The sequence below is a fragment of the Streptomyces sp. NPDC041796 genome (assembly GCF_055590785.1).
In genome coordinates, this window is record NZ_JBVJAH010000012.1 from 100,119 (window position 1) to 155,309 (window position 55,191).

The window sequence follows — 55,191 nt, forward strand, 5'->3', positions numbered from 1 at the left end:
CAACCGGCCCTTTGCCCTCTCTCCTCCCCTCGTACCCCGTTCTCCCCGGGCCGCTGGCGACGCCTCAGGGGGGGGGGGGGAGGGGGGAGGGGGGGGGGGGGGGGGGGGGCCCCCCCCCCCCCCCCGCCGTCGTCCGTCGTCAGCGGACCGATGCCGTGGGGCGCGGCCCTACAGCGCCACGCCCAGCAGGGCGTCGACCGTCCGGGAGACGAGGCCCGGCGCACCCTCGTCCGTGCCGCCCTCCGCCTGCTGGCGGGCGACCCAGCCGTCCACGGCCGCGAGGGCGGCCGGGGCGTCCAGGTCGTCGGCGAGCGCCTCGCGCACCGCGTCGACCAGCGCGTCGGCCGACGGCCCGTCGGGGCGGGAGACCGCGGCACGCCAGCGGCCGAGCCGCTCCTCGGCTTCCTGGAGGACCTCGTCGGTCCACTCCCAGTCGGCGCGGTAGTGGTGGGACAGCAGGGCGAGCCGGATGGCGGCCGGGTCGACCCCCCGGCGGCGCAGCGCGGAGACGAAGACCAGGTTGCCCTTGGACTTGGACATCTTCTCGCCGTGCAGGGCGACCATCCCGGCGTGCACGTACGCCTTGGCGAAGGGGTACTCACCGGTCAGCGCCTGGGCGTGCGAGGCGCCCATCTCGTGGTGCGGGAAGACCAGGTCGGAACCCCCGCCCTGGACGTCGAAGCCCATGCCGAGGTGGTCCAGGGCGATGGCCACGCACTCGATGTGCCAGCCGGGGCGTCCGGGGCCCAGGGTGCCGCCGTCCCAGCTGGGCTCGCCCTCGCGGGCGGCCATCCACAGCATCGGGTCGAGCGGGTTCTTCTTGCCCGGACGGTCCGGGTCGCCGCCGCGCTCGGCGGACAGGGCCCGCATGAACTCGGCGTCGTAGTGCGAGACCTCGCCGAAGTGCGGGTCGGCCTCGACGGAGAAGTAGACGTCGCCCTCGAGTTCGTACGCGGCACCCGCGTCCCGGAGCCGCTCGATGAGCGGCACGATGCCCGGTATCGCCTCGACGGCACCGATGTAGTGCTGCGGCGGGAGCATCCGGAGGGCGGTCATGTCCTCGCGGAACAGGGACGTCTCGCGCTCCGCGAGGCTCTCCCAGTCGATGTTGTCCCGGACGGCCCGCTCCAGGAGCGGATCGTCCACGTCGGTGACGTTCTGGACGTAGTGAACCTGCCGCTTGGTGTCGAGCCACACGCGCTGAACGAGGTCGAACGCGTTGTAGGTCGCCGCGTGACCGATATGGGTCGCGTCGTACGGCGTGATGCCGCAGACGTAGATACGGGCGACGGGGCCGGGGTCGAGGGTCACTCGTCCACCGGTCGCGGTGTCGTGGATCCGGAGGTCGCGGCCCTTGCCGGGCAGGGCGGGGACCTCAGAAGCGGGCCAGGCATGCATGTCACGAGCGTAACCGGACGGGTGTTCCGGATACGAACCGGATGCGGGATCATGACCGGATAGGCACTCTTGCGCGGTCGGCCGGCATATGCAGGGGCCTGCTCAGACCGGCGGCCAGGGGATCGCGGGCCACTGTCCCGAGGGTTCCGGGTGGCGGCCCGAGGAACGCAGGGCGGCGACGCGGCCCCGCAGGGCCGTGACCTCGGCCGGGGTGATCAGCTCGGCCAGACGGGCGGCGAGGGGCCCTCCGGGTGCCAGGGAGGCGTTCAGCCGCGCCAGCGCCTCCAGCGCCTCCTCCGTAAGCGGCTCGCCCGCCCAGCCCCACAGGAGGGTGCGCAGCTTGTCGTCCACGTTGAAGGTGACCCCGTGGTCGATCGCGTACAGCCGGCCGTCGGACGCGGGCAGCAGATGTCCGCCCTTGCGGTCACCGTTGTTGATCACTGCGTCGAGCACGGCGAGCCGCCGCAGCCGTACGTCGTCGGCGTGCACCAGCAGGGCGGTGCGGTCCTCGTCGACCTGCGCGAGGCCGACCGCCTTCCAGCCCTCGCCCGGCTCCTCGTCGTCGACCAGCGCCAGCAGCGAGACGGACGGGTCGTCCTCGATCCACACCTGGACCATGCCCTGGCCGTACGGGCCGTCCCGCAGGACGGTCGGCGGGACCAGGCCCCAGCCGGTCGCCTCGGACACCTCGTACGCCGCGACCTCCCGCTGGGCCAGCGTGCCGTCCGGGAAGTCCCACAGGGGGCGCTCCCCGGCGACGGGCTTGTAGACGCAGTCCGCCTCCTGGCCCTCGTACGCGACGGAACAGAACAGCACCGCGTTGGACGCCTCGCGCACCTGGCCGCGAACCGTCAGCTCGCCCTTGGCGAGCAGGTCGAGCAGGTCCACCGCCGTCAGGCCCCCCGGCGGTATCCGTTCTGGCGCGGGCATACGTGTCCTTCCGGGTCGAGCGGCAGGCTGCACAGCGGGCACGGCGGCCGCCCCGCGTTGACCACGTCGAGGGCGCGCTTGGCGAAGGCCCTCGCCTGGGCACCGGTGAGCCGGACCCGCAGCATCGGCGGGCCGTTCTCCTCGTCCTGGAGCAGCCGCTCCTCGGCCTCGGCGAGGTCCTCCTCGGACTCCACGTCGAGCTCGACCAGCGCCTGCGCCTCGACGATCATGCGCTGTTCCTCGCCGTCCCAGGCCAGCGCCATGGTGCCCACCCGGAACTCCTCCTCGACCGGGGCGTCCAGGGGCGCGGTGTCGGTGACGTCGGAGGGGGCCACGGCCGGTACGGGGGCATTGCCCCCGGTGCGCCGCACCACTTCGTCGAGAAGTTCGTCGATCCGCTCGGCGAGCGCGGCCACCTGGGTCTTCTCCAGGGCGACGCTGGTGACCCGGCCGCCGGCGGAGGCCTGGAGGAAGAACGTACGGCGGCCAGGGAGCCCGACCGTGCCGGCCACGAAGCGCTCCGGTGGGTCATAGAGGAACACCTGACGGGACACGTTCCCTCTCCCTTGCTTCAGTTCGGACGGCGCTGCGGCCCGTCCACCCTACTGTGCGATTCGATCACGGTGCTCCCGCGCCGCCCCCCACCTCGGCCGCCTCGCCGCCGGGCTCCTCGTGGGGGATGAGCCCGCCGAAGTCGCCGGTGTCGCCGAGTCGCAGAAGAGACGGCCTGAGACGGGTGTAACGGATCGCCGTCACGGAACAAGGATCCACATGGATCCGCTGGAAAAGATCGAGATGCATTCCGAGTGCGTCGGCCACGAGCGACTTGATGATGTCGCCGTGCGAGCACATCAGATAGACCGCGTCCTCCCCGTTCTCCGCCTCCACGCGCGCGTTCCACTCGCGCACGGCCTCGACGGCGCGGGCCTGCATGGCGCGCATCGACTCACCGCCGGGGAAGGCGGCGTTGGACGGGTGCCGCTGGACGACCTCCATGAGGGGCTCGTCGGCGAGTTCGGCGAGCTTGCGCCCGGACCAGTCGCCGTAGCGGCACTCACCGATCCGCTCGTCGGTGTGCACCGGCAGTCCGGGGCGGGCGTCCAGCAGCGGCCGGAGGGTCTCCAGGCACCTCTGCAGCGGGCTGGTGACGGCCGCCGCCAACGGCACTCCGGCCAGCCGGCCGGGCAGCGCGGCCGCCTGTGCGGCGCCGCGCTCGTCGAGGGCGACGCCGGGCGTCCAGCCCGCGAGTACGCCTGCGGTGTTGGCGGTCGAGCGTCCGTGCCGTACGAGGATCAACGTGGCCATGCCTGCCAGCCTAGGGCCTGGCGTTCGTGTCGAGCCGGATCGGGGAGCGGGGTCCGGTGCGTGCGGGCGCCAGGCGCGGGAGGGAGCCGCTGCGGAGCACGGGCGGCCGACGACGACGCCGCAGACACGCGCGCCACGCCTCCTCGTGAGCCCTGCGGGATCCGGAAGACAGGCCCTTTGCGGCTCCCTGGGTGCAAGGCGCCGGGGGCCGGGGAAGAATACGCGCCGTGATCGTGGACTGTGCCATCTACCGGGACGGGCACCGCAGTGAGGGCCCGTCCGATTTCTCCGACGCGCTCGAAGCGGCGCGGGCGGCCGACTCGGGCGACGCGTTCCTCTGGATCGGCCTGCACGAGCCGACGGAGGAGGAGTTCGATCACGTCTCGGCGGAGTTCGGCCTGCACCCGCTGGCCGTGGAGGACGCCCTCAAGGCGCACCAGCGGCCCAAGCTGGAGGTGTACGACGACTCGCTGTTCATGGTGCTCAAGCCGGTCGTCTACGAGCCGGAGAGCGACACGGTCAGCACCGGCGAGCTGATGGTGTTCGTGGGCGACTCGTTCGTGGTGACGGTCCGGCACGGCGAGGGGGCGCCGTTGACGGCCGTGCGCAAGCGGCTGGAGGCGGAGCCGGAGGTGCTCAGGCACGGGCCGACGTCGGTGCTGTACGCGATCAGCGACGCGGTCGTCGACCACTACATCGAGGTGGCCGGCGAGCTCCAGGTCGACCTGGAGGAGATGGAGACGGAGGTGTTCCAGCCGGCGGGCGGGGACGCCAAGAACACGGCGTCCCGGATCTACACGTTCAAACGCCAGGTGCTGGAGTTCCGCCGGGCCACCGGTCCGCTGGCGGCGCCGATGGCCCGGCTCGCGGGCGCGGGCGTGCCCTTCGTCAGTGAGCACGCCCAGCCCTTCTTCCGGGACGTCAGCGACCACCTGACCCGCGCCACGGAGCAGGTGGAGGGACTCGACCGGCTCCTGTCGGACATCCTGTCGGCCCATCTCGCGCAGATGGGGGTACGGCAGAACGACGACATGCGCAAGATCTCCGCGTGGGCGGCGATGGCCGCGGTGCCCACCATGGTCGCGGGCGTGTACGGCATGAACTTCGACCACATGTGGGAGCTCCACCAGGTGTGGGGCTATCCGGCCGTGATCGTCCTGATGGCCGTGGCGGTCGTCGGCCTGTACCGGCTGTTCAAGCGCCGGGGCTGGCTGTAGGCCGCCGCTCCGACGACGCTCAGAATGCCGGGGCGGGCTCGGCGGGTCCGCCCAGCGGGTTGCGCCGCTCCGGCATCCTGAGGTCGACCATGCGCCGCCAGCCGCCTGCCCTCTCGTACGCGTACATGCTCCGGATGCCCAGGGACAGGGCCGTCCTCTTGACGCCCGGCCACTTCAGGATGCGGCCCATGTGGTCCATGACGGCGAGGCTGACGTCGCGGTAGACGGCGATCTCGGCCATGGCGCACTCGCGCAGGGTGCGCTGGATCGCGCGGCCGTGTCCGGAGTACGCGAGGCCCAGGAGTTCCTCGTGACAGTACGCGAGGTGGTTGTCCTCGTCGTTGCAGATCTGCCGGATGGCCTTGCCCACTTCGGGGTGGTCGCCGAAGTGCTTGACGAGCATGTCCATCTGGTCGGCGGCGCGCTGTTCGGTGACCCTGCTGTGCGACAGGTAGACGAGGATGTCCTCCTCCGTCAGCGGCTGGTCGCGGCGGAGCTTCTCGTGGGCCAGGCCGATGCCGCGCTGTTCCAGCAGCATCGTGTAGTCGGTCTCGGGAGGCACGGCGACCGGTTCCAGGCCCCGCTTCTTGAGCAGGGCGTTGAAGATCCGGCCGTGCTTGTCCTCGTCGGCACCGTGCCGGGTGACCTTGGGGGCGAGGTCACGCATGCTCTCGGGGAGGAGTGCGGCGATACGGGCGTTCTCCCAGCCGCCCTGCGCCTCCCCGCTGGCCGCGATGGAACAGAACAGCTGGTAGGAGTCGTCATTGTCGACGATCTCCTGGAACAGGCTTCGGGCCGACAGCATCAGTGCCACCTCCATACGCGCGTCTGCGCACTTCCGCGAAGTTCCGCAAAGAACGAGTCAAATGCCGCATGGAGGGTGTGGCAACAGCATGGGGGCGGAAGTCCGCCGGATGGCGGACCAGCGGGGGTACGGGGAGAGGAAGAGCGCCTCCGTACACCCCGCTTGCGCCGGGGGAGTAACCCCCGGGGGGCGTGGCGCGTTGTGCAGCGTGACGGCCGTGGCGGGGATGACCCCGAGCCCCCACCACGGCCGCAGGCTTGTCCGGGTCTAGTCGACCAGGCCCGCCCGCTCCAGGGCCTCGGTGCCCGCCCGCAGCGCCGCGATCCGCTCGTCGAGCGTGAAGCCGGCCGGGGCGAGGGTGAGGGTGGTGACACCGGCCGCCGCGTACGCCTGCATCCGGTCGGCGATCCGCTCCACGGAGCCGAGCAGCGTCGTCTGGTCGATCAGCCGGTGCGGGACGGCGGCCGCGGCGCCGGTCTTGTCGCCGGAGAGGTACTTGTCCTGGATCTCGGCGGCTTCCTTCTCGTACCCCATGCGCTGGGCGAGCTGGTTGTAGAAGTTCTGCTTGCGGCTGCCCATGCCGCCGACGTACAGCGCGGTGTACGGGCGGAACATGTCGGCGAGGCCGTTGACGTCGTCGCCGACGGCCAGCGGGAGGGTCGGGCACACGTCGAAGCCGTCCATGGTCAGGCCCGCCTTCTCGCGTCCGGCGCGGAGGTACCGGATCGCGGTCTCCTCCAGGTGCTCGGCGGACGGAAAGATCAGCAGGGCGCCGTCGGCGATCTCGCCGGTCTGCTCCAGGTTCTTGGGGCCGATGGCCGCGATGTAGAGCGGGATGTGCTCGCGCTCGGGGTGGACGGTGAGCTTGATCGGCTTGCCGGGGCCGCCGGGGAGCGGGAGGGTCCAGTGCTCGCCCTCGTGGGTCAGCCGCTCGCGGGCCATGGCCTTGCGCACGATCTCGACGTACTCACGGGTGCGGGCCAGCGGTTTGTCGAACTTGACGCCGTACCAGCCCTCGGAGACCTGCGGGCCGGATACGCCGAGGCCGAGGCGGAAGCGCCCGCCGGAGAGCGAGTCGAGAGTGGCCGCCGTCATGGCCGTCATGGTGGGCTGGCGGGCCGGGATCTGCATGATCGCGGAGCCGACGTCGATGTTCTCGGTCTGGGCGGCGACCCAGGCGAGGACCGTCGGGGCGTCGGAGCCGTACGCCTCGGCCGCCCAGCAGACGTCATAGCCGAGGCGGTCCGCCTCCTGGGCGACGGCGAGGTTGTCGCCGTCCATGCCCGCGCCCCAGTAGCCGAGGTTGATGCCGAGCCGCATAGCCGGTCCCCTTACTCGTCGACTCATTTACCGATCAGTAACGATCTGCGTCGGGACTCTAGCGCGCGGATCCGCGCCCCGTCAGGAGGGGGACGGGTCCGCGACCGGCACAAGGTTGTCCACAGGCTCTCTCCGCGTGGGCCTCTGGCCAGTAATCTCGCGGCCATGGAGCAGAGGCATCTCGGCCGTACCGGCCTTCGTGTGTCCCGGATCGGCCTCGGCACCCTCACCTGGGGGCGGGACACCGACGAGCACGACGCCGCGGACCAGCTCAAGGCGTTCTGGGAGGCGGGCGGGACGCTGATCGACACGGCGGACGTGTACGGCGGCGGCGAGGCCGAGTACCTGCTCGGGCAGCTCGTGGAGCGGCTGGTGCCCAGGCGTGATCTGGTGATCGCGACGAAGGCCGGCAGCGTGCCCGACCCGGACCGGCGGTTCGACGGGTCGCGCGGGCACCTGCTCGCGGCGCTGGACGCGTCGCTGGCCCGGCTGGGAACGGACTACGTGGACCTGTGGCAGGTGCACGCCTTCGATCCCGAGACACCGCTGGAGGAGACGCTCCAGGCCCTGGACATCGCGGTCAGCAGCGGCCGGGCGCGGTACGTGGGCGTGTCGAACTTCTGCGGCTGGCAGTTGGCGAAGGCCGCGACGTGGCAGCTGGCGCCGGGCGTGGCGCGGGCGCGGCTGGCGAGCACGCAGATGGAGTACTCGCTGCTCCAGCGGGGCGTGGAGCGGGAGGTGCTGCCCGCCGCCCTGGACCTGGGCGTCGGGCTGCTGCCGTCGTCGCCGCTGGGGCGGGGGGTGCTGACGGGCAAGTACCGGCACGCCACGCCGTCCGATTCACGGGGTGCCTCGGACCGGCTGGCGCCGTTCGTGGAACCGTACCTGGACGACTCGGCGACGCGGATCGTGGACGCGGTGATCACGGCGGCGGACGGGCTGGCGGCCACTCCGCTGCAGGTGGCACTGGCTTGGGTGCGGGACCGGCCGGGCGTGGTGGCCCCGGTCGTGGGCGCGCGCAACGCGCAGCAGCTCGCGGCGGCGTTGTCAGTGGAGACCCTTAGTCTTCCTGACGAGATCCGCCGGGCGCTCGACGATGTGTCGGCGCCCGTGCACCGCTATCCCGATCAGGACTGGAGCACGCTGTGACCGCGCTTCCCCGGGGGGCAACCCCCGGCCCCTCGGCCGACGACCAGGACTCCGCCGCATCCGCCGCCGGACCCGCCGCCGCGGAAGGCGCGGAGCCGGCCGGTCCCTCCGCCGTCCCGGCACCGCCGGAGGGGGCCGACGGGGACGATGACACGGATGTGCCCGAGGAGGGCGGCGTCTTCGAGGAAGGCCCCGGGGCGGGTTCCGAGGCGGAGGGCGAGTCCGAGGCAGGGGGCGAGTCCGAGGTGGCGGACGGGCAGGGCGGCGTGCCCGAGGGGGAGGGCTCCGCGGCGGGGGGCGAGTCCGACGCGGCGGCCGAGGAGGGCGGCGTCTCCGAGGCGGAGGGCTCCGCGGCGGGGGGCGAGTCCGAGGCAGGCGGCGTCTCCGAGGCGGCGGCGGAGCTGGCGGCGCAGCGGGAACTGCGGGCGCGGATCGAGCAGCGCAAGGCCGAGAAGGGCCCCGTCGAGGCGGGCACCAAGCTGAGCGGCCGGGCTGCCGACCTGCTCGCGGCGGTGCGGGCGGTGGAGAGCGGCAAGGCGCCCGGCACGGCGTTCTTCGACTCCCCGGCGCCCGCGCCGCGGCGGCCCGCGCCGGCGCCCGTCGCACCCACCCGGCCGGTCGCCCCCGCCGGGCCCGTCCGGCCCGCGCCGGTGACGGCGCCGGAGACGGTCACGGCCGTGCGGGCCGTCCTGGTCGAAGGGGGCGCGCCCGAGTCGCTCGGCGCGCGGGTGGCCACCGTGCTCGGGGCGACGGCGGCGGACGTGCTGCGCGAGGACCCCTGGCGGCTGCTGTCGGTGCCGGGCGTCCGGCCCGAGCAGGCCGACGGATTCGCCCGGGCGCTGCTCGGAACGGAGTGCGGTCCCGGGGACGAGCGCCGGACGGTCGCCCTCATCGCGTGGCTGCTCCAGCGGGCGGCCCTCCAGGGCCACACGGCCCTGGAGGCGGCGGCGGTGCGCGCGGCGCTGGCGGAGCGCGCCGTGCCCGAGCCGGACGAGGCGGTGCAGCACGCGATCGCCGAGGGCGCGGTGCTGGTCTTCCACGACGGACTCGACGAGCACGAGGACGGGGACGGGGAGCCGGAACAGGAGCGGGCCGACGACGCGGAGCCGGTACCGGTGCTGCTGGGGCTCGACCGGTACGCGCTCGCGGAGGAGAGCCTCGCCGACGGTCTCGCCCGGCTCGCCAGGACCGGGCCGGACGCCCGCTGGCGGGACGCTCCCCCGACCGATCTGACCCGGGCGGTCGCGGACCACGGGCTCGTCACGCACACGGGCGGCGAGGCGGCGCGGGCCGAGGCGGCCGCCCTGGCCGGGGCCGCACGAGGGCTCGGCCTCCGGGCGGTCGTGGCCACGCACACGGAGAACGGCCGCCGCCGGCTCGGCCCGGACGTGGCCGCGGTCACCGTCACCGGGCTGCTGGCCGGGCAGGGCGGGCCGGGGCGGGACGAGGACGGGGCGCTCGCCCTGGACCTGCTGGTCGTGCTGGACGCTCCTCAGCTGGACGTGGAGACGGCCGCGATGCTGGTGGAGTCGCTTCCGGACGGCTGCCGTCTGGTGCTCAGCGGCGACCCGGGCGTGCTGTGGTCGGCGGGCGCGGGGCGGGTCTTCGCCGATGTGCTGGCGGCGCGGGCGTGCCCGCACATCGCGTCGCGCGTCCCCGACCCCGGGCCGATCGGGGAGCTGGTCTCGGGTATCGGGATCGGTGAGCTGAACCAGGTGGAGGCGCCGGGCAAGGAGGTCGTGATCGTCCCGGTGCGGGACGCGGGTGAGGCGGTGCACCGGACGGTGCAGCTGGTCGCGGACTCGGTGCCCCGCGCGATCGGGGTGCCGGCGGAGCAGACCCAGGTGATCACCGTCGGCCATGGCGGTTCGGCGGGGACGCGGGCCCTCAACGCGGCGCTGAAGCAGCGGCTGAACCCGGGGCCGGGCCGTTTCGGTGGCTTCGACCCGGGCGACCGGGTCGCCCATGCCCCGTCGCCCGGGCGGACCGTGCCGGGCACGGTGCTCTCGGCGGACGCGGACGGGCTGCACCTGGAGTGCGAGGGCGAGCGGGTCGTCGTACCCAAGGACCGGGTCGACACGGCGCTGCGCCACGGCTGGGCGCTGACCGCGCACCAGGCCGTGGGCATGCGCTGGCCGGCGGCGGTCGTCGTTCTTCCCGGCGACGCGGCCGAGGCGCTGGACCGGGCGTGGATCCACACCGCGTTCGGCCGTGGCGAGCGGCACCTCTCGGTGGTGCACGGCGTGGACCAGGCCCTCCCCCGCGCGGTCGCGGAGAGGCTCCCCCAGCCCCGCACGACCCGTCTCCGCGCGCTCCTGGAGGGCCTCCTGGCCACGCAGGACGACTGACCCACAGGACCCGGGCGTCCGGGCCCGGGCGCCCGGCGGACCCGGTGGGTGCTCCCGTCTCCGCCCCGGAGGCGCACCGTCCCCATGAGCCGCTGCCCCGGAGACCCGTGCCGGACCGGACCAGCGGGTCGGACGGCCCACCGGAACCCGAGGCGAGGCGCCCGCAACCGGCCGGGCGGAGGGCCGACGGGCCTTCGGCGCCCGCAACCGGCCGGGCGGAGGACCTCCGGGCCACCGGCCGGGCGGAACGCCACCAGGCCACCCGCGCCCAAGACCAGCCGGGCGTAACGCCACCGGGCCGCCGACGCCCGGGACGCGTACCGGGTCCGGGTCCGGATGCCCCGGGACGGCGTACCGGGTCCGGATGCCCCGGGGGCGGTGTACCCGGGTCCGGTCCGGATGCCCCGGCGCGCGGGACCGGTCCGGTGGCCCCGGCCGGGGCCGAGGCCCCGGCGCGCGGGACGGGGCGCGGCCGGGCCGGGCCGGGCGGGGCAGCCGGTGTCGCCTCCCGACCGGGAGGAAGGGTCAGGCGCCGTCCGGGCCGACGTCCTCCGGGTCGCCGTGGATGTCGTCCTCGTCGAACACCGCGCTCACGTCGAACCGGCAGATCACCCGTCCCGGGTCCGCCTGGTCGAACGGGGTGCTCAGCCACTCCCCCGGTTCCGGGAGCTCGTCGGCGGCGGCCACCCACAGGGTGGAGTCGCCCTCCTCCAGGCCGAACTCCTTGTGCCGCGAAGCGATCTCGTCCGGCTCGAACTCGCCGAACAGCACGCCCAGCGCCGCGTGGACGCTCGCTCCCACCACGGCACCGGTGTCCGCGCCGTCGTCCTCCCGGTCCAGGTCCGCGATGCGCTGCGACTGGGCCAGCAGGCGCTGTGGCTCCACCACCGCGTAGTCGCGGCGGATCAGCACGGTCAGCGCGTTCGGCTCCTCGGGGCCCTCGTAGGGCGGGAGGGAGTCCTCCACGCCGGGGATCTCGAACGGCGTGACCTCGTCGTAGCGGTCGTAGAGCCGCTCGTCGTAGGCCTCGGCCGCGGTGGCGAGGGCGTTGAAGGCGGCATAGACGGCCGGGTCGTCATCACCCGTGCGGTTCTCGACCGCCTCCAGGTGACGGTCCAGTGCGGCTTTGACCGCCTCGGCGGCGGCGCGGACCTCGGCAGCGGTGGGCTGCGCAGCATCAGACATAGTGCAGACGCTATCCGTATGAAGCCTCTGCTTGCACAATAGATGCGATGCCGGAATACGAATTTGTCGACGTGTACGTACCTCGCGGGGTGTCCCGCAAGGAGGCGACCCGTCTGCTGACCGAACACGCCGAGTACGGACACTGGGAGTTGGACCGACTGAGCCTGCACCGGGACGGCAGCCGCCGCGTGCGGCTGCGCCGGCGCATCATCCGTCAGGTGCGCGCCACCTGGTGAGGGCGGCGAGCAGAACGGAGCGGGCCCCGCGATCGCGAGGCCCGCTCCGTCGTATCCGCGGGGGCGGGGGCTACGAGGACTGCCGGGTGCGACGGTAGAGAACCGTGCCCCCGAGCAGCAGGCCCGCGCCCGCCGGGATCAGCATGCCGAGCGGAGCGGCACCGGTCAGCGCCAGCTCGTCCTCCGCCTTCGGCGGGGTGACGGTCTGCGCGCCGGGCTCGTTCGGCTCGATCGGCGAACCGGGCTCGTCCGGGCTGCCCGGCTTGCCCGGCGTCCCCGGCTTGCCGGGCTCGTCCGGCTCATCGGGGGTGCCGGGCTCGTCCGGGTTCCCCGGGTTGCCGGGCTCATCGGGCTCGTCGGGGTTACCGGGCTCGTCCGGGTTCCCGGGGTTACCGGGCTCGTCCGGGTTCCCCGGGTTGCCCGGCTCGTCCGGGTTGCCGGGGTTGCCGGGGTGACCGGGCTTGTGCTGGTGACCGTTGGCGCAGTCGTTGCCGAACGACGGGTTGAGTGCCCCGACGACGTCCACGCTGTTGCCGCAGGCGTTGACCGGCACATTGACCGGGGCCTGGACGTTGTTCCCGGACGCGACGCCCGGGGAATTGGCCGCCGCGCCGCTCGCCTTGGCGCCGTTGGACTCGTTGGCGCACTTGTTCCCGAACGACGGGTTGAGTGCCCCGACGACGTTCACGGTGTTGCCGCACGCGTTCACCGGCACGCTCACCGGTGCCTGGACGTTGTTCCCGGACGCGACGCCCGGGGAATTCGTCGCTGCCCCGTGGGCGTCGGCGCCCGTGTGCGCCTGGGCGAATCCGCCGCCGAGGGCGAGTACGCCGCCCGCGGCCGCCACGATGGTCAGGCCCTTTCGCGTGACCTGTCGCATAGCTGGTTCCCTGCCTTCTAGGCTTCCGGAATACCTGCGGGCACAGCGCCCGGAGGTATGAATGTCCAGCGGCCCCGGAGCGCATGGCGCGCGCTCCGGGGCCGGCCGGGCTCAAACCCCTAGGGGTCGAGGCTCAACGTCAGTCGTTGACGCAGACGTTCCCGAAGGCCGGGTTCAGCAGACCGATGATGTTCACGGTGTTGCCGCAGGCGTTGACCGGGATGTGGATGGGAACCTGAACCACATTGCCCGAAATGACACCGGGGGAGCCCACGGCGGCGCCGTTCGCACCCGCATCGGCAACGGCCATGCCCGCGCCGGCCAGGACCAGCCCACCGGTGGCGGCCGCAACAGCGGCGACCTTCTTGATCATTATTCCTCCTTGTTGGCAATGCGGTCCCAGCCGCGGACCGCATCACCTGTAACGACAGGGAGGTAAGGGAGCTACGACCCGATGACGCCGTTCACCCTTTTCGGTCAGATGTGCACACGCGGGCGATTATTGGAGTTTCGTTTCACCCGACTATTCCAGGTAATCGGGCCGGGAATCGGGCCCGGGCGTCAGCTCGCCCCGATGAAACGGTCCAGCACCCGCACGCCGAATTTCAGGCCCTCCACCGGTACACGCTCGTCCACGCCGTGGAACATGCCGGCGAAGTCCAGCTCCGGCGGGAGCTTGAGCGGCGCGAAGCCGAAGCAGCGGATGCCGAGGTCGTCGAAGGACTTGGCGTCGGTGCCCCCGGAGAGCATGTACGGCACCGCCCGCGCGATCGGGTCCTCCGCCTTGAGCGCGGACTGCATGGCGTCCACCAGGTCCCCGTCGAAGCTGGTCTCCAGCGCCTTGTCGGCGTGCACGTCCTCGCGCCTCACGCGCGGCCCGAGCAGCCGGTCGAGGTCGGCCAGGAACTCCTCCTCGTAGCCCGGCAGGAAACGCCCGTCGACGTGGGCCGTCGCCTGGCCCGGGATGACGTTGACCTTGTAGCCGGCGCCGAGCATGGTCGGGGCGGCCGAGTTGCGGAGGGTGGCGCCGATCATCTTGGCGATGCCGCCGAGCTTGGCCAGGGTGGCGTCCATGTCCTCCGGGTCCAGCGGGGTGCCGAGCGCGTCGGACAGCTCGTCGAGGAAGGACCGCACGGTCTTGGTGACCCTGACCGGCCAGGTGTGCCGGCCGAGCCGTCCCACCGCCTCGCACAGCTCGGTGATGGCGTTGTCGGTGTTGGTCATCGAGCCGTGCCCCGCCGTGCCCTCGACGGTGAGCCGCATCCAGTGCATGCCCTTCTGGGCCGTCTCGACCAGGTAGAGGCGCAGGTTCTCGTTGACGGTGAAGGAGAAGCCGCCCACCTCGCCGATCGCCTCGGTGACGCCCTCGAAGAGGTCGGGGTGCTTGTCCACGAGGTACCGCGCGCCGTACGTGCCACCCGCTTCCTCGTCCGCGAGGAACGCCAGCACGATGTCGCGCGGGGGCTTGCGGCCGCTGCGCAGCCGGTCCCGGACGACCGCGAGGGTCATCGCGTCCATGTCCTTCATGTCGACCGCGCCCCGGCCCCACACGCAGCCGTCCGCGATCTCGCCGGAGAAGGGGTGGTGCGTCCAGTCGTCGGCGTTGGCCGGGACCACGTCGGTGTGGCCGTGGATCAGGAGGGCGGGCCGGGACGGGTCCTCGCCCGCGATCCGCGCCACGGTGGAGGCGCGTCCCTTGTGGGACTCGATGATCTTCGGTTCGAGACCCACCTCGGCGAGCTTCTCGGCGACGTACTCGGCGGCCGCCCGCTCCCCCGGGCCCGAGTGGTCGCCGTAGTTGCTGGTGTCGATCCGGATGAGGTCGCGGCAGAGGTCGGTGACCTCGTCCTCGCCCCTGACGGTGGCGGTTCGCGCCGTGCTCGACTCGCTCACGCTGGTTCCTCCCGCGTCGCTGCTGCTGGGTCCTCTCATCCTGCCCCCTCCCCCGGCGCACGTGGGGGCGTGATCGGGCCCTCCCAATGTTTGCTATGGTTTTCCACGTCGGAACGGCCACGGGCCGCGAGACAGACACCTTGTCCGGGTGGCGGAATGGCAGACGCGCTAGCTTGAGGTGCTAGTGCCCTTTATCGGGCGTGGGGGTTCAAGTCCCCCCTCGGACACAGCGAGAAGCGCGGGTTCGGTCGGCAGACCGGGCCCGCGCTTCGGCGTATCCCGCTTCACATAGGCTCGGCCGCACCATGAAGAACACTCTCGATCCGCTGGAGCCCAAGGCCGACAAGGACACCGTGCGACGGCACAACCTCAGCCTGGTGCTGCGGGCCGTGCACGACGAGGGCGAGGCGACCCGGGCGGCGGTCGCGGCGCGGGTGGGGCTGACGCGGGCGGCGGTGTCGTCGCTGGTCGAACAGTTGCTGGCGGGCGGGTTCCTCACCGAGCAGGGCAAGACCTTCAGCGGGCAGGCGGGACGGCCGGGGACCGCGCTGCGGGTGGCCCGCACGGGGCCGGCCGGGCTCGGCGTCGAGATCAATGTCGATTACGTCTCGGTCTGCGTGGTCGATCTGGCCGGAACCGACCGGGTGCGGCTCACCGAGCACGTCGACAACCGGGGCGGGACGCCCGGCGAGGTGCTGGAGCGGGCCGCGCGGATCGCGGCGCGGACCCTCGGGTCGGCCGCGGAGCAGGAGCTCCGTCCGGTGGGCGCTCGGCTCGCGCTGCCCGGGCTGGTGTCCGGCGGCACCGTGCGTCAGGCGCCGAACCTCGGCTGGAACCAGGTGGCCGCGGAAGAAGTGTTCGGGCGGGCGCTGAGCGGGACCCTCGCTGGGGGGCGGGTGCTGCCGGTCGGCTCGGACAACGAGGCCGACGCAGCGGCGCTGGCCGAGCTGTGGTTCGGCGGGCCGGAGCGGGTGCGCAGCTTCCTGTACCTGACGGGCGAGATCGGGGTGGGCGGCGCGATCGTCGTGGACGGTGAGCTGCTGCGCGGGGCGCACGGGTTCGCCGGGGAGATCGGGCACATGGTGGCCGACGCGGAGGGCCCGGAGTGCCGGTGCGGTTCCCGCGGGTGCCTGGAGCAGTACGCCGGGCAGGCGGCGCTGCTGCGGGGCGCGGGCCTCGACGAGGCGGCGGGGCTGCCCGGTGTGGCGGAGCTGGAACGGCGCGCCCGCGCGGGGGACGCCCGGACGCTGGCGGCCCTGGAGCGGGCCGGGCGGATGCTGGGGCTGGTGGTGTCCGGGGCGGTGAACCTGCTGGACCCGGAGGCGGTGGTGCTGGGCGGGATCTACCGGCCGCTGATGCCGTGGCTGGGCCCGGCGGCGGACCGTGAGCTGACCCGTCGGGTGGTGTCGGGGCTGTGGCCGGCGGGGAGCGGACGGCTGCGGGCCTCGTCCTCCTCCGGTGACGCGGCGCGGGGCGCGGCGGCGCGGGTGGTCCGTGACGTGGTCGCCGACCCGGCGGGGTACGCGGTGTGCGCGGGCCGGTGACCTGTCCGGGGGCTCGCCGCCCTTGCCCCGGGCGCGGGTTCAGCGGGTGGCGAGGAGGTGGTCCAGGGCAAGCTGGTCGAGGCGTTCGAAGGACATGGAGCGGGCGGCCGCGGCCTCGGGATCGAAGGTGTCGTAGGCGGTGGGGTCCGCGAGGAGGGCGGTGAGGCCGTCCTCGGCGGTGGGGCGGGCGAGGCCGGGGAGCCGGGAGGCCGCGAGGGCCTCCTGGACCTCCGGGTCGGCGCGGAAGGCGGCGGTGCGCTCCTTGAGGATCAGGTAGTTGCGCATGCAGTTCTTCGCGGACTCCCAGACACCGTCGGAACCGTCGGTGCGCACCGGCTTGAAGTCGAAGTGGCGGGGTCCCTCGTAGCCCGCGCTCTCCAGCAGGTCGACCAGCCAGAAGGCCTGACGGAGGTCGCCCGCGCCGAAGCGGAGGTCCTGGTCGTACTTGATGCCGGACTGGCCGTTGAGGTCGATGTGGAAGAGCTTGCCCGCCCACAGGGCCTGGGCGATGCCGTGCGGGAAGTTCAGCCCGGCCATCTGTTCGTGGCCGACCTCCGGGTTCACGCCGACGAGTTCGGGGCGCTCCAGGCGTTCGATGAAGGCCAGGGCGTGGCCGATGGTCGGCAGGAGGATGTCGCCGCGGGGCTCGTTGGGCTTGGGCTCGATGGCGAAGCGGAGGTCGTAGTCCTGGCCGGTGACGTACTCGCCCAGGAGGTCGAAGGCTTCCTTCATGCGGTCCAGGGCCGCCCGCACGTCCTTCGCCGCGCCCGACTCGGCGCCCTCGCGGCCGCCCCACGCGACGTACACCTTCGCGCCCAGCTCGACGGCCAGGTCGATGTTGCGGATCGTCTTGCGCAGCGCGTAGCGGCGGACGTCACGGTCGTTGGCGGTGAAGGCGCCGTCCTTGAAGACCGGGTGGGTGAAGAGGTTGGTGGTGGCCATCGGCACCTTCATGCCGGTGCGGTCCAGGGCGTCCCGGAACCGCTTGACGGCCGCCTCGCGCTCGGCGTCGGAGGAGCCGAAGGGGATCAGGTCGTCGTCGTGGAACGTCACGCCGTACGCGCCGAGGCCGGCCAGACGCTCGACCGATTCGACGGGGTCGAGGGCGGGGCGGGTCGCGGTGCCGAAGGGGTCCACCCCCTGCCAGCCCACGGTCCACAGCCCGAACGTGAACCTGTCCTCTGGGGTGGGAATGAAGCGTTCCGACATGTTCCGACCTCCGGCTCTATTTGTTTTCTCACATTACTAATACGCTACGGATGCCCGTCGGCCAAGAGACACGAGCATCGGCCGAAGATCACGAGGAGGTACGAGGATGCCGTCGCCCCCGGTCGTCATCGGCGTGGACAGCTCCACCCAGTCCACCAAGGCGGCCGTCGTGGACGCCGCCTCCGGACGGGTGCTGGCCCTGGGCCGGGCCGCGCACACGGTGAGCGGCGAGGCCGGGACGCGGGAGAGCGACCCTGAGCGGTGGTGGCGGGCGCTCACCGAAGCCGTCGCCCGGGCCCTGGCGGGCCTCGACGCCCGCGCGGTCACGGGCATCGCCGTCGCCGGCCAGCAGCACGGCCTGGTCGTCCTGGACACCTCCGGCCGCCCGCTCCGCCCCGCCCTGCTGTGGAACGACACCCGCTCCGCTCCCCAGGCCGCCGCCCTCACCGGCACGCTCGGCGCCGACGGCTGGCTGGCCCGTACCGGATCCGTACCGGTGGCGTCGATGACGGCCACCAAGTGGCAGTGGCTGCGCGAGCACGAACCGCGTACCGCCGAGGCGGCCGCCGCCGTGCGCCTCCCCCACGACTTCCTGACCGAGCGGCTGAGCGGGACCGCCGCGACCGACCCGGGCGACGCGTCCGGCACCTGCTGGTACTCCACCGCGAGCGGGGCGTACGACCCCGGACTGCTCGACCTGCTCGGGCTGGACCCCGCCCGCCTCCCGGCCGTCGCCCCGACCGGCGCCACCCGAGTCGGCCCGCTGACCGCCACGGCGGCGGACGAGCTGGGCCTGCCGGAGGGCATCGCCGTGGCCGCGGGCACCGGGGACAACATGGCCGCCGCGGTGGGCCTCGGGCTGGGCGGCCGGGGCCTGCTGGACCATCCGGTGGTCTCCCTCGGCACGTCCGGGACCGTCTTCACGGCCACCCGCACCCGGCCCGCCACCGCCGCCCTCGCGGGTTTCGCCGCCACCGACGGCACCTTCCTTCCACTGGGCTGCACCCTCAACTGCACGCTCGCCGTCGACAGGGTGGCCGAGCTGCTGGGCCTCGACCGCGAGGACGCCGTGCCCGGAGGTGAGGCGGTCCTCCTGCCGTACCTCGACGGTGAACGCACCCCCGACCTCCCCGGCGCCTCCGGTCTGCTCACCGGGCTCCGCCACGGCACCACGCGGCAGCAGCTCCTGGGTGCCGCCTACGAGGGCGCGGCCTTCACCGTGCTCCGGGCGCTGGAGGCGCTGCCCGGCACGGGAGAGGACGTGCCGCTACGGCTGATCGGCGGGGGCGCGCGGGGGCGTACGTGGGTCGAGACCGTACGCCGTCTCTCCGGGCGACCGGTTGTCCTGCCCCGTACCGCCGAGCTCGTCGCCGTCGGCGCCGCCGCCCTGGCCGCGGGCGCGGCGTCCGGGGAGGATCCGGTGGCGGTCGCGACCGCGTGGGGCGCCGGCGAGGGCGAGACGCTGCCTCCCGTCGGACGGGACCGTGCCGCCTGGGACAGGATCGCCGCGGTACTGCCCGCCGTGGGACCGCTTACGGTGGGCGGGTGAGACGCAGGACCAAGGCCCCGGCGGCCCCGCTTCCGCAGCGCGCCGGTATCGACCCGGTGCGGGTGCGGCTGCCCGCCGACCCTGAGGGGGCGTGGGCGACCGTACGGGACCATCTGCTGGGGCGGTACGCGGGCGCCATCGGCGCCGACCGCGTGGACGCGATGCTCGCGGCGGGCCGGTTCGTCGGCGCGGACGGGGCGGCGGTGGGGGCGGACGAGCCGTACGAGCCGGGGCGGTACGTGTGGTTCCACCGGGACCTCCCGGCCGAGGAGCGGGTGCCGTTCGAGGTGGGCATCGTGTACCGCGACGAGCGGATCGTGGTCGCCGACAAGCCGCACTTCCTGGCGACGACCCCGCGCGGGCGGCACGTCACGGAGACGGCGCTGGCGCGGTTGCGGCGTGAGCTGGACCTTCCGCGGTTGCAGCCGGCGCACCGGCTGGACCGGCTGACGGCGGGGCTCGCTCTCTTCGTCGTACGGCCCGAGGAACGGGGTGCGTACCAGACGCTGTTCCGGGACCGTCGGGTGCGCAAGGAGTACGAGGCGGTGGCCGCGTTCGAGTCCTCGTTGGAGCTGCCCGTGACCGTGCGCAGCCGGATCGTGAAGGAGCGGGGGGTGCTGGCGGCCCGGGAGGAGCCGGGCGAGCCCAACAGCGAGAGCCGTGTCGAGCTGCTGGAGCACCGGGGCGGGCTCGGCCGGTACCGGCTGGTGCCGGCGACCGGCCAGACCCACCAGCTGCGGGTCCACATGGCGGGGCTGGGCGTGCCCATCCTGCACGACCCGCTGTACCCGGTCGTGCGGGAGGACGGGCCGGAGGACTACACGCGTCCGCTGCAACTGCTGGCACGGACGCTGGAGTTCACCGACCCGGTCACGGGCGCCCCGATGCGGTTCGTGAGCCGGCTGCGGCTCAGTGGCCTCGGCTGACCCACTCCTCCAGGTGCGGGGCCTCGGCGCCGATCGTGGTGCTGTCGCCGTGTCCCGTACGGACGACCGTGTCCGGCGGGAGGGTGAGGAGCCGGTCGCGGATCGAGTCGATGATCGTCGGGAAGTGCGAGAAGGACCGGCCGGTGGCGCCCGGGCCGCCCGCGAAGAGCGTGTCGCCGGTGAAGACGGTGCCCAGGTCGGGTGCGTACAGGCAGACGGCGCCGGGCGCGTGGCCCGGCGTGTGCAGGACGGTGAGGTCGGCACCCGCGATGGTGAGGGTCTGGCCGTCGGCGAGCTCGCCGTCCGGGTGGCTGTCGGGGTGGGTCTGCTTCCACAGCGGCAGGTCGTCGGGGTGGAGGAGGATCCGGGCGCCGGTGGCGGCGGCGAGCGCGGGGGCGGCGTCGATGTGGTCGTTGTGGGCGTGGGTGCAGACGATGGCCCGCAGCGTGCGGCCGTCGAGGGCGGCGAGGATGGCGTCGGCGTCGTGGGCGGCGTCGATGACGATCGCCTCCGCGCCGTCCCCCACGATCCACACGTTGTTGTCGACGTCCCAGGTGCCGCCGTCCAGGGAGAAGGTGCCGGAGGTGACGAGGTGCTCGATGCGCGCGGTCATCAGAACACCACCACCGAACGCAGCACGTCGCCCTCGTGCATCCGCGCGAACGCCTTCTCGACGTCACCGAGGGCGATCGTCTCGGTGACGAACGCGCCCAGGTCGATGCGGCCCTGCTGGTGCAGGTCGATGAGCATGGGGAAGTCCCGGGAGGGCAGGCAGTCGCCGTACCAGGACGACTTGAGCGCTCCGCCGCGCCCGAAGACGTCGAGGAGCGGGAGCTCCAGCTTCATCTCGGGGGTCGGTACGCCGACGAGGACGACCGTGCCGGCGAGGTCGCGGGCGTAGAACGCCTGCCGGTAGGTCTCTGGGCGGCCGACCGCCTCGATCACCACGTCCGCGCCGAACCCGTCGGTGAGCTCGCGGACGGCCTCGACGGGGTCGGTGGTGCGGGAGTTGACGGTGTGGGTGGCGCCCATGGTGCGGGCGGTTTCCAGTTTCCGGTCGTCGATGTCGACGGCGATGATGCGCGCGGCGCCCGCCAGGCGGGAGCCGACGATCGCCGCGTCGCCGACGCCGCCGCAGCCGATGACGGCGACGGAGTCGCCGCGGCCGACATGGCCGGTATTGATCGCCGCGCCGATGCCGGCCATCACGCCGCAGCCCAGCAGACCGGCGACCGCGGGGGCGACGGACGGGTCGACCTTGGTGCACTGGCCGGCGGCGACCAGCGTTTTCTCGGCGAAGGCGCCGATGCCGAGGGCCGGTGACAGCTCCGTACCGTCCTCCAGGGTCATCCTCTGGCGGGCGTTGTGCGTGTCGAAGCAGTACCAGGGCCGGCCGCGCCGGCAGGCCCGGCACTTCCCGCAGACGGCCCGCCAGTTCAGGATCACGAAGTCGCCGGGCGCCACGTCGGTGACGCCGTCGCCGACCGACTCGACCACGCCGGCGGCCTCGTGGCCGAGGAGGAAGGGGAAGTCGTCGTTGATGCCGCCCTGCTTGTAGTGCAGGTCCGTGTGGCACACCCCGCACGCCTGGATCCTCACGACGGCTTCACCGGGGCCGGGGTCCGGGACGATGATCGTCTCCACCCGTACGGGCTCGTTCTTCCCCGGGGCAACGACCCCTTTGACCTGCTGCGCCATCGCGGCTCTTCCCTTCGTCGTGCGGTTGTCCCGGTCCACTATCGCGGTCACGTCGGCACGACGGGGTGGATATTCGGCCGCATACGCGAGGCCCCCGCCGGACGGGTGTCCGGCGGGGGCCTCGTGCGTACCCCGGGGGGTCAGTCCTGCGGCTGCGAGGCGGCGAGCGCCGCGACCCGCTTGCGGACGGCGAACCAGCCGCCGACCAGCAGGAGCGCGATGAGCGGGACGTAGTTGACGGTCTTCTGGCCGACGCCGCCGCCGTACCACATCAGGAACAGGACGGTGGCGAGGAAGATCAGCGTCACGATCTGCGTGTACGGGGCCCAGGGCAGCCGGTAGGACGGGCGGGTGACCTTGCCCTCCTTGGCGCGGACCCAGAACATCAGCGAGCAGAGCATGATCATGCCCCAGGTGCCGAGGATGCCGATGGAGGCGAGGTTCAGCACGATCTCGAAGGCCTCGCCGGGCATCACGTAGTTCAGGCCGACGCCGAGGACACCGAAGGCGGCGGTGAGCAGGATGCCGCCGTAGGGCACCTGGCCCTTGTTCATGCGGGCGGTGAACTTGGGCGCGGAGCCCGCCATCGCCATCGAGCGCAGGATGCGGCCGGTGGAGTACAGGCCGGAGTTCAGGCTGGACAGGGCGGCGGTGAGCACGACCAGGTTCATGATGTGGGCCGTGCCCGGGATGCCGAGCTTGTCGAACACGGTGACGAACGGGCTCTGGCCGCCGGTGAAGGCGGTGTACGGCAGGAGCAGCGAGAGCAGCACGACCGAGCCGACGTAGAACAGACCCACGCGCCACATGATCGAGTTGATCGCCTTCGGCATGATCTTCTCGGGGTTCTCGGTCTCACCGGCGGCGACACCGACCAGCTCGACGGAGGCGTAGGCGAAGACGACGCCCTGGACGACCAGGAGCATGGGCAGCATGCCGAGCGGGAAGATGCCGCCGTTGTCCGTGATGGTGGTGAGGCCCGGGGTGTGGCCGCCGACCTCGTGCTGGGTCGCCACCAGGAAGATGCCGACGCACATGAAGATCACCAGCGCGGCGACCTTGATGATCGCGAACCAGAACTCCATCTCACCGAAGTACTTCACCGAGATCAGGTTCGCGGTGAGGACCACGGCAAGGGCGATGAGGGCGAGCACCCACTGCGGGACGTCGCTGAACAGCGACCAGTAGTGCGCGAAGACCGCTGCCGCGGTGATGTCGGCGACGGCGGTGGTCGACCAGTTGAGGAAGTACAGCCAGCCGGCCGTGTAGGCGCCCTTCTCGCCCATGAACTCACGGGCGTAGGAGACGAAGGCACCGGAAGAGGGACGGTAGAGCACCAGCTCACCGAGGGCCCGGACGACGAAGAAGGCGAAGACGCCGCAGACGGCGTACGCGATCGCGAGGGAAGGACCAGCGCCCGCGAGGCGGCCGCCGGCACCGAGGAAGAGGCCGGTGCCGATCGCGCCGCCGATGGCGATCATGTTGACGTGCCGGGACTTGAGGTCCTTGCTGTAACCGGCGTCACCGGCGTCGATGTGGGGGGCGCCCGTCGCCGCCGGGGATCCGGGGCTCGGGGTGTCGGCCGCAGGCATGGTGCGGTCACTCATCTGGAAGTCGCCTTTGTGAGGGGTCGTGCGGTATCAGCCGGCCGTACGCGGGTGATGAAGGTGGTCACCGCGATAGAAGGCCAGGGCACATAGTCACGGCTTCGCCGCCGTTTTGGCTGTGGCCTATGTCACGAACAGGCTGATCTGAGGTGTTTTTGAGGTTACCGACTGGTTAATCAGCATTGAGCAGCTTAAGGGGTCGGACTACGGCGCGAGGACGTCGAGCTCGCGCAGTGCCCCCGTCGCGATCTCCCTGGTGAGCTCCTCGGCGCGGACCGCGTCCCGCTCCCGTACGGCCTCGGCGACCCGCACATGGAGGGTGACGGCGGCCGGGTCGGGATCCTCGAACATCACATGATGCTGGGTGCGGCCGGTGAGGACCTCGGCCACCACATCGCCGAGGCGGGCGAACATCTCGTTGCCCGAGGCATTGAGGACGACGCGGTGGAAGGCGATGTCATGGACGAGGTACGCCTCGAGCTGCCCGCCCCGCGAGGTCGCGACCATCCCGAGGGCCTGTTCGGTGAGCTCCCGGCACTGCTCGGGGGTGGCGTGGGTGGCGGCGAGACCGGCGGCGACCGGCTCGACGGCCGAGCGCAGCACGGTGAGCGAGCGGAGCTGGCGGGGACGGTCGGCTCCGGCCAGCCGCCAGCGGATGACGCGCGGGTCGTAGACATTCCACTGCTCGGTGGCGCGCACGGTCACCCCGACACGGCGCCGCGACTCCACCAGACGCATGGACTCCAGGACCCGGACCACCTCGCGGATCACAGTGCGTGACACCTCGAAACGCTGGGCGAGCTCGTCGGTGCGCAGCACACTGCCCGGCGGGTACTCCCCGGCGGTGATGGCCAGGCCCAGGGTGTCCAGCACATGCGTATGGAGCCCCTGTGCCTGTGTCGTCATGTGCATAGCGTAACCGCCAGGAAAAGTATGACTTTAATGTCACAGGCTCTTGAATACGTCGTACCCGATGCGTTTCAGTGTGCGGCGACGGATGCCGCGGTGGCGTCCGGATCGATGTCGAGGAAGACAGCGAGGCACCACCCATGGAGCAACCCCCCGTCGTCGTCGTGATGGGCGTGGCCGGCACCGGCAAGACCACCGTCGGTCCGCTGGTGGCCGCACGTCTGGGCGTGCCCTACGCCGAGGGCGACGACTTCCACCCCCCGGCCAACATCGCCAAGATGTCGGCCGGCGTCCCGCTGGACGACGGCGACCGGTGGCCCTGGCTGGACGCCGTCGGGCAGTGGGCGCACGGGCGGGCGGGCCTCGGCGGGGTGGTGAGCAGCTCGGCGCTGAAGCGGGCGTACCGCGACCGGCTGCGGGCGGCGGCGCCCGGCGTGATCTTCCTGCACCTGACCGGGGACCGGCGGCTGATCGAGGAGCGGATGGCGGGGCGCAAGGGGCACTTCATGCCGACCGCCCTGCTGGATTCGCAGTTCGCGGCCCTCCAGCCGCTCGGGGACGACGAGGCGGGTGTGGCCGTCGACGTCTCCGGCACCCCCGAGGACATCACCGAGCGGGCCGTCGCCGCGCTGCGCCGGTTCACCGACTCCCCCACCTGACCGAGGAACCCCTGTGACCAGTCTCAACGTGGAGATGCTGGCAGCGGACGCCACCGAGCCGATCACCTCGGCCGGCAACGTCCAGTCGGGCATCGCCGTCCTGGCGGGCATCGCCGTCATCGTGTTGCTCATCACCAGGTTCAAGCTCCATGCCTTCCTGGCGCTGACCGTGGGTTCGCTGGCGCTCGGCGCGTTCGCCGGCGCCCCGCTCGACGCCACCATCGCGTCGTTCACCAAGGGGCTCGGCGCGACCGTCTCGGGCGTCGGGGTCCTCATCGCCCTCGGAGCGATCCTCGGCAAGCTGCTCGCCGACTCGGGCGGCGCCGACCAGATCGTCGACACGATCCTCGCGAAGGCGGGCGGGCGCGCCATGCCGTGGGCGATGGTGCTGATCGCCTCGGTGATCGGGCTGCCCCTGTTCTTCGAGGTCGGCATCGTGCTGCTGATCCCGGTGGTGCTCATGGTCGCCAAGCGCGGCGGCTACTCGCTGATGCGGATCGGTGTGCCGGCGCTCGCCGGTCTGTCCGTGATGCACGGCCTGATACCCCCGCACCCCGGCCCGCTCGTCGCGATCGACGCGATCGGGGCGGACCTGGGCGTCACACTGGCCCTGGGCATCCTGGTCGCCGTCCCGACGGTGATCATCGCCGGACCGCTGTTCAGCAGGTACGCGGCACGCTGGGTGGACGTCCCGGTGCCCGACGGCATGATCCCGCAACGGACCTCGGACGACGTGGAGCGCCGGCCGGGCTTCGGCGCCACCGTGGCGACCGTGCTGCTGCCCGTGGTGCTGATGCTGGTCAAGGCGCTGGTGGACATCGTCGTCGACGACCCGGAGAACCACGTCCAGCGGGTCACCGACGTCATCGGCTCACCGCTGATCGCGCTGCTCGCCGCCGTGCTGGTGGGCATCTTCACGCTGGGCCGGGCGGCCGGCTTCTCCAAGGAACGGATCTCCTCGACCGTCGAGACGTCGCTCGCCCCGATCGCGGGCGTCCTGCTGATCGTCGGCGCGGGCGGCGGCTTCAAGCAGACGCTGATCGACGTGGGCGTGGGCCGGATGATCCTGGACTTCTCCGAGGACTGGGCGATCCCCGCGCTGCTGCTGGCCTGGCTGATCGCGGTGGCGATCCGGCTGGCCACCGGCTCGGCGACCGTGGCCACCATCTCGGCGGCCGGACTGGTCGCACCGCTGGCGGCCGACATGTCGACCTCGCACGCGGCGCTGCTGGTGCTGGCGATCGGTGCGGGATCCCTTTTCTTCAGCCATGTCAACGACGCCGGATTCTGGCTGGTGAAGGAGTACTTCGGGATGAACGTGGGCCAGACGATCAAGACGTGGTCGGTGATGGAGACGATCATCTCGGTCGTCGGGATCGTGTTCGTGCTGCTGCTGTCCCTGGTGCTGTAGCCGGGGAGTATTCCGTCGCAGCCGGGGCGGCGGCCTGCCAGACTGTCGCCCCATGGCGAACCCCGAACAGCTCAAGCCCTACCTGCTGGCCTTCCCCGGACCGTTGCGCGACCAACTGGTGACCGCCGTGCTGTCCGGGGAGAAGGTCTCGACGACGGGACTGCTCGTCGAGTACGAGGCCGAGGGCGAGGAACTCCCGCCGGTGGGCGAGCGGTCGGCACTCATCGACTCCGACGGACGCGAGGTCGCGGTGCTGGAACTGACCGAGGTCCGGGTGCTGCCACTCGGCGAGGTGGACCTGCGGCACGCCCTGGACGAGGGCGAGGGGTACACGTCGGTCGCCGAATGGCGGGCGGGGCACGAGGAGTTCTGGCACAGCGCCGAGATGCGCGAGGCCCTCGGGGACCCGGACTTCACGGTCGACGACACCACCATGGTGGTCGCCGAGCGGTTCCGGGTCGTGGAGCGGCTGCGGTGACGGTGACCGGTGTCGACGAGGCCGTCGCCGGTGAACTGCGGCTCCTCGAACCGGCCGTACGGACGTCACGTGTCCGGGCGGCCCGGCTGCTGCACCCGGAGTTCACGGAGGTCGGCGTGTCCGGGCGGCGGTGGACCCGGGAAGCCATGCTCGCCGCACTGCCCGCGATGGAGGGCGGCTCGTCCGAAGGACCGCACCACGAGGTGTCCGGCATGACGGGCGTCCAACTCGCCCCGGACCTCGTACACCTGACGTATGAGACGGTCGTCGCGGGCCGCCGGTCCCGGCGCAGCTCCTTGTGGCGCCGGGACCCGGACGCCGGCGGGGCCTGGCGGCTGTACTACCACCAGGGGACACCGGTGCCCGAGGGGACGCCCTAGGTCGTTGCCGCGAAGCCCCGGCCGGCACGAAAGGGACGCCGCACCACTCTCCACCGGGCGAGCGCCGTGACTTGATTCCGCAGCGCCGCGCGCCACTGGACCACGCACGCGTTTCTGCCACCTTTTCCTGAGCGTGCTTCCGCCGTCATGGCGTTGTTCCCACAGCTTGAGCCGCCTTTCACAGCGCTTTCCGCATTGTTCCGGCAGTGGCGTTAAACCCTCTCCTCCACAAGGCCTTCACACGGCATACTCAGGTCCGGCAGCCGGACGGCTGCCGGACGCGTCGTCCCTCGTCGGCACAGGTGACGGACACATCGCAGGCCGGTCCCGCGCGGGCAGAATTCCGCTGCCCGGCACCAGGAAACGCTTATTGGTTGACCACGGAAATACCCATGCGTCGCACGGCACGAACATGACCGTGCGCAGAGCGAAGAATATCAACGGTCAACCAGATCTGAACGGCACCGAATCGGCTGCTTTATGTCCTCGCACGCTTCTTCACTGGAGGCAGATCATGGCCAAGGCGCTATTCCGCACGGGGCTGCGCACCGCGAGTCTGATGACCGTGGTGCTCGGCTGCACACTCAGCCTCACCCTCCCGGCGAGCGCGGCCCCCGGGCCCCGGACGCCGGACCGGTCCGCGGCCGGCACGCTGGTGAGCAGGAACGGGACGTCGGTCACCGTCACCGCCGCCGTGGGTCTGGGCAATTCCATCTCCGTGTGGCAGGCCGGCGACACGGTCCGGGTGCGGGACACCGGGGACACCGTCGTGGCCCTCGGCGCGTGCGTCCAGGCCGGCGCCTCCGAGGTCGTCTGCCCGGGGGCGGGGAGCCTCACGGAACTCGTCGTGAACGCCGGCGACCAGGCGGACAACGTCACGTCGTTCCTCGCGAGTCCGGGCGTGACCCTGATCGGCGGCGCGGGCGACGACAGCCTCTACGGCGGCAGCGCCAACGACACGCTCGAGGGCGACGAGGGGGCCGACTTCCTCTCCGGCGGAGGCGGCAACGACACCCTCACCGGAGCCGCCGACCCGGACCGCATCTTCGGCGGAGCCGGCAACGACTCGATCGAGGGCCGCAACGGCGCCGACACGATCGACGCGGGCGCCGGCAACGACGTGGTCAGCGGCGGCGACGGGCACGACCGGGTGGTCGCGGGCAGCGGCACCGACTTCGTGGAGGGCGGTCCCGGGCGGGACAACCTCAACGCCGTCGACGACACCGGCGGCAACGACTACGTCCAGGGCGGCACCCACACCGACAGCTGCTCGGCCGACCTGGGCGACAGCGTCACCGAGTGTCCGTGACCGGCGGCCCACGGGGCGGGGACGTCCCCGTCACCCACGTACCACGACGACGAAGGAGACGCGGAGACATGGCAGTGCGACGAACCCACCTGATCCTGTCGGCAGGAGCGCTCCTCTGCGCCGCGCTGACCGCCACCTCCGCCTCGGCGGCTCCGCTCGCCGCCGAGGCACCCCGGGCCCGGGCGGGCGACACGGTGGTCGAGATGTCCGGCCGCACGCTGCTCGTGAGCGCCGACCAGGGCGTCGCCAATGACATCACCGTCCGCCGGCAGGGCGGCGTCGTCCTGGTGTCGGACACCGCGGCCGTGGTACGCGCCGGGGCGCCCTGCGTGTCGAGGTCGCCGCACACCGCGGAGTGCCCTCTGCCCGGCGCCGTCCAGGTCGACGGCGAGGACGGCGATGACGCCATCACGGTCTCCCCGAACGTCGACGCCCCGGCAACGCTGTACGGGGGCGGCGGCAAGGACCTGCTCCACGGCGGTCCCCACGCCGACCACCTGGTCGGCGACGACCCGGCCGGGAGGTCCGGCCTCGCGGCGGCGACGCCGGGCAACGACACCATCAACGGCGGCCCCGGCAACGACACCATCTCCGGCCTGGGCGGCAACGACACCATCAGCGGTGCGGCGGGGAACGACACCCTCAACGGGAACGAGGGCAACGACACCCTCAACGGCAACACCGGCAACGACACCCTGACGGGTGGGACCGGAAACGACACGCTGAACGGCGAGGAGGGGAACGACACCCTCTCCGCCACCGACGGCGTCAGCGCGAACGACAACCTCGACGGCGGTCTCTCCTTCGACTCCTGCACCCGCGACACCGGCGACCCCATGGTCAACTGTCCCTGACACCGGCCCACCGCCGCTGCCCCGGCCGACCCGCACCCCGGTCGGCCGGGGCAGTGGGGTGTTGCACCCCTCCGGGGCGCGGGGCGAGGGACGCGCGGTGGCGCGGGACCACGGGACACCGCCGGGCGCGGCGGCCATCGCCCAGGTCGTGTCCGCGAAGTCCCGCCCGGCCCGCGGCGCCCTCCGGGCGGACGCCGACACTCTGCGGACGCTCCCTAGGAGCCGGTCGCCTCGGCAGCCGCCCTTCCGGCCGCGCGGCCGGAGAACAGGCAGCCGCCGAGGAAGGTGCCCTCCAGGGAGCGGTAGCCGTGGACGCCTCCGCCGCCGAAGCCGGCCGCCTCGCCGGCCGCGTACACGCCGGGCAGCCGGGTGCCGTCGGCCATGAGGACGCGGGAGGAGAGGTCGGTCTCCAGGCCGCCGAGCGACTTGCGGGTGAGGATGTTCAGGCGCACGGCGATCAGCGGGCCGGCCTTGGGGTCGAGGATGCGGTGCGGGGTGACCGTACGGATCAGCCGGTCGCCCAGGTAGGCCCGGGCCCCTCGGATGGCCGTCACCTGGGAGTCCTTGGTGAAGGGGTTGGCGATCTCCCGGTCGCGGGCGGTGATTTCGCGGCGCAGCCCGGCCTCGTCGATCAGGGGTTCCTTGGTGAGGGCGTTCATGCCGCGTACGAGGGAGGTCAGGTCCTTCTCGACGACGAAGTCGACGCCGTGGTCCATGAACGCCTTGACGGGCCCGGGGACGTCGGCGCGGGCGCGGTCCAGGACCCCGCGGACGGACTTCCCGGTGAGGTCCGGGTTCTGTTCCGAGCCGGAGAGGGTGAACTCCTTGCCGATGATGCGCTGGTTGAGGACGAACCAGGTGTAGCCGTGCCCGGACCGCATGATGTGTTCGAGGGTGCCGAGCGTGTCGAAGCCGGGGAAGAGCGGGACGGGCAGCCGGCGGCCGCGTGCGTCCAGCCACAGGGAGGACGGGCCGGGCAGGATGCGGATGCCGTGCCGGGCCCAGATGGGGTTCCAGTTCTCGATGCCCTCGGTGTAGTGCCACATCCGGTCGCGGTTGATGTGGTGGGCGCCGGCCCTCTCCGCGATGCCGAGCATCAGGCCGTCGACGTGGGCGGGCACGCCGGAGAGCATCTTCTCGGGCGGGGTGCCGAGCCGCTCCGGCCACTGGGCGCGGACGAGGTCGTGGTTGCCGCCGATGCCGCCGGAGGTGACGATCACGGCCTGGGCCCGGTACTCGAACGCCCCGGTGACCTGCCGGCTGCCGGCCGTGCCGCGCTCGGCGGCGGACGGCTCCAGGATCTCGCCGCTGACGGTGTCGACGGCGCCCGCGGTGCGGCCGAGGCCGGTGACACGGTGACGGAACCGCAGGGTCACGAGGCCCCTGGCGACGCCCGCGCGGACGCGCCGCTCGAAGGGGGCGACCAGGCCCGGGCCGGTGCCCCAGGTGATGTGGAAGCGCGGCACCGAGTTGCCGTGCCCGGTGGCGTCGTAGCCGCCGCGTTCGGCCCAGCCGACGACGGGGAAGAACCGGACGCCCTGCCGGTGCAGCCATGCCCGCTTCTCGCCGGCCGCGAAGTCGACGTACGCCTCGGCCCACTGGCGCGGCCAGTGGTCCTCCGGGCGGTCGAAGCCGGCCGTGCCGAGCCAGTCCTGGAGGGCGAGGTCGTGGCTGTCCCGGATGCGCATACGCCGCTGCTCGGGCGAGTCGACGAAGAACAGGCCGCCGAAGGACCAGTGCGCCTGCCCGCCGATGGACTGCTCGGGCTCCTGGTCGAGGAGGATCACGCTGCGCCCGGCGTCGACCAGCTCGGCGGTGGCGACCAGGCCGGCGAGGCCCGCCCCGATCACGATCACATCAGCGTCGTACGCCATGGGTCCTCATCCTTGTCAGCAGGGTGCTCCGATCTTCGGTACGCGGCGGTAACACGTCAACAGGCGGGCGGTGATTTCATGGCGGCATGAAATCGCCCGCGGAAGAGATCCTGGACGTCGTCGACGAGCACGACGAGGTGGTGGAACGGCTGCCGCGCGGCGAGGTGTACGCGCGGGGCCTTCGCCACCGGTGCGTCTTCGTCCTCGCGCGGGACGCCGAGGACCGGGTGTTCGTCCACCGCCGCACCGCCACGAAGCTGGTCTTCCCGTCCCTGTACGACATGTTCGTGGGCGGTGTCGTCGGGGCGGGTGAGAGCTACGACGAGGCGGCGCTGCGGGAGGCGGAGGAGGAGCTGGGAGTGCGCGGGCTGCCGCGGCCCACACCGCTGATGAAGTTCCTGTACGAGGACGGCGGCGGGCGCGGGTCGTGGTGGTCGGCCGTGTACGAGGTGCGGTGCACACTGCCGGTGGACCCCCAGGTGGAGGAGGTCGCGTGGCACGCGTTCCTGCCGGAGCGGGAGCTCCTGGAGCGGCTGGGCGAGTGGGAGTGGGTGCCGGACGGGCTGGCGGCGTACGAAAGGCTGCGGGCGTACCGCGCCGGTAGGCTGATCATGTGAGCGAATTCGTGCGGGGTCTGCGGTTGTGGTTCGCGCCGCAGCGGATCCGGGAAGAGGGCGAGACGCCCGACTACCGGTTCTCCCTCGCCAATGAGCGCACCTTCCTCGCCTGGATCCGTACCGCCCTGGCTCTCGTCGGCGGTGGGTTCGCGGTGGACCAGTTCCTGCCCGATCTGCGCTGGGGCGTCCGGGTCGGGATGGCCCTCGCGCTGCTCGCCGCCGGGGCGCTGTGCGCGCTGCGGGCGGTGAACCACTGGGTGCGGTGCGAGCGGGCCATGCGGCGTGGCGAGGACCTGCCCGTCAGCCGCTTCCCGACGGTGCTGAGCCTGGCCGTGGGCCTGGTCGCGGTCGCGATGGTGGTGGTCGTCCTCTTCGGCTGGAGCGGCTGATGGCGGGCGATGCCGTGGACGTCCGCGATCCGGGGCTCCAGCCGGAGCGGACGCGGCTGGCGTGGCGGCGTACGACGCTCTCGGCCACCGTTGCCGCGGTGCTCGCCGCCAAGCAGGCCGTGCACGACGGGGTCACGGCGGCCGGGCTGGTGGGCACGGGCCTGTCGTTGCTGGTGTGGCTGGCGTTTCTGGGGGTGTCCCATCGCCGGGTGCGGGCGCTGGCGACGGCCCGTCCGCGTCCGATGACGCCCCGGGGCGCGGTGATGGCGGCGGCCTGCACGGTGGCGCTGGCCGCGTTCGCGGTGGCGGTGGTGGTGTGACCGCCCCGGCGTGCCTGATCGCGGGCCGGTGGGTGGCGTGAGGTGACCGCCCTCCCGTCCGGTGTGCGGGTGGCGCGTCATGCCGTGGTGGGTGGGGCGTTACGCCATGGCGGGTGGGGCGTTACGCCGTGGTGCCCAGTGGTGCGTCAGCCGAACGGGCCGCGGCGGGAGAGCGGCGAGACCGGGAACGGCACCGGCACGTCCTGTGCCGCCCCGCTGTCCTGCCGCAGCGCGGAGAGCGCCATCAACTGAGGGTCCTGCAGCAGCAACTGGGCGTGGAGCGCGCGCAGGGACGGGCCCGGTTCGGCACCGAGTTCCTCGACCACCCGGCCGCGGTGGTCCGCGTACACCGTGAGGGCCTCGTTGCCGCGGTCCGACCGGTAGAGCGCGAGCATCAGCAGCCACACGAAGCGTTCCCTCAGCGGATACTTGTGCACCGCGTAGTAGAGGTACGGCACCGCGTTGCGGTGTCTGCCGAGTTCGAGTTCCAGTTCGGCGCGCACCTCCATGTCGGCCAGGAAGCGCTCCTGGCGGTAGAGGCGCTCCCGCTCCAGCATGGGTCCGTCGAGGCCTTCGACGAGCGGGCCCGTCGACATCGTGCGCGCTTCCTCCAGCAGCCGTGCCGCCTTGAGGATCTCGCCGTCGCGGGCCGCGGCGATCCCGGCGGACGCCAGCCGTTCGTACGTGTAGAGGTCCACGTCGGCGTCCCCGGTGTCCAGCCGGTATCCGCCGCCCGACCACTCCAGGCGGACGCCGTGGCCGTCGGCCGCGAGCAGACCGCGCAGGCCCGAGACGGACTTCTGGATGAGATTCTTCGCGTACGCGGGGTACTCCATGCCCCACAGCGCCTCGGTCAGCTGGTCCACCCCGGTCTCCATGCCCGGCCGGAGCAACAGCACCGCCAGCAGGGCCCGTTGCTTGGGCGGCCCCAGTTCGAGGTTTTCCGGGCCCCGGCTGACGTGGAGCGGACCCAGTAGGCGGAAGCTCAGCTTCGGCGGGTTTCCCTCGCCCCTCATGCCGCGCTCACGCAGTAGCACACCTGACATGTTCCCCCCATGAATTGATCATGGCAAGGCTAGACATTACTGGCTGGTTCCCATCGCTCCGCGCCACCAAGTGAGGTAAGCGTCACACCGCGTGACATCGCGACGACATATGCCGAGGTCCCATGTCGTGGCGCACGGGCCCGGTCCGGACGCTCACGGCGTGGCGCACGGGCCCGGTCCGGAGGGCCCACGGCGTGGCGCACAGGCACGGTCGGCCACGGCTCACGGCGGGCTCACGGACCGCTCGAAGGACGGCGTTCAGCGCTTGTTCCAGCGCCTTGACCAGCGACTGGTCCAGCCCCCTCCCCCAAGGTGATGCGGTACCCGCTCTCTTGCTTGGAGAAACGATGACCGGCCCAGCTCAACAGGATCAGATCCGTACCGCTCTCCGCTACGACAGCACCGTTCCCCGGGCCATGGTGCACCGCTCGGCGATCGCCGAGGTCTTCCTCACCGACTCCCGGCCCACGGACCGGCCGGACACCTACGAGGTGGCGGCCCAGCTGCCTCGTGCGCACATCATGGGCGAGCAGTCGGGCACCCACGACTTCCTGCTGCTGGTGGAAGTGCTGCGGCAGGCCGGGGTGTACCTCGCCCACGCGTACGAGAACGTGAGCCTGGACGACTCGTTCATCTTCCGGGACCTGCGCATACGGACACGGGACCGGTCCGCCATGCGCAGCGGTGGGGAACGGCCCGCCCACGCGGTCGCCACCCTCACCGTCGACCCGCAGCGCAAGCGGAACGGACGGGTGCACGCCCTGGACTTCTCCGGAACGCTCACCATCGAGGGGCGGGCCGCCCTGCACGTCGGCGGAGGGCTGGCCTTCTTCAGCCGCAACGTCTACCGCGCGCTGCGCACCCGTCGCCGTGACGCCCTGGCCGGTGTGATCGGGGTGCTGCCCACCCATGTCGCCGCGACCCCCGCCACCGTGGGGCGCCGCGACCCGTACAACGTGGTGATCACCCGGCCGGTGCCGGCCGGCGAGAGCACGCTGGCGGCCACCGTGCTTCCCGACACGACCCACCCCCACCTCTTCGACCACCAGCTCGACCACATCCCGGGCAACCTGCTGCTGGAAGCGGCCCGCCAGCTTTCCGCGGCGTCCGTGGCGACGCTGCACTCCATCTCCGCGACCGGGCTCCAGGTGACGTCGCTCGACGCGCGCTTCGAGGAGTTCGCCGAACTCGACCTGCCCGCCCGCGCCGTGGCACGGGTCGAGCAGTTCCAGGTCGACAAGGCGCTCGGCACGCTGGTCGTGCCCGTCGTGGTGGAGATCCTCCAGCAGGAGCGCGTGACGGCGTCCTTCCGCCTGGAGGTCGCACAGTGAGCTCCGCGCCCCTCACGACCGTCGTGGTCGACTACGGCGGTGTCCTGACCAATCCGCTGCACGAGACGTTCGCGGCCTTCGCCACGTCCGTGGGCGTGGAGACGGCCGTTCTCCAGGAGGCCTTCGCCCGGGCCACCGCGCGCCACGGGCGCAGCCCGATGGCCGACCTGGAGACCGCGCGGTGCACCGAGGCGGAGATGGTGGCCCGGGTCCTCGCCGAGTTGCCGGACGGCACGGGCGAGGACCTCCTCGGCGGCCGTGAGTTCGGGGAGCTGTGGTTCCGGGGAAGGACCGTCAACACCCAACTGCTCGCGTTCCTGCGAAGACTGCGCGCCGAGGGCTACCGCATCGCCCTGCTCACCAACAACGTCGTGGAATGGGGCCCGCGCTGGCGCGCCCAGCTCCCCGTGGACGAGCTCTTCGACACCGTCGTCGACTCGTCCGCCGAGGGGGTGCGCAAGCCCGACCCGCTGATCTACCGGCGGCTGCTGGAGCGGCTGCCCGCGGCGGCCCACGAGTGCCTCTTCCTCGACGACCTGGAGGAGAACTGCGCCGCCGCCTCCGGCCTCGGCATGCTCGCGGTTCCGTTCACCACCACCGAGGAGGCGATCGACCAGATCGTCGCCCTGCTCCGGTCCCGCGGTGCCTTCAACCTCATCAGGAGCGCGGTGTGACGGACAGCGACACGGTGCTGGTCGTGGGGGCCGGCCCCACCGGGCTGACCCTCGCCTGCACCCTCCTGCGGCACGGGGTGGCGTGCCGGGTGATCGACCGCCGCAAGGGGCCCGCCAGCGAGCCGAAGGCACTGATCCTGTGGAGCGGCGCACTGGAGGTGCTGCGGCGCGTCGGTGTGGCGGACTGCCTGGTGCAGCGCTCACTGCCGCTGTCCGGGGCCTCCTACTGGTCCGGCGGCAAGCGGACCGGCCGGGTGCGTTTCGGTTCCCTGGCCGGCACCGCGTACCCCCGGCCGCTGTGCGTCCCGCAGTCGGTGACGGAGAGCGTGCTGTACGCGCGGCTGCTGGAACTGGGCGGCAACGTCGAGTGGAACGCCGAACTGGTGGACGCCCGCCTCGCCGACGGTGCCCACGGGCCGGTCTCGGCCACCATCGCGGTGCCGGGGCCGGGGTACGGCTCCGGCGCGTCGGGCGGCACGGGCTCCACGTCGGAGGTCTGCCCGCGCTGGCTGGTGGGTGCGGACGGTACGCGCAGCAGGGTGCGCGAGGCCGCGGGGATCGCCTTCCGGGGCAGTACGTACGCCCGGGACTTCCTCCTGGGTGACGGCGAGATCAGCGGTGACCTGCCCCAGTCGGAAGCGCAGTACCACCTGACGCCCGAGGGGGTCATGGTCGTCGTACCGCTGCCCGGCGGCGGCCACCGGATCTTCTTCGACCGGGACGCCACCGACGAGGCGGGGCCCCTTGCGGACGAGGACCTCCAGGCGCTGCTGGCGGCCCGTGGGCCGAAGGACTGGCAGGTCCGCTCCACCTGGTGGCGCAGCACCTTCCGGGTCCACACGAAGGTCGCCGAGGCGTTCCGGTCGGGGCCGGTGTTCCTGGCGGGGGATGCCGCGCACTGCCACAGCCCGGCCGGTGGGCAGGGGCTGAACACCGGGGTGCAGGACGGATTCAACCTGGGCTGGAAGCTCGCGGCGGTCGCCCGTGGAGCCGACCCGGCGCTGCTCGACAGCTACGAGGCGGAGCGGCGGCCCGCCGCCCTCCGGGCCCTGCGCAACTCCGACCGCCAGACCCGGTTGTGGCTGCTCCGGGACGGGCCCCGGCGGATGGTGCGCGACACCCTGCTGAAGGTGGCGTCGGCCACCGGCGCCCTGGACCGCACGGTGGTGCCGGAACTCGCCCAGCTGGACCCGGGCCTGGAGTCGAGCCCCGCGGTGCCGGGCGGGCTCGCCGCGCCGGGTTCCCGGACCGGGCGGAAGGCCGGTGTGCTGCGCCCGGGCGGCCGGTTGCCCGACACCCCGTGGCAGCCGCTGTCGGGTACGGGCACGGCCTCGCTCCACGAGTTCCTCGCGGCCGGACGGCACACCCTGCTGGTGGTGCAGGGCGGCACCGATCCGGCGGCGGGCGAGCGTGCGGCGCGGGAGACGGCCGAGCTGGTGGAGCGGTGCGCGGTCGGTGACCTGACGGGGGTCGTCCTGCTGACGGACCGGGAGCCCCCGGTCGGGTGGGACGGCCCGGCGCCGTACGCGCGAGCCGTCGACACCGGCCGTACGCTGACCGGTCCGGCCGGACGGGACCCGCTGGTGATCTACGTACGGCCGGACGGCGCGGTCGGCGCCTGGTCCACGTACGAGGGCCTGCCGGAACTGGCAGCAGGGGTCTCGGTGCTCCGCACCCCCGTGGAGCGGGTCGCCTGATGCTGACGTCCCTCGGCGCACACCTCGTGCGCAGGCCGTGGGTGTTCCTGGTGGCGGCCGTGGTGCTGGTGCTGGACGCCGTGCTGCTTGGCGCGGACCTGCCCGGACGGCTGACCAACACCGGTACGACGGACCCCGCTTCCGAGTCCGGGCGCGTGCAGCGCGTACTGGAGCAGCACTATCCCGAGCATCAGCCGAACCTGGTCCTGCTCGTCTCGGTGCCCGAGCACGCGCAGGTCGACGACCGGCCGCTCGCCCGGCAGGGCGTCCGGCTGGCGGAACGGCTGGCCTTCGAGGACTCCGTCGTCGGTGTCGTCTCGTACTGGCAGACCGGGCTCGCGGACCTCCGTTCCCGCGACGGCCGTCAGGCGGTGATCGCCGCCCGGATCGGCGGCGGTGAGGACCGGGCGCGGGACGAACTGGAGCGGCTGGCACCGCGTTTCCGCGGGGAACAGGGTGACCTGACGGTCCGGATCTCCGGCGCGCTCGCCGTGCAGAACGAGATCGAGAGCACTGTCGCGGCGGACCTCACCCGCTCGGAGCTCCTCGCCCTCCCGCTCACCCTGGCCGTCCTCGTCTGGGTCTTCGGCGGGGTCGTCGCGGCGTCGCTGCCCGTCCTGGTGGGTCTGGCCACGGTCCTGGGCACGGGTGCGGTGCTGCGTCTGGTCACCGGGTTCACCGAGGTGTCGGTGTTCGCCCAGAACCTCACCACCGCGCTCGGCCTGGGGCTGGCGATCGACTACGCGCTGCTGATCGTGCGCAGGTTCCGTGAGGAGCTCGCCACCGGGGCGACGCCCGCCGACGCGGTGCTGGGCACCGTGCGCACCGCCGGTCGCACCGTGCTGTTCTCCGCGCTGACCGTGGCGGTCGCCCTGGCCGCGATGCTGGCCCTGCCCCTGGCGTTCCTGCGTTCCCTCGCCTGGGCGGGGATCAGTGTGGTGCTGCTCGCCGCGCTCACCTCCCTGACGGTGCTGCCCGCCGTGCTGGTCCTGCTGGGGCGCCGGGTGGACGCGTGGCCGGTACTCCGCCGGAAACGCGGCGCGACCGCTCCGAAGGGCCGGCTGACCGCCGCGGTGATGCGCCGCGCCCCACTGGTCACCGTGGCGGTGACCGGCCTGCTGCTGGCCCTCGGTCTGCCGTTCCTGGGTGCCGAGTTCGGCACCGCCGACCATCGTCAGCTCCCCGCCACGAGCGAGGCGCGCACCGTCCAGGAGACGCTGCGGGACGACTTCGACGGCTCGCCGGAGGGCGCGGTGCCCGTGCTGCTCCGTACCGGCGAGGTGTCCCGGGCCGAGGCGCGGGCCGTCACCGGGCGGGTCGCGGCGAAGCTTTCCGCGCTCGACGGGGTGACCCGCGTCGAGTCCTCGGCCGGCACCTACCGTGACGGGACCCGCTCGGAGGCGGCGTCGCCCGTCGACTCCGCGCGCGCCACCGCCGGTCACGACCTGCTGACCGTGGTCGCCGAGGACGACACGGCCGCCACCTCCGCCGCCCACCAGCGGCTGGTGGAGAGCCTGCGCACGGCGTCCTCGTCCGACGGGGCGTCCGTCGGCGGCCCCGCGGCGGCGCTGCTGGACACCAAGGCGTCCATCGGGCGCGGGCTGCTGCCCGCCCTCGCCTTCGTGCTGGGCGCGACGCTGCTGCTGGTCTTCCTCCTGACCGGCAGCGCGGTCCTCCCCCTGCTGACGGTGGCGCTCAACGCCCTGAGCCTGACGGCCATGTTCGGCGCGGTGGTGTGGGTGTTCCAGGAGGGCCGGCTGTCCGGCCCGCTGGGCTTCACCGCGACCGGGGACGTCGAGACGACCCTGCCCGTGCTGATGTTCTGCGTGGCGTTCGGTCTGTCCATGGACTACGGCGTCTTCCTGATCGCGCGGGTCAAGGAGGAGTTCGACCGGACCGGCGACCACCGTGCGGCGGTCGTGCGGGGGATGCGCAGCACCGGCGGGCTCATCACCGCGGCCGCCGTCGTCCTCAGCGTGGTGTTCGTCTCCATCGGACTGTCACGGATCACCAACACCAAGATGCTCGGCTTCGGCGTCGCCCTCGCCGTGCTGGTGGACGCCCTCGTCGTCCGCACCCTGCTGGTTCCCGCCGTGCTGCGGCTGCTGGGCGCCCGCGCGTGGTGGGCCCCCGGCCCGCTGCGCCGCGTCCACCGCCGCTTCGGGCTGCGCGAGGAGCCGGCCCCGTACCCGACCCCGACCCCGACCCCGACCCTTGAGGAAAGGACGTCGCATGAGCGACACGCCGTCCCCCGCTGAACCCGCCGGGCCGGCCGCCGTCATGGTCACCGGAGCCACCGGACTGCTCGGCCACGCCGTCGTCGGCCGGCTCCTCGCCGCCGGGAGCGAGGTGACGGCGGTGGTACGCGACCCGGGGCGCGCCGCCGCCCTGCTGCCGCGCCATCCCGCGCTGCGGCTGGTGACCGGGGACGTCACCGACGTCGGGAGCTACGGAACCGCGCTGCGCGGCATGGACGCGGTGATCCACACGGCCGCGTACTTCCGCGAGTACTACCTGCCCGGCCACGACCTGGCACGGCTGTACCGCACGAACGTGGCGGCGGTGGAGGACCTGCTGAAGGCGTCGGTGGACGCCGGTGTGCCCGTCGTGGTGCACACCAGCTCCCTCGCCGTACTGGGCGGAGGAGACGTCACCTCTCCCGGGGACGAGGACACCGCGAACGCGGCCCCCGGCCCGGACAACCACTACCGCGCCAGCAAGATCCGGGCCGAGCGGCTGATCTCCTCCTTCGGCGACACGTACGGGCTGCGGGTACCGCTCGTCCTGCCCGCCTGGATGTGGGGGCCCGGTGACGCGGGCCCCACATCGGCGGGGCGGCTCTTCCTGGCGGTGGCGCGCGGCGGGATCAAGGCGCTCCCGGCGGCGGGCAATCACGTCGTGGACGCCCGCGACGTGGCGGCCGCCTGTGTCTCCGCGGCGGTCCGCGGGGCCGCCGGGCGCCGCTACATCGTGGGCGGCCGCCGGCACCCGCTGCACGAGATCTGCGCGGCCGTCGTCCGGGCGACCGGTACCGGAGCCGTGCCCCGGCGGCTGCCTCCCCGGGCGGCGACGACACTCGCCGCGCTCCTGGAGTGGCAGGCGAAGGCGCGCGGAACGCAGCCGGTCGCCACCCGTACGGGGATGCGGGCGCTCCTCGAAGGACACCACCGGAGGGTCTCCTCCGCCAGGGCGCGCCGTGAACTGGGCGTCACCTTCCGCCCGCTGGACGAGACCGTCTCCGACCAGGCCGCATGGCACCGGGAGCACGGACAGCTGCCGCCCACCGGGGCGGCTCGACGAGAGGTGAGGAGCGCATGAGCGTCATCGGACGGATCGCCGTACTGGGCGCGGGCGCGGCGCTGCTGGTGAGTCCGGTGGCGGCCGCCATGACGGCGGCCGGCACACCGTCCACGTCCCGGACGACCGTGGCCTCCGTGGCGTCCACACCGTCGCCCGCCGAGGCCCGGGCGGCCGCCGCGGCGACCGCGCGACGGCTCGCGGCCGCGAGGATCGTGGACGTCCCCGTCACCTTCACCGTACGCAACGTCAACCGCAGCAGGACCGGTTGCCGGACGGACGGCGGAACCTACCGGGTACGGGGTCATCTGACCGCGCCCGAGTCGGCGCTGTCCGGCGGGAAGCGGGCCGTCACCCTGTACCAGCACGGGATCGCGGCGGGCGAGTGGTACTGGCGCCTGGACGTGCCCGGCTACCACTACGCGGAGGAGCTCGCCAGGCGGGGACATGCCTCCGTCACCGTCGACCGGCTCGGCTACGGCACCAGTGACCGTCCCGACGGCTTCGACACCTGCATCGGTGCCGAGGCGGACATCGCCCACCAGATCGTGCGGCAGCTTCGCGCCGGGACGTACGAGTTCGCCGGGCGGCCCGCCCGTGGCCCGGCCGAGCCGCCGTCCTTCGGCACGGTGACCCTGGCCGGGCAGTCCAACGGCGGCCAGGTCGTCCAGATCGCCGCGTACTCGTTCGGCGGAACCGACGGACTGATGATCATGGACTGGACGGACCGCGGCCTCACCCCGGAGGCCAACACCCGCTTCTTCAGCGCCCTCCAGAGCTGCATGGCGGGCGGTCAGCCGAGCAGGAAGCCCTCGGACCTCGGGGGTTACGTCTACTACGACCTGGGCCCCGACCAGTTCCGCCGGGGCAACTTCCACGACACCGAGCAGCGCGTCATGGACGCCGCCACCCCGCACCAGAACCGCCACCCGTGCGGTGACATGACCTCACAGCTCGACTCCGTCTTCACGGACCTGGAGCACGTGCACACGATCAAGGGACCGGTCCTCTTCGTGTACGGCGACGAGGACGCCCGTGTCACCGGAGGCACCGCCCACCGGCGCCTGTTCACCGGGGCGGAGACCGAACTGCTCACCATTCCGGGAGCCGGGCACTACGCCACCATGGCCCGTTCCGCGCCCCGCACCTTCGACCGGATCAGCGCCTGGCTCGACGCCCACGGCCTGTAGCGCACCCGTCCCCCGCTCGATTCCCCTCTGTTCCCCATCCGCGTTCCCCTACCCACCCCCATCCCCCTTTCCGGAGAGTGCACCGTGCCCACCACCCGTCAGTCCACCGATCCCCGTGCCGAAGAGAGCCCGCCCGCGCTGCGGCGGTGGGGGCGCGTGACCGCCGCGCGGGCCCGGCTCGTCGTGTGGCTCGGCGTCGCCCTGACCCTTCTGGGCGTGGTGCTCGCGGCGGGCACCATGGACCGTCTGCTGCTCAGCCGTTTCGAGAGCCCCGGCTCCGAGTCGCTGAGGACTCGTGCCGTCCTCCAGGAGGAGTTCGGCACCGGCACGCCCAGCGTGCTGCTGATGGTCACGGCGCGGCGGGGCACCGTGGACGACCCGGCGGTCGCCGCCGAGGGCCGCGCGCTGGAGAAGGAGCTCGCCGGGAAGGGCGGGGTGGCCGAGGTCGCCTCGTACTGGTCCCGCGGCAACTCCCCCGCCATGCGCGGCACGGACGGGAAGCAGGCCCTGGTCGTCGCCCGGATGGCGGGCACGGTGACCGAGGCGCGTACGCGGCTGGCCGAGCTCTCGCCGGACTTCACCAGGGACGGTGAACTGGTGAAGGTCCGTGTGGGCGGCGGGGACGAGGTGTTCCGGCAGGCCGCCGCACAGTCCCGGCAGGACTTCCTGCGGGCCGAGATGATCGTGTTCCCGCTGGTGCTGCTCCTGCTGTTCGCCATCTACCGGCGCTTCTCGGCCGCCGCGCTCACGCTCGGCATGGGGCTGTTCTCCGTCATCACCACGCTGGCGCTGCTCCGCGGTGTCACCTACCTCACGGATGTCTCGACGTTCGCCGCCAACCTGGCCCTGGTCATGGGCGTCGGGCTGGGCGTGGACTACAGCCTGTTCGTCATCAACCGGTTCCGCGAGGAGCTGGCCGCCGGGCGGCAGGTGGCCGGGGCGGTCGAGCACGCGGTCGCCAGCGCCGGCCGGACCGTCGCGTTCAGCGGTCTCACCGTGATCGTGTCGCTCGCCTGCCTGCTGCTGTTCCCGTTCCCCTTCCTGCGCTCGTTCGCCTACGCCGGCATCGGCACCGTCCTCACGTCCGTCTTCGCGGCCCTGGTGATCCTTCCTGCCGCGCTGGCCCGCCTCGGGCGGCGGGTGGCCCGCAAGGACGCCGGCGCCCGCTCCGGCGAGGGCTGGTGGCACTCCACCGCGCTGCGGATGATGCGCAGGCCGCTGGTCTACGGCATTCCCGCCCTGGTCCTGCTGCTGGGGCTGGCCTCACCCTCGCTGGGCCTCACCTTCGGTGTGCCGGACGAGCGGGTCCTGCCCGAGGACACCTCCAGCCGGGTGGTCCAGCAGGAGATCCGCGACAACTTCGCCGCGGAGGAGATGGACGCCATCCAGGTGCTGCGCCGGGGCCAGGCGGGCGTCCCGGCGAACCGGGCCGCGATCGAGGCCACGGCCGTCGGCCTGTCCCGCATCCCCGAGGTCCACCAGGTCGACGCCCTCACCGGCTCGTACGCGGCGGGCCGCAAGGTGGCCGAACCGGGCGACTCCGCCGAGCGGTTCGCCTCCGCCGAGGACACCTGGTACTCGGTGGTCGCGACGCACCGCGGCCTCGACCGGGAGATCGAACGGCTCCTCGCCGACGTCCGCACCACGGCGGCCGACACCGCCGGTGCGACCGGCGCCGGCTCCGCGCAGGTGAGCATCGGCGGATACCCGGCCGAACTCAGCGACTTCCGCACCGAGTTGGTCGACCGGCTGCCCCTGGTGTTCGGACTGATCCTCGTGGTCACCTTCGTGATCCTGTTCCTGATGACGGGCAGCGTGCTGCTCCCGGCGAAGGCGATGGTGCTCAACACCCTCAGCATGGCGGTGATGTTCGGCGCCCTCGTCTGGGTGTTCCAGGACGGCAATCTGTCCGGCGTGCTCGGCTTCACCCCGAGCGGTGCCATCGAGCCCAGCATCCCCATCCTGATGTTCTGCACCGCCTTCGGCCTCTCCATGGACTACGAGGTCTTCATGCTGTCGCGGATCAAGGAGGAGTACGACCGCACCGGTGACAACGTCAGCGCCGTGGCCGTGGGCCTGGAGCGCAGCGGCCCGCTGATCACCTCGGCGGCGGTCATCCTCGCGGCCTCGTTCGCCACGTACGCCTCCTCCGGGATCGTGTTCCTGAAGATGCTGGGCCTCGGCATGGTCGTGGTGATCCTGGTCGACGCCACGCTCATCAGGGCGGTGCTCGTGCCGGTCTTCATGCGCCTGGCAGGGCGGGGCAACTGGTGGGCTCCGGCACCGCTGCGCGCGCTCCACGCCCGGTTCGGCATCGCCGAGTCGGCACCGTCCGCACCCGACGCCGCAGGGCCCGGCGCCGCACGGCCCGAGGCCCCGGCGTCCGACGGCCCGGGCGTCGGCGCGGCCGCCGGCCGCGGCTGAGTCCGCCGGACTCCACGAGGAGAGACACATGCTGGGATTCGGAGTGACGGCGCTCATGCTCGTGGGGTCCGGCGCCCTCCACTACTACCTGTGGACACGTCTGGTCCGTGACACGACCAGGCCCTCGACACGCGCACGGCGGCTGGGCACCTGGGGGGTGGTGCTCTCGGCGCTGCTGGCCCCCGGTACCCGGATCGTCACCCCGCTGTTCGATCCGGCGGACGGGGGCGCGGGCCGGTGGCTCGCGTGGCCGGGCTACACCTGGATCGGGGTCCTGCTCTACCTCCTGCTGGCCCTGTTCGCGCTCGAACTGCCCCGCGCGCTCGCCCTGCGCGCATGGCGGCGGGCCGGCCGGGAGGCGGAGCGGGCCTCCGTCCCGGAACCGGGACCCCCGCCGGGGCCGGGATTTGCCCCGGAACCGGGATCCGCGCCGCTGCCGGAACCCGCGCCGGAGCCGGAATCCGCGGCCGGCCGGCAGCCGGTGCTCATGGCCGGGTCGGCGGCTCCGGGGGCGCCGGCGGCTCGGGGCACGACGGCCGGTCCGGCTGGGCAGGAAGGCGCGCCGGGGCCCACCCCCGCTCCGGTGCCCGAGCCCGCACCCCGGCCCGACGCGGCCGGGGCGGGGGCCGGGGGTGACCGGATGCTCGCCCGGCGCCTCTTCCTCGGCCGGGCGGTCGGCACCCTGGCCGGTGCCACCGCCCTGGGCACCGTGGGCCGGGGCATGTCCGTGGCGCTCGGCGACCCCATGATCAAGCGCGTACCGGTCACCCTGTCGAAGGTGAACGCGCGGCTGGCCGGGCTGCGCATCGCCGTGGTCAGCGACATCCACCTGGGCCCCCTGCTCGGACGCTCCCACACCGAGCGCATCGTCCGCATGGTCAATGAGCTGCAGGCCGACCTGGTGACGATCGTCGGCGACCTGGCCGACGGCACCGCCGCCCAGCTCGGCCCGGCCGCCCGCCCCCTGCGGGGCCTGGAGTCGCGGTACGGCAGCTTCTTCGTCACCGGCAACCACGAGTACCTCTACGACGGTGTCGAGGACTGGCTGGACGAGATGCGGGCCGTGAACGTGCGGCCGCTGGTCAACGAGCGGGTCGGGATTCGGCACAACGGCGCCTTCCTCGATCTGGCCGGGGTGGAGGACCTGGCCGGGGAGGAGTCCGGACGTGGCCCGGACCTGGCACGGGCGCTGGCGGGACGGGACACGGCGCGTCCTGTCGTGCTGCTGGCCCATCAGCCGGTGTTCGCGGAGGAGGCGGCGCGCCACGGGGTCGACCTCCAGCTCTCCGGGCACACCCACGGCGGACAGATGTTCCCGCTCACCGCGGTGACCGCGCTGGCCAATCCGGTCAGCTCCGGGCTGGGCAGGGTGGACGACACCACGCTCTACGTGACGAACGGGGCCGGGTTCTTCGGCCCGCCGGTCCGGGTGGGCGCCCCGGCCGACATCAGCCTGCTCGAACTGCGCGCCCCGGTCCGGTGACCGCCCGCCCCGTCAGCCCCCGGACCCGTCGACGGTGACGACGACCTTGCCGTGCAGGCCGCCCTCCATGTTGGCGCGCTGGGCGTCGGCGGCCTGCTCCAGGGGGAACGTCCTGGCGACGCGTACGGTGAGGGCGCCCTGTTCCACCAGTTCGGCGAGTGCCGTGAGGTCCGCCGAGTCGGGGCGTACCCAGTAGTAGTGGCCGCCCAGCCCGGTCACCTCACCGTCCGCGACGGACGCGAGGCGGCCCTGGTGGGCGAGCAGGTGGGCCGAGTCCCTCAGGACCTGGCCGCCGACCGTGTCGAGTGCCGCGTCCACCCCGTGCGGGGCGAGCTCCCTGACACGGCGGGTGAAGCCGTCGCCGTACGGCACCGGCTCCGCACCGAGCTCGCGCACCCGGTCCTGTCCCTGGTCGCGGGCCGCGCCGATGACGCGGGCACCGAGGTGCCGGGCGATCTGGACGGCCATCGAGCCCACGGCGCCCGACGCGGCGTTCACCAGGACGGTGTCGCCCGGCCGGACGCGCAGTGCCCGGTGCAGCACCTGGTAGGCGGTGAGCCCGGCCAGCGGGAGGGCGGCCGACTCCTCGAAGCCCAGGTTGCGCGGCTTGCGCGCGAGGGTACGGACGGGCGCGGCGACGTACTCGGCGAAGGTGCCGTGGCACAGGACGTCCTCGCGTACGTATCCCATCACCTCGTCCCCGACGGCGAACTCGGGAACGGACACCCCGGGCTGGACGACCACGCCGGCGACGTCCCAGCCGGGGATCACGGGGAAGACGGTGTCGAAGGAGGTGTCCAGGTATCCGGCCTGGGCCTTCCGGTCGACCGGGTTGACGGCCGCCGCGCGCACTTTGACGAGCACCTTGTCCGGGCCCACCTTGGGGTGGGGACGGTCGCCGAATTCGAGGACCTCCGGGCCGCCGTAGCGGCTGTAGCTGATCGCCTTCATGCTCCGACCCTCCGGCCCGGTCCGGCCACCCGCAAGCCGAAAGGGATCAAGTCGGGCAAAAAGGGCTAGCCTGGAGATGTTGTCGACGTCCCACGCCGGAGGCCCCCGATGACCGTCCTCCATCAGGAACACTCCTCGCACGCCCATGTCCACGGACCGGCCTGCGGGCACCAGGCCGTGGTCCACAACGACCACCTCGACTACGTCCACGACGGGCACCTGCACCGGGAGCACTCCGGGCACTGGGACGAGTGCGAGCCCGGCGAGCACATCGCCCACAGCGGGCACATCCATGAGCACGGCGACAACTGCGGCCACCCGGCTGTCGCCCACGGCGACCATATGGACTACGTGCACGAGGGGCACCGGCACGCCGCGCACGACGACCACTGGGACGACCACTGACCGCCTTCACCAGCGCGGCACCGCCGGCCGCCCGACCCCCGGGGTCCGCCCGCCGCGCCGCCGCCGCGTCGGCGCGCTCACGCATCGAGCCGTCGTCGTCGAGCCGGCGCCGGTGCGGGGCGCCGAGCCGGGCGCGTCGCACGTGTGATCCAGGTCGGGGACGCGGTCACGCACATGATGGTGGCGAGGGGTGCGCCGGTCCCGGCGGCGCCCTCGGCCGTACGGCCGGTCCCGCTCACGGGCGAACCCACGGACAGCCGCAGCTTGTCGGCGGCACGGACGCCACGCGGCCTGCCCGCGTCGACACCCGCCGTCGCGGTGGGTGAGCCGCCGCACACCCGCTCGGCCACGCGGACCGGTTCGTTCACATGGCTGACCGGTGGCCGGGGACAGGCCTCCGCGAGCCGGCGGGCGGGGATCAGGTACGCGCCGTCGCCGTAGGTCTCGCCGACTCCGGGGGACTCCGCACCGGATGACGGCCTCCCCGGCGAGGCGTGGGGTGTGGGGCCGGTGGACGCCCTGCGACGAGGATCGGGGTGAGCCGGACATCGCTGATCAGCAGTCCGGTTCCCATACGTGAACTCCATTCAGTGACGTATCCCGTGGGCCGGACTCCGGCGGCCGGTTTCCGGCACGGCACTGGACGACATACCGACTGGTCGGTCATGCTGCGTCGTACCACCACAGTCCTTCCCGTCACCGGAGGTGCGAACGATGAGCTCAGCTCCCCCACCAGGTCTCGATCCCGAGCGGTTGCGCGGCTTCCTGGACCGCGAGCGGCCCGGCCTGGTGAGCGGACCGCTCAGCGCCCGCCTCGTCGAGGGCGGCCGGTCGAACCTCACGTACGTCGTCACCGACGGCACCGGCCAGTGGGTCGTGCGCCGCCCGCCGCTCGGCCACGTCCTGGCCACCGCCCATGACATGAGGCGTGAGCACCGGGTGATCAGCGCCCTGCACCCGACGGCCGTCCCGGTCCCGGAGCCGCTGGTGCTGTGCGAGGACGACGAGGTGCTCGGAGCGCCGTTCTACGTCATGGAGTTCGTGGCCGGAACGCCGTACCGCACCGCCGAACAGCTCGCCCCGCTCGGCCCCGAGCGCACCCGCGCCGCGGTGCTGGGCCTGGTCGACACCCTGGTCGACCTGCACGCCGTGGACCCCGGGGCGGTGGGGCTCGGCGACTTCGGACGGCCGGACGGCTTCCTGGACCGGCAGCTTCGGCGCTGGGGCAAGCAGCTGGACGCCTCACGCAGCCGTGACCTGCCGGGGATCGACGAGCTGCACGCGGCGCTCGGCCGCGAACTGCCGCGCTCCCCCGCCCCGACCGTCGTCCACGGCGACTACCGCCTGGACAACGCCCTGCTGGGCGAGGACGACCGGGTACGCGCCGTACTGGACTGGGAGATGTCCACCCTCGGCGACCCGCTCACCGACCTGGGCCTGCTGACCATGTACAGCGTCCCGCTGGACCTGCCGCACTCCCCCGTCTCCACCACCGCCGCCGCGGCCGGGCATCCGTCACCCGCCGAGCTGATCGAGCGGTACGCCGCCCGCTCCGGCCGCGACACCTCCGCCATCTCCTGGTACACGGCGTTCGCCTGGTTCAAGCTCGCCGTGATCCTGGAGGGCATCCACTACCGCTACACCCTCGGACAGACCGTCGGCGCCGGCTTCGACCGGATCGGCGACCTCGTCCCCGTCTTCATCGAGCACGGCCTCACCACCCTCCAGGAAGGCTGACGACACCCATGGACTTCGCATTCGACGCCCGTACCGAGGAACTGCGGGCGAAACTCCTCGCCTTCATGGACGAGTTCGTGTACCCGGCGGAGGAGGTCGCGCACGAGCAGCGGACCAAGCTCGCCTCCCCGTGGGACACCCCGGCCGTGGTCGAGGAGCTCAAGGCCGAGGCCCGCAGGCAGGGCCTGTGGAACCTCTTCCTGCCGGACCAGGAGCACGGGGCCGGCCTGACGAACCTCCAGTACGCGCCGCTCGCGGAAATCACCGGCCGCTCCCCGCACCTGGCGCCCACCGCGCTGAACTGCGCCGCCCCGGACACCGGCAACATGGAGGTGCTGGCCCAGTTCGGCGACGAGCGGCAGAAGGAGCGGTGGCTGCGGCCGCTGCTGGCCGGGGAGATCCGGTCCGCCTTCGCGATGACCGAGCCGGACGTCGCCTCGTCGGACGCGACGAACATCGAGACCCGCATCCGGCGGGACGGTGACGACTACGTCATCAACGGCCGCAAGTGGTACATCTCCGGCGCGATGAACCCCGACTGCCAGATCTTCATCGTGATGGGCAAGACCGACCCGGACGGCGAGGACATCCGCCGCCAGCAGTCGATGGTCCTGGTCCCCCGCGACACCCCGGGCCTGCACGTGCGGCGCGCGATGCAGGTGTACGGGTACGAGGACCATTCCCACGGCGGTCACGCCGAGGTCGTCTTCGAGGACGTCCGCGTCCCCGCCACGAACCTGATCGGCGAGGAGGGCGGCGGGTTCGCCATCGCCCAGGCCCGTCTCGGGCCGGGCCGGATCCACCACTGCATGCGACTGATCGGCATGGCGGAGCGGGCGATCGAGCTGATGTGCCGCCGGGCCGTGTCCCGCACGGCCTTCGGCAAGCCGCTGGCCGCCCAGGGGCAGGTGCAGGGGTGGATCGCGGACGCCCGGGTGGCCGTGGAGCAGGTGCGGCTGCTGGTGCTCAAGACCGCGTGGCTGATGGACACCGTCGGCAACCGGGGCGCGCACACCGAGATCCAGGCCATCAAGATCGCGACACCGCGCACGGTGGTGGACATCCTCGACAAGGCGGTCCAGGTCCATGGCGCGGGGGGCGTCAGCCAGGACTTCCCGCTCGCCGAACTGTGGGCGTCGGCGCGGACGCTGCAGCTCGCGGACGGGCCGGACGAGGTGCACCAGCGGTCGCTGGCGCGGCGGGAGCTGAAGCAGTACCTCGACGTCTGAGTTCCACGCGGTGGTGAGAAGCCCGGGGCCTTCACGGCCCCGGGCTTTTACCACACATGGGCTGTCTGTCAGGTGAGAACGGCACTAAGACGGCGTGATCCCGTGCCCACGGCCTAGTTTCGGCCAAGGATCCCGGACTCACCGGCTCACAGACAACCCACAGTGCCGACCGTCGACTCTCACAGGACGGAGACGGGCCACGCGACATGACCACGCGCGCCGGCCGTCGTCCGCCGTCCCGACAGGCACTCGCAGAACGAGGAACGATGACCAGATCCCAACAGGGCCGTCTCGGGCGCTCGGTGATCGCCGGAGCCGCGGCCATCGCCGTGGCCGCCGGTATCATCGCCGCCGCACCCGACGGCAAGGCGGCTCCGGCCACACCACAGCTCAGCCTGATCGCCGCCTCCCAGTCCGTGACGCTCGACTCGTACAAGGAAGAGCCCGGGGTCTACCTCGACCTCGGCACGTACGTCACCGCCGAGGGCGCCCCCCTGGAGCTCAAGGTGACCCGTAAGTCCTACAAGGACCCGGTCGTCGCCACGCAGATCGTCAAGGAGGGCGGCAAGACCCGGGCCAAGGCCCTGCCCAAGGGCCTGGTGAAGGACTTCAGCGGGCTGCCGGGCTTCCTCCGGATCACCGTCACCGACGCGGCCGGCAAGACCGTGCTGAACCGGTCCGAGGACTTCTGCCCCAACAACGCGTCCGGTCGGGTGCGCCCCGACGCCCCGGCCACGTCGAAGTATCCGGAGAGCTGCCCCACCAACCCCTTCACGCTCGGCTCGGTGTGGGGTGTCGAGCAGGGCTGGGCCGCCAACACCTACGCGGGCGTCTACTCCGAGCCCGTCGTCCTGCCGGCCGGGAAGTACACGGCCAAGGTGTCCGTTGCGAAGCGCTACCGCGAGGTCTTCGGCATCGCGGACAAGCCGCAGACCGTCAAGGTGACCGTGCGCGAGGTCAGCTCCGAGGGCAGTGTCGGCGGGGCGCCCGCGGCGCGGCGCGACTCCCACGCGGCCGGTCACGCCGCACCCGCCGGTCAGGCGGGGCACGCGGGTCACGGTGCCGCGGCCGGTCCGGCGGGGCACGCGGGTCACGGCGCGGTGGCCCCGGTGGCTCCCGCGGCCCCCACGAGCGGCGCTGGACCCTCGTACAACGTCGGCCACGGGCCCCTGATCCCGGCACCGCCCGCCGTGCCGTGGGCGGTGAAGAAGCAGGGCCTCAAGGCGGGGGCGCGGATGGGTGACGGAGCCGGACAGACCGACGGTTCCCGCAAGGCGCCCGCGATGAAGCCCGCGGCCAAGCGCCCGACGGGCAAGGCGACCGTGCCGAACGTGCCCAAGCCCGACCTCCGTTCGCTGCCCGCCTACGGCATCACCGTCAGCGAGCCCGCCACCGAGGGCCCCGACAAGGGCAAGGACTTCCTGGCCTTCAGCGCCAACGTCTGGAACGCGGGCCCCGCCCAGCTCGTGGTCGACGGCTTCCGCTCGCCCGGCAAGGAGCTGATGGACGCCTACCAGTACTTCTACGACGCGAACGGCAAGCAGGTCGGCTACACCCCGACGGGCACCATGGAGTGGGACCCGCGCCCGGGGCACGTGCACTGGCACTTCACCGACTTCGCCAGCTACCGGCTGCTGAAGGCGGACCAGAAGGAGGCCGTGCGCAGCGGCAAGGAGGCCTTCTGCCTGGCCAACACGGACGCGGTCGACTACACCGTGAAGAACGCCAACTGGCACCCGTACAACACGGACCTGTCCACGGCGTGCGGCCAGGAGAACTCCATCTCCGTCCGTGAGGTGCTCGACGTCGGCTCCGGCGACACCTACACCCAGGACCTGCCCGGCCAGTCGTTCGACATCACCACGCTGCCGAACGGTACCTACTACATCCAGGTGCTGGCCAACCCGGAGAAGCGCCTCAAGGAGACCGACCTCACCAACAACAGCGCGCTCCGCAAGATCGTCCTCGGCGGGAAGAAGGGCGCGCGTACGGTGACCGTCCCGGCGCACGACCTGGTGAACGCCAACTGAGGTCCTGACCGTTCAGGGCCGCAGGGCCCTCAGCAGGAGGTCGGCCAGGTGGTCGGCCACCTGCTGGGGGCTGAGCGGCCCGTCCGGGCGGTACCAGGTGGACAGGTGGTGGACCGAGCCGAAGTGGTAGTCCACCACCAGGTCGGCGGGGGTGGCCGACGAGAAGACGCCCTCTGCCTGCCCCTCCTCGATGAGGGCCCGGAAGCGCTCGTGGTAGCGGCGCCGTTCCCCCCGTACCTGCTTGTTCTTCTCCGGACTCAGGTGGTGCATCGACCGGAAGAAGATCGCCGCGTCGTCGAGGTTGTCGATGGTGGTGACCACCACGTCGGCGGCGGCGTCGCGCAGCCGCTGCTCCACGGGCGCGTCGGCGCCCGCGAAGGCGTCCAGCCGCTCCTGCTGGAGCCGGAGCACGCGCGAGTACACCTCCTGGAGCAGGTCCTCCTTGGAGCCGAAGTAGTGGTAGAGGGCGCCCTTGGTGACGCCGGCCGCTTCGACGATCTCCTGGACGGAGGTGCGGTCGTAGCCCTGCTCGGCGAAGAGCCGGGTGGCGGTGGCCAGCAGCCGCTGGGGGACAGGGGTGCCGTTCCCGTCCGTCGTCCTGGCCATGGGCCGCCACCTCTCTCGTGCACTCGTGCGGTTCGGGGTCATTTACGCGGGGTGACGCAGTTCCCGCCTGAGGATCTTCCCACTCGTCGTCTTCGGCAGCTCCGGCAGGATCTCCACCTCACGCGGATATTTGTACGCCGCCAGCCGCTGCTCGCAGTACGCGGACAGCTCGGCGGGCTCCACCGAGGTGCCCGGACGCAGACTGACGTACGCCTTGACCGTCTCCCCACGGTAGGCGTCGGGAACGCCGACGACGGCCGCCTCGCGGACCGCCGGATGGGTGTAGAGGACGTCCTCGACCTCGCGCGGCCACACCTTGAAGCCCGAGGCGTTGATCATGTCCTTCTTGCGGTCGACGACGTAGAGCCAGCCGTCCGGGTCCATGAAGCCGATGTCACCGGTGCGCAGCTCACCGTCCGGGAAGGTCACGGCGGTGGCCTCCGGCATCCGCCAGTAGCCGGGCACGACCTGGGGCCCGCGTACCGCGATCTCGCCCTGCTCGCCGAAGGGCACCTCCTTGCCGTTCTCGTCCAGGATCCGGACGACGGTGTCGGGCCCCGGGACCCCGACGGAGAGGGTGCCGGACACGGGGTCGACCGGGGCCTCCTTCTCGGGCGGTACGGCGGCGCAGGGAGCGGTGCACTCGGTGAGGCCGTAGCCGTTGGCGATGTACGGGCCGAAGCCGGCCCGGAACTTCTCCACGAGCGCCGGGGGCACGGGCGCGCCGCCGGAGGAGATCACCTGGAAGGACGCGAAGTGGCCGGGCGTGGCGGCGGGGTGGGCGGCCAGGGCCATGAAGGCGGTGGAGGGCCCGACGGTGTAGGCGGGGCGGTGCTCGGCGAAGGCGTCCAGGACGACACCCGCCTCGAAGCGGTACGCGAGGACGAGGGTGCCCGCGTTGGCGACGCAGACGGCCAGCTCGCAGACCATGCCGGTGATGTGGAAGAGCGGGGCGAGGGCGAAGTACGCGGCGCCTTCGGCGATGGGGTGGCCGGTGCGCTGCCGTTCGGCGTTGGTCATGATCCCGCGGTGCAGGTTCATGGCGCCCTTGGGCGTGCCGCTGGTGCCGGAGGTGTAGCTGATCAGGGCCACGTCGGTGGCGGTGAGGTCACGTCCGTACTGCGGCGCCGGATGTTCGGCCCGGGCGACGGCGACCAGGTCGTCGGTGTCGGCCGGCACGGGCAGCCGCTCGAAGCCGAGGACGCGCGGGTCGTCGCGCGTCTGGAGGTCCTTCTCGCAGGCGGTGACGGCGAACTGTACGGGCGAGTCGGCTGCCGTCTCGCGCAGGTACCCCTCCCAGGCGCGGTCGGCGCAGATGAGGGTGGTCGCCCCGGAGTCGTTCAGGACGTGGGCGACCTCGGCCGATTTGTACATGGGGTTGAGCGGGACGACGGTGGCGCCCGCCTTCCACGCGCCGAGCAGGGCGAGGACGAAGTGCGGGGTGTTCTGGAGCATGATCGCGACCCGGTCGCCGCGCCCGACACCGCGGGAGGCGAGGTATCCCGCCACCGAGTCGGAGAGCGCGTCGGTCTCGCGGTAGGTCAGACGTCCGTCGAAGTAGGCCAGGGCGGGGTGCTCGGGGGCGCGGGCGACGGCCGCGCGGAAGGCGTGCACCACGGTGGCGGCGGGCCGTATCGGCGCCCGCTGGGCCTCGCTGAGCTGCGCCAGCCACGGCCTGGCCGCGTAGATCGAGGTCGTCGGGTTCACTGCGCGGTGCCCTCCCACTTCTGCTGGATGTGGCTCATGTTGTTCAGCCAGCGCTCCGGGTCGCTCGCACGGGCCCGGTAGTAGTCGGCGACCTCGGGGTGGGGCAGGATCAGGAAGCGGTCGGCCTCGATGCCGTCGAACAGCGCGTCGGCGACGTCCTCGGGCTCGATGGCGGTGGGCGCGAGGACGAGTTCACCGGCCGTGCCGGCGGCGGTGAGCATGTCCGTACGGACGCCCTGCGGGCAGATGGCGTGGACCTTGAGGCCGCGGTGGCGGTAGGTGAGCGAGAGCCATTCGGCGAAGGCGTACGCGCCGTGCTTGGAGACGCTGTAGGGCGCGGCGCCGACCATGGTGAGCAGCCCGGCGGCCGACACGGTGGAGACGAAGCGCCCGGAGCCGCGCTCCAGCCAGTCGGGCAGCAGGGTGCGGGCGGCGCGGACGTGGGCCATCACGTTCACGTCCCAGGCGGCCGCCCAGACGTCCTCGCGGGCGAAGGCGTCGCCGGGTGAGGCGAGCCCGGCGTTGGCGCAGTAGACGTCGACGGTTCCGCCGAGCGCGTCGCGCGCCTCGTCGATGATCACGGAGGCGTCTCCCGGTACGGGGGTGCCGCCGATCTCGTCGGCGACGGCCTTGGTGCGGCCCGGGTCGATGTCGTTGACGACGACGCGGGCCCCTTCCGCGGCGAACCTGCGCGCGAGAGCGGCGCCGATGCCACCACCCGCTCCTGTGACCACCACGCCAGCGCCCTGGACCGTCGAACCCATCTCGGACCGCCTCTCTCCTGTGACTGGACCGGTCGACAGACTAACCGGTCGGTATGTCGCGGGGGAAGAGGCGTGGCGCCGGCCTCGTTCCCTGGTGCGGGCGGGCGCGCTAGCGTGCGTGGCCGGATCGTCGATCGGTCACGGAGGTGTGCGGATGAGCGTGTCCAGACGGGGTCTGCTGGTCGCCGGCGGCGCGGTGGGGGCGGCGGCCGCCGCTCCCG

General features: G+C 72.6%; 51 protein-coding genes and 1 tRNA gene (1 of these 52 cut by a window edge). 30 read left to right on the top strand and 22 right to left on the bottom strand.

The window, feature by feature from the left end; genetic code table 11:
• Positions 1-168 precede the first annotated feature (168 nt).
• The 4 genes from mshC to ACZ6C1_RS24650 all read right to left on the bottom strand — a co-directional run bounded on the left by mshC (position 169) and on the right by ACZ6C1_RS24650 (position 3,633).
• Positions 169-1,398, bottom strand: a complete 1,230-nt coding sequence (gene mshC, locus ACZ6C1_RS24635) for a cysteine--1-D-myo-inosityl 2-amino-2-deoxy-alpha-D-glucopyranoside ligase (RefSeq protein WP_469243286.1) — start codon at positions 1,396-1,398, stop codon at positions 169-171.
• A 102-nt stretch (positions 1,399-1,500) separates the two neighbouring features.
• A complete protein-coding gene (locus ACZ6C1_RS24640; RefSeq protein WP_469243287.1) occupies positions 1,501-2,328 on the bottom strand; it encodes an SCO1664 family protein in 828 nt (275 codons plus the stop codon).
• Positions 2,292-2,882: a DUF3090 domain-containing protein gene (locus ACZ6C1_RS24645; protein ID WP_351825416.1), complete on the bottom strand. Its 591-nt coding sequence runs from the start codon at positions 2,880-2,882 to the stop codon at positions 2,292-2,294. Before ACZ6C1_RS24645 ends, ACZ6C1_RS24640 begins: the two co-directional genes overlap by 37 nt.
• Before the next feature lie 64 nt (positions 2,883-2,946).
• The gene (locus ACZ6C1_RS24650; protein WP_469243288.1) at positions 2,947-3,633 is read right to left on the bottom strand and encodes a histidine phosphatase family protein; all 687 of its coding nucleotides are present in this window, start codon (positions 3,631-3,633) and stop codon (positions 2,947-2,949) included.
• Between the two features lie 218 nt (positions 3,634-3,851).
• On the opposite strand from ACZ6C1_RS24650, the gene corA reads away from it, so the two are divergent.
• Complete coding sequence (gene corA / locus ACZ6C1_RS24655) at positions 3,852-4,850, top strand: magnesium/cobalt transporter CorA (RefSeq protein WP_469243507.1); 999 nt, start codon at positions 3,852-3,854, stop codon at positions 4,848-4,850.
• A gap of 19 nt (positions 4,851-4,869) precedes the next feature.
• On the opposite strand, the gene ACZ6C1_RS24660 is transcribed toward corA, so the two are convergent.
• Together ACZ6C1_RS24660 and ACZ6C1_RS24665 are read right to left on the bottom strand one after the other, a co-directional pair.
• A complete protein-coding gene (locus tag ACZ6C1_RS24660) occupies positions 4,870-5,655 on the bottom strand; it encodes a ferritin-like domain-containing protein (RefSeq protein WP_469243289.1) in 786 nt (261 codons plus the stop codon).
• A gap of 267 nt (positions 5,656-5,922) precedes the next feature.
• The gene (locus tag ACZ6C1_RS24665) at positions 5,923-6,975 is read right to left on the bottom strand and encodes an LLM class F420-dependent oxidoreductase (RefSeq protein ID WP_469243290.1); all 1,053 of its coding nucleotides are present in this window, start codon (positions 6,973-6,975) and stop codon (positions 5,923-5,925) included.
• 165 nt (positions 6,976-7,140) lie between these two features.
• On the opposite strand from ACZ6C1_RS24665, the gene ACZ6C1_RS24670 reads away from it, so the two are divergent.
• Positions 7,141-8,124: an aldo/keto reductase gene (locus ACZ6C1_RS24670; protein WP_469243291.1), complete on the top strand. Its 984-nt coding sequence runs from the start codon at positions 7,141-7,143 to the stop codon at positions 8,122-8,124.
• The gene (locus ACZ6C1_RS24675) at positions 8,121-10,472 is read left to right on the top strand and encodes a helix-hairpin-helix domain-containing protein (protein WP_469243292.1); all 2,352 of its coding nucleotides are present in this window, start codon (positions 8,121-8,123) and stop codon (positions 10,470-10,472) included. Before ACZ6C1_RS24670 ends, ACZ6C1_RS24675 begins: the two co-directional genes overlap by 4 nt.
• A 525-nt stretch (positions 10,473-10,997) precedes the next feature.
• On the opposite strand, the gene ACZ6C1_RS24680 is transcribed toward ACZ6C1_RS24675, so the two are convergent.
• Positions 10,998-11,657 carry a hypothetical protein gene (locus tag ACZ6C1_RS24680; RefSeq protein WP_469243293.1) on the bottom strand — a complete coding sequence of 220 codons (660 nt, stop codon included), beginning with the start codon at positions 11,655-11,657 and terminating at the stop codon, positions 10,998-11,000.
• A 47-nt stretch (positions 11,658-11,704) separates the two neighbouring features.
• Between ACZ6C1_RS24680 and ACZ6C1_RS24685 the strand changes: the two genes are divergently transcribed.
• On the top strand, positions 11,705-11,893 hold the full coding sequence (locus ACZ6C1_RS24685; RefSeq protein WP_071283078.1) for a DUF5703 family protein: 189 nt from the start codon (positions 11,705-11,707) through the stop codon (positions 11,891-11,893).
• 70 nt (positions 11,894-11,963) lie between these two features.
• Here the strand turns inward: ACZ6C1_RS24685 and ACZ6C1_RS24690 are convergent, their stop codons facing one another.
• The 3 genes from ACZ6C1_RS24690 to ACZ6C1_RS24700 form a co-directional block, all read right to left on the bottom strand.
• Positions 11,964-12,773: a chaplin gene (locus ACZ6C1_RS24690; RefSeq protein WP_469243294.1), complete on the bottom strand. Its 810-nt coding sequence runs from the start codon at positions 12,771-12,773 to the stop codon at positions 11,964-11,966.
• 139 nt (positions 12,774-12,912) lie between these two features.
• Positions 12,913-13,146 (bottom strand): chaplin, encoded by a 234-nt coding sequence (locus tag ACZ6C1_RS24695; RefSeq protein WP_469243295.1) that lies wholly within the window; start codon positions 13,144-13,146, stop codon positions 12,913-12,915.
• Between the two features lie 188 nt (positions 13,147-13,334).
• Positions 13,335-14,666: a M20/M25/M40 family metallo-hydrolase gene (locus ACZ6C1_RS24700; protein WP_469243296.1), complete on the bottom strand. Its 1,332-nt coding sequence runs from the start codon at positions 14,664-14,666 to the stop codon at positions 13,335-13,337.
• Positions 14,667-14,808: 142 nt separating this feature from the next.
• On the opposite strand from ACZ6C1_RS24700, the gene ACZ6C1_RS24705 reads away from it, so the two are divergent.
• Both ACZ6C1_RS24705 and ACZ6C1_RS24710 read left to right on the top strand, forming a co-directional pair.
• Positions 14,809-14,893, top strand: a tRNA-Leu gene (locus ACZ6C1_RS24705).
• A 78-nt stretch (positions 14,894-14,971) separates the two neighbouring features.
• Positions 14,972-16,210, top strand: coding sequence for an ROK family protein (locus tag ACZ6C1_RS24710; RefSeq protein WP_469243297.1), 1,239 nt, complete (start codon positions 14,972-14,974; stop codon positions 16,208-16,210).
• A gap of 39 nt (positions 16,211-16,249) precedes the next feature.
• Here the strand turns inward: ACZ6C1_RS24710 and xylA are convergent, their stop codons facing one another.
• Positions 16,250-17,419: a xylose isomerase gene (xylA, locus tag ACZ6C1_RS24715; RefSeq protein WP_469243298.1), complete on the bottom strand. Its 1,170-nt coding sequence runs from the start codon at positions 17,417-17,419 to the stop codon at positions 16,250-16,252.
• Between the two features lie 106 nt (positions 17,420-17,525).
• Here xylA and xylB point away from each other — a divergent pair, with 106 nt between their 5' ends.
• On the top strand, positions 17,526-18,968 hold the full coding sequence (xylB, locus tag ACZ6C1_RS24720; protein ID WP_469243299.1) for a xylulokinase: 1,443 nt from the start codon (positions 17,526-17,528) through the stop codon (positions 18,966-18,968).
• Complete coding sequence (locus ACZ6C1_RS24725; protein WP_469243300.1) at positions 18,965-19,894, top strand: RluA family pseudouridine synthase; 930 nt, start codon at positions 18,965-18,967, stop codon at positions 19,892-19,894. Before xylB ends, ACZ6C1_RS24725 begins: the two co-directional genes overlap by 4 nt.
• Here the strand turns inward: ACZ6C1_RS24725 and ACZ6C1_RS24730 are convergent.
• From ACZ6C1_RS24730 to ACZ6C1_RS24745, 4 genes are all read right to left on the bottom strand, one after another.
• Complete coding sequence (locus tag ACZ6C1_RS24730) at positions 19,878-20,507, bottom strand: MBL fold metallo-hydrolase (protein ID WP_469243301.1); 630 nt, start codon at positions 20,505-20,507, stop codon at positions 19,878-19,880. The genes ACZ6C1_RS24725 and ACZ6C1_RS24730 overlap by 17 nt on opposite strands.
• On the bottom strand, positions 20,507-21,592 hold the full coding sequence (locus ACZ6C1_RS24735; RefSeq protein ID WP_469243509.1) for an S-(hydroxymethyl)mycothiol dehydrogenase: 1,086 nt from the start codon (positions 21,590-21,592) through the stop codon (positions 20,507-20,509). Before ACZ6C1_RS24735 ends, ACZ6C1_RS24730 begins: the two co-directional genes overlap by 1 nt.
• Before the next feature lie 140 nt (positions 21,593-21,732).
• Positions 21,733-23,199 carry an amino acid permease gene (locus ACZ6C1_RS24740; protein ID WP_469243302.1) on the bottom strand — a complete coding sequence of 489 codons (1,467 nt, stop codon included), beginning with the start codon at positions 23,197-23,199 and terminating at the stop codon, positions 21,733-21,735.
• Between the two features lie 204 nt (positions 23,200-23,403).
• Positions 23,404-24,105: a FadR/GntR family transcriptional regulator gene (locus ACZ6C1_RS24745; RefSeq protein WP_469243303.1), complete on the bottom strand. Its 702-nt coding sequence runs from the start codon at positions 24,103-24,105 to the stop codon at positions 23,404-23,406.
• A gap of 143 nt (positions 24,106-24,248) precedes the next feature.
• On the opposite strand from ACZ6C1_RS24745, the gene ACZ6C1_RS24750 reads away from it, so the two are divergent.
• The 6 genes from ACZ6C1_RS24750 (at position 24,249) to ACZ6C1_RS24775 (ending at position 29,199) form a co-directional block, all read left to right on the top strand.
• Positions 24,249-24,767, top strand: a complete 519-nt coding sequence (locus ACZ6C1_RS24750; RefSeq protein WP_469243304.1) for a gluconokinase — start codon at positions 24,249-24,251, stop codon at positions 24,765-24,767.
• A 13-nt stretch (positions 24,768-24,780) separates the two neighbouring features.
• On the top strand, positions 24,781-26,178 hold the full coding sequence (locus tag ACZ6C1_RS24755; RefSeq protein ID WP_469243305.1) for a GntT/GntP/DsdX family permease: 1,398 nt from the start codon (positions 24,781-24,783) through the stop codon (positions 26,176-26,178).
• Positions 26,179-26,230: 52 nt separating this feature from the next.
• Positions 26,231-26,656 (top strand): ASCH domain-containing protein, encoded by a 426-nt coding sequence (locus ACZ6C1_RS24760; protein ID WP_469243306.1) that lies wholly within the window; start codon positions 26,231-26,233, stop codon positions 26,654-26,656.
• On the top strand, positions 26,653-27,036 hold the full coding sequence (locus ACZ6C1_RS24765; protein ID WP_469243307.1) for a nuclear transport factor 2 family protein: 384 nt from the start codon (positions 26,653-26,655) through the stop codon (positions 27,034-27,036). Before ACZ6C1_RS24760 ends, ACZ6C1_RS24765 begins: the two co-directional genes overlap by 4 nt.
• A gap of 514 nt (positions 27,037-27,550) precedes the next feature.
• The gene (locus tag ACZ6C1_RS24770; protein WP_469243308.1) at positions 27,551-28,345 is read left to right on the top strand and encodes a calcium-binding protein; all 795 of its coding nucleotides are present in this window, start codon (positions 27,551-27,553) and stop codon (positions 28,343-28,345) included.
• A 68-nt stretch (positions 28,346-28,413) separates the two neighbouring features.
• Entirely contained in the window at positions 28,414-29,199 is a 786-nt protein-coding gene (locus ACZ6C1_RS24775; protein ID WP_469243309.1) for a calcium-binding protein, read from the top strand.
• A gap of 215 nt (positions 29,200-29,414) precedes the next feature.
• Here ACZ6C1_RS24775 and ACZ6C1_RS24780 read toward each other — a convergent pair whose 3' ends face one another.
• Complete coding sequence (locus tag ACZ6C1_RS24780) at positions 29,415-31,073, bottom strand: FAD-binding dehydrogenase (RefSeq protein WP_469243310.1); 1,659 nt, start codon at positions 31,071-31,073, stop codon at positions 29,415-29,417.
• Between the two features lie 86 nt (positions 31,074-31,159).
• Here ACZ6C1_RS24780 and ACZ6C1_RS24785 point away from each other — a divergent pair, with 86 nt between their 5' ends.
• Genes ACZ6C1_RS24785 through ACZ6C1_RS24795 form a run of 3 tightly spaced genes read left to right on the top strand, consistent with a single transcriptional unit; the run spans position 31,160 to position 32,399 of the window.
• On the top strand, positions 31,160-31,690 hold the full coding sequence (locus ACZ6C1_RS24785) for an NUDIX domain-containing protein (RefSeq protein ID WP_469243311.1): 531 nt from the start codon (positions 31,160-31,162) through the stop codon (positions 31,688-31,690).
• Positions 31,687-32,079, top strand: a complete 393-nt coding sequence (locus ACZ6C1_RS24790; protein ID WP_469243312.1) for a YidH family protein — start codon at positions 31,687-31,689, stop codon at positions 32,077-32,079. Before ACZ6C1_RS24785 ends, ACZ6C1_RS24790 begins: the two co-directional genes overlap by 4 nt.
• The gene (locus ACZ6C1_RS24795) at positions 32,079-32,399 is read left to right on the top strand and encodes a DUF202 domain-containing protein (RefSeq protein ID WP_469243313.1); all 321 of its coding nucleotides are present in this window, start codon (positions 32,079-32,081) and stop codon (positions 32,397-32,399) included. Before ACZ6C1_RS24790 ends, ACZ6C1_RS24795 begins: the two co-directional genes overlap by 1 nt.
• A gap of 146 nt (positions 32,400-32,545) precedes the next feature.
• Here ACZ6C1_RS24795 and ACZ6C1_RS24800 read toward each other — a convergent pair whose 3' ends face one another.
• Complete coding sequence (locus tag ACZ6C1_RS24800) at positions 32,546-33,445, bottom strand: AfsR/SARP family transcriptional regulator (protein WP_469243314.1); 900 nt, start codon at positions 33,443-33,445, stop codon at positions 32,546-32,548.
• Positions 33,446-33,792: 347 nt separating this feature from the next.
• On the opposite strand from ACZ6C1_RS24800, the gene ACZ6C1_RS24805 reads away from it, so the two are divergent.
• The 8 genes from ACZ6C1_RS24805 to ACZ6C1_RS24840 all read left to right on the top strand — a co-directional run bounded on the left by ACZ6C1_RS24805 (position 33,793) and on the right by ACZ6C1_RS24840 (position 45,541).
• Complete coding sequence (locus tag ACZ6C1_RS24805; protein WP_469243315.1) at positions 33,793-34,776, top strand: ScbA/BarX family gamma-butyrolactone biosynthesis protein; 984 nt, start codon at positions 33,793-33,795, stop codon at positions 34,774-34,776.
• The gene (locus ACZ6C1_RS24810) at positions 34,773-35,450 is read left to right on the top strand and encodes an HAD family hydrolase (RefSeq protein WP_469243316.1); all 678 of its coding nucleotides are present in this window, start codon (positions 34,773-34,775) and stop codon (positions 35,448-35,450) included. Before ACZ6C1_RS24805 ends, ACZ6C1_RS24810 begins: the two co-directional genes overlap by 4 nt.
• Entirely contained in the window at positions 35,447-37,147 is a 1,701-nt protein-coding gene (locus ACZ6C1_RS24815) for an FAD-dependent monooxygenase (RefSeq protein WP_469243317.1), read from the top strand. Before ACZ6C1_RS24810 ends, ACZ6C1_RS24815 begins: the two co-directional genes overlap by 4 nt.
• Positions 37,147-39,405: an MMPL family transporter gene (locus tag ACZ6C1_RS24820; protein WP_469243318.1), complete on the top strand. Its 2,259-nt coding sequence runs from the start codon at positions 37,147-37,149 to the stop codon at positions 39,403-39,405. Before ACZ6C1_RS24815 ends, ACZ6C1_RS24820 begins: the two co-directional genes overlap by 1 nt.
• A complete protein-coding gene (locus ACZ6C1_RS24825) occupies positions 39,380-40,465 on the top strand; it encodes an NAD-dependent epimerase/dehydratase family protein (protein WP_469243319.1) in 1,086 nt (361 codons plus the stop codon). Before ACZ6C1_RS24820 ends, ACZ6C1_RS24825 begins: the two co-directional genes overlap by 26 nt.
• Positions 40,462-41,634, top strand: a complete 1,173-nt coding sequence (locus ACZ6C1_RS24830) for an alpha/beta hydrolase (RefSeq protein ID WP_469243320.1) — start codon at positions 40,462-40,464, stop codon at positions 41,632-41,634. Before ACZ6C1_RS24825 ends, ACZ6C1_RS24830 begins: the two co-directional genes overlap by 4 nt.
• Positions 41,635-41,718: 84 nt before the next feature.
• Complete coding sequence (locus ACZ6C1_RS24835) at positions 41,719-44,058, top strand: MMPL family transporter (protein ID WP_469243321.1); 2,340 nt, start codon at positions 41,719-41,721, stop codon at positions 44,056-44,058.
• A 28-nt stretch (positions 44,059-44,086) separates the two neighbouring features.
• A complete protein-coding gene (locus ACZ6C1_RS24840; RefSeq protein ID WP_469243322.1) occupies positions 44,087-45,541 on the top strand; it encodes a metallophosphoesterase in 1,455 nt (484 codons plus the stop codon).
• 12 nt (positions 45,542-45,553) lie between these two features.
• Here ACZ6C1_RS24840 and ACZ6C1_RS24845 read toward each other — a convergent pair whose 3' ends face one another.
• A complete protein-coding gene (locus ACZ6C1_RS24845; RefSeq protein WP_469243323.1) occupies positions 45,554-46,492 on the bottom strand; it encodes an NADP-dependent oxidoreductase in 939 nt (312 codons plus the stop codon).
• A 108-nt stretch (positions 46,493-46,600) separates the two neighbouring features.
• On the opposite strand from ACZ6C1_RS24845, the gene ACZ6C1_RS24850 reads away from it, so the two are divergent.
• Positions 46,601-46,897: a hypothetical protein gene (locus tag ACZ6C1_RS24850; protein WP_469243324.1), complete on the top strand. Its 297-nt coding sequence runs from the start codon at positions 46,601-46,603 to the stop codon at positions 46,895-46,897.
• A 77-nt stretch (positions 46,898-46,974) separates the two neighbouring features.
• Here ACZ6C1_RS24850 and ACZ6C1_RS24855 read toward each other — a convergent pair whose 3' ends face one another.
• Positions 46,975-47,265, bottom strand: coding sequence for a hypothetical protein (locus ACZ6C1_RS24855; RefSeq protein WP_469243325.1), 291 nt, complete (start codon positions 47,263-47,265; stop codon positions 46,975-46,977).
• Between the two features lie 346 nt (positions 47,266-47,611).
• On the opposite strand from ACZ6C1_RS24855, the gene ACZ6C1_RS24860 reads away from it, so the two are divergent.
• The 3 genes from ACZ6C1_RS24860 to ACZ6C1_RS24870 all read left to right on the top strand — a co-directional run bounded on the left by ACZ6C1_RS24860 (position 47,612) and on the right by ACZ6C1_RS24870 (position 51,893).
• A complete protein-coding gene (locus ACZ6C1_RS24860) occupies positions 47,612-48,634 on the top strand; it encodes a phosphotransferase family protein (RefSeq protein WP_469243326.1) in 1,023 nt (340 codons plus the stop codon).
• 8 nt (positions 48,635-48,642) lie between these two features.
• Positions 48,643-49,863, top strand: a complete 1,221-nt coding sequence (locus ACZ6C1_RS24865; RefSeq protein WP_469243327.1) for an acyl-CoA dehydrogenase family protein — start codon at positions 48,643-48,645, stop codon at positions 49,861-49,863.
• 266 nt (positions 49,864-50,129) lie between these two features.
• Positions 50,130-51,893 carry a lysyl oxidase family protein gene (locus ACZ6C1_RS24870; RefSeq protein ID WP_469243328.1) on the top strand — a complete coding sequence of 588 codons (1,764 nt, stop codon included), beginning with the start codon at positions 50,130-50,132 and terminating at the stop codon, positions 51,891-51,893.
• A 12-nt stretch (positions 51,894-51,905) separates the two neighbouring features.
• Here the strand turns inward: ACZ6C1_RS24870 and ACZ6C1_RS24875 are convergent, their stop codons facing one another.
• The 3 genes from ACZ6C1_RS24875 to ACZ6C1_RS24885 are packed head-to-tail and all read right to left on the bottom strand — an operon-like array spanning position 51,906 to position 54,970.
• The gene (locus ACZ6C1_RS24875; RefSeq protein ID WP_469243329.1) at positions 51,906-52,499 is read right to left on the bottom strand and encodes a TetR/AcrR family transcriptional regulator; all 594 of its coding nucleotides are present in this window, start codon (positions 52,497-52,499) and stop codon (positions 51,906-51,908) included.
• Positions 52,500-52,541: 42 nt separating this feature from the next.
• Positions 52,542-54,206: an AMP-binding protein gene (locus ACZ6C1_RS24880; protein WP_469243330.1), complete on the bottom strand. Its 1,665-nt coding sequence runs from the start codon at positions 54,204-54,206 to the stop codon at positions 52,542-52,544.
• Entirely contained in the window at positions 54,203-54,970 is a 768-nt protein-coding gene (locus ACZ6C1_RS24885; RefSeq protein ID WP_469243331.1) for an SDR family oxidoreductase, read from the bottom strand. The genes ACZ6C1_RS24880 and ACZ6C1_RS24885 overlap by 4 nt, the downstream gene beginning before the upstream one ends.
• Positions 54,971-55,124: 154 nt before the next feature.
• Between ACZ6C1_RS24885 and ACZ6C1_RS24890 the strand changes: the two genes are divergently transcribed.
• Positions 55,125-55,191: the 5' portion of an exo-beta-N-acetylmuramidase NamZ family protein gene (locus ACZ6C1_RS24890; protein ID WP_469243332.1), read on the top strand. 1,175 nt of this gene lie beyond the right edge of the window; only the first 67 of its 1,242 coding nucleotides appear in the window; the start codon lies at positions 55,125-55,127; its stop codon lies off the right edge, out of view.

What these genes read in the sequence shown, in the direction of transcription:
- mshC (WP_469243286.1), bottom strand. Translation starts at nt 1,398, where the DNA reads ATGCATGCCTGGCCCGCTTCTGAGGTCCCCGCCCTGCCCGGCAAGGGC.
- ACZ6C1_RS24640 (WP_469243287.1), bottom strand. Translation starts at nt 2,328, where the DNA reads ATGCCCGCGCCAGAACGGATACCGCCGGGGGGCCTGACGGCGGTGGAC.
- ACZ6C1_RS24650 (WP_469243288.1), bottom strand. Translation starts at nt 3,633, where the DNA reads ATGGCCACGTTGATCCTCGTACGGCACGGACGCTCGACCGCCAACACC.
- ACZ6C1_RS24660 (WP_469243289.1), bottom strand. Translation starts at nt 5,655, where the DNA reads ATGCTGTCGGCCCGAAGCCTGTTCCAGGAGATCGTCGACAATGACGAC.
- ACZ6C1_RS24665 (WP_469243290.1), bottom strand. Translation starts at nt 6,975, where the DNA reads ATGCGGCTCGGCATCAACCTCGGCTACTGGGGCGCGGGCATGGACGGC.
- ACZ6C1_RS24670 (WP_469243291.1), top strand. Translation starts at nt 7,141, where the DNA reads ATGGAGCAGAGGCATCTCGGCCGTACCGGCCTTCGTGTGTCCCGGATC.
- ACZ6C1_RS24680 (WP_469243293.1), bottom strand. Translation starts at nt 11,657, where the DNA reads ATGTCTGATGCTGCGCAGCCCACCGCTGCCGAGGTCCGCGCCGCCGCC.
- ACZ6C1_RS24685 (WP_071283078.1), top strand. Translation starts at nt 11,705, where the DNA reads ATGCCGGAATACGAATTTGTCGACGTGTACGTACCTCGCGGGGTGTCC.
- ACZ6C1_RS24690 (WP_469243294.1), bottom strand. Translation starts at nt 12,773, where the DNA reads ATGCGACAGGTCACGCGAAAGGGCCTGACCATCGTGGCGGCCGCGGGC.
- ACZ6C1_RS24695 (WP_469243295.1), bottom strand. Translation starts at nt 13,146, where the DNA reads ATGATCAAGAAGGTCGCCGCTGTTGCGGCCGCCACCGGTGGGCTGGTC.
- ACZ6C1_RS24710 (WP_469243297.1), top strand. Translation starts at nt 14,972, where the DNA reads ATGAAGAACACTCTCGATCCGCTGGAGCCCAAGGCCGACAAGGACACC.
- xylA (WP_469243298.1), bottom strand. Translation starts at nt 17,419, where the DNA reads ATGTCGGAACGCTTCATTCCCACCCCAGAGGACAGGTTCACGTTCGGG.
- xylB (WP_469243299.1), top strand. Translation starts at nt 17,526, where the DNA reads ATGCCGTCGCCCCCGGTCGTCATCGGCGTGGACAGCTCCACCCAGTCC.
- ACZ6C1_RS24730 (WP_469243301.1), bottom strand. Translation starts at nt 20,507, where the DNA reads ATGACCGCGCGCATCGAGCACCTCGTCACCTCCGGCACCTTCTCCCTG.
- ACZ6C1_RS24735 (WP_469243509.1), bottom strand. Translation starts at nt 21,592, where the DNA reads ATGGCGCAGCAGGTCAAAGGGGTCGTTGCCCCGGGGAAGAACGAGCCC.
- ACZ6C1_RS24740 (WP_469243302.1), bottom strand. Translation starts at nt 23,199, where the DNA reads ATGAGTGACCGCACCATGCCTGCGGCCGACACCCCGAGCCCCGGATCC.
- ACZ6C1_RS24745 (WP_469243303.1), bottom strand. Translation starts at nt 24,105, where the DNA reads ATGACGACACAGGCACAGGGGCTCCATACGCATGTGCTGGACACCCTG.
- ACZ6C1_RS24750 (WP_469243304.1), top strand. Translation starts at nt 24,249, where the DNA reads ATGGAGCAACCCCCCGTCGTCGTCGTGATGGGCGTGGCCGGCACCGGC.
- ACZ6C1_RS24760 (WP_469243306.1), top strand. Translation starts at nt 26,231, where the DNA reads ATGGCGAACCCCGAACAGCTCAAGCCCTACCTGCTGGCCTTCCCCGGA.
- ACZ6C1_RS24770 (WP_469243308.1), top strand. Translation starts at nt 27,551, where the DNA reads ATGGCCAAGGCGCTATTCCGCACGGGGCTGCGCACCGCGAGTCTGATG.
- ACZ6C1_RS24775 (WP_469243309.1), top strand. Translation starts at nt 28,414, where the DNA reads ATGGCAGTGCGACGAACCCACCTGATCCTGTCGGCAGGAGCGCTCCTC.
- ACZ6C1_RS24780 (WP_469243310.1), bottom strand. Translation starts at nt 31,073, where the DNA reads ATGGCGTACGACGCTGATGTGATCGTGATCGGGGCGGGCCTCGCCGGC.
- ACZ6C1_RS24785 (WP_469243311.1), top strand. Translation starts at nt 31,160, where the DNA reads ATGAAATCGCCCGCGGAAGAGATCCTGGACGTCGTCGACGAGCACGAC.
- ACZ6C1_RS24795 (WP_469243313.1), top strand. Translation starts at nt 32,079, where the DNA reads ATGGCGGGCGATGCCGTGGACGTCCGCGATCCGGGGCTCCAGCCGGAG.
- ACZ6C1_RS24800 (WP_469243314.1), bottom strand. Translation starts at nt 33,445, where the DNA reads ATGTCAGGTGTGCTACTGCGTGAGCGCGGCATGAGGGGCGAGGGAAAC.
- ACZ6C1_RS24805 (WP_469243315.1), top strand. Translation starts at nt 33,793, where the DNA reads ATGACCGGCCCAGCTCAACAGGATCAGATCCGTACCGCTCTCCGCTAC.
- ACZ6C1_RS24820 (WP_469243318.1), top strand. Translation starts at nt 37,147, where the DNA reads ATGCTGACGTCCCTCGGCGCACACCTCGTGCGCAGGCCGTGGGTGTTC.
- ACZ6C1_RS24825 (WP_469243319.1), top strand. Translation starts at nt 39,380, where the DNA reads ATGAGCGACACGCCGTCCCCCGCTGAACCCGCCGGGCCGGCCGCCGTC.
- ACZ6C1_RS24830 (WP_469243320.1), top strand. Translation starts at nt 40,462, where the DNA reads ATGAGCGTCATCGGACGGATCGCCGTACTGGGCGCGGGCGCGGCGCTG.
- ACZ6C1_RS24840 (WP_469243322.1), top strand. Translation starts at nt 44,087, where the DNA reads ATGCTGGGATTCGGAGTGACGGCGCTCATGCTCGTGGGGTCCGGCGCC.
- ACZ6C1_RS24845 (WP_469243323.1), bottom strand. Translation starts at nt 46,492, where the DNA reads ATGAAGGCGATCAGCTACAGCCGCTACGGCGGCCCGGAGGTCCTCGAA.
- ACZ6C1_RS24850 (WP_469243324.1), top strand. Translation starts at nt 46,601, where the DNA reads ATGACCGTCCTCCATCAGGAACACTCCTCGCACGCCCATGTCCACGGA.
- ACZ6C1_RS24860 (WP_469243326.1), top strand. Translation starts at nt 47,612, where the DNA reads ATGAGCTCAGCTCCCCCACCAGGTCTCGATCCCGAGCGGTTGCGCGGC.
- ACZ6C1_RS24865 (WP_469243327.1), top strand. Translation starts at nt 48,643, where the DNA reads ATGGACTTCGCATTCGACGCCCGTACCGAGGAACTGCGGGCGAAACTC.
- ACZ6C1_RS24870 (WP_469243328.1), top strand. Translation starts at nt 50,130, where the DNA reads ATGACCAGATCCCAACAGGGCCGTCTCGGGCGCTCGGTGATCGCCGGA.
- ACZ6C1_RS24875 (WP_469243329.1), bottom strand. Translation starts at nt 52,499, where the DNA reads ATGGCCAGGACGACGGACGGGAACGGCACCCCTGTCCCCCAGCGGCTG.
- ACZ6C1_RS24885 (WP_469243331.1), bottom strand. Translation starts at nt 54,970, where the DNA reads ATGGGTTCGACGGTCCAGGGCGCTGGCGTGGTGGTCACAGGAGCGGGT.